Raw genomic sequence first — 57387 nt, 5'->3', positions numbered from 1 at the left:
GGCCAGGGTGCACAGGAGGCCGGGGCCGCCCGGGCGTGAGGCGTCGAAGGTCATGGGGCCGTCGAGGTCGAGTGCGAGGCCCGACAGTCCGTCCCCGCGCCAGAAGGGCGTGTCGTACACGGCGAACGTCTTGAGGGCCGCGCCCATGGGCGTGCGCTGGGTCAGCTGGTCGCGGGCGGCCGGCAGGGCCGGGGTGTAGTGGATGCGGCCGGCCAGGGGTGGTGGGAGCGCGACGATCGCGCGTGCGGCGCGTACGCCGGCGATGTGCACGTCGTCGCCGGTGTCGTGGATGGATGTCACCGGTGTGTCGAGGCGGACCGCGTCGCCGAGTTCGGCGGCGATGGACCGGGCGGGGCCGTCCGCGCCGTCGACGAAGAGGGCGGCCGTCGTCTCGGCTTCCGTGCCCGCCCTCACTCCGCCGGTGCCACGGATGGCGGTGATCAGGGCGAGCATGGACACGCTGGCCACGTCGACCGACAGTTCCGCGCCCAGGATCGCTTCGGCCAGGCGGTGGGCCTGGGGCACGGGGAGGCGGCGGCGCAGCCAGGTGGCGACGGTGGTCGAGTCGAGACGCTCCGCCTGGGCGGTGGTGAGGGTGCGGGTGGTGAGGCGGTCCAGGTTCCAGAGCGCCAGCGCGAGGACCGCGGTCGCGTGCGGGGGCAGCGGAGGGAGCCGGCCGGAGAAGCGGCGGGGCGAAGTCCGGGACAGGAGGACGTTGTCGCCCTGGGTGTGGCCGGTGAAGGTCTTCGCGTCGTAGGCGCGGGCCAGGGCGGCGAACCGGGTGTGGGCGGGGGCGATCCACTGGCCGCCGAGGTCGAGGGCCCAGCCTCCGGGGAGCCGTGCGGTGAGGGTGCGGCCGCCGACGCGGTCGCTCGCCTCCAAGACGAGGACGTCGAGTCCTGCCGTGCGGAGCCTGCGTGCGGCGCACAGCCCCGCGTAGCCGGCGCCGACGACGACTGCGTCAGGCATCTCCACTCCCCCCCTTTTTTGCATCAGTTGTTTTACAACGAGCGTTGCACGAAGACTGCGGGGCGTGCAAGAGTGGCTGGGTGCCCCGTCAGGTCGACCACACAGCCCGCCGTCGCGACATCGGCGCCGCGGTCCTGCAGATCGCCGCCGAGCGCGGCTTCCGCGAAGCGACGATCCGGGCCGTCGCCTCGGCCGTCGGCGCTTCCACATCGCAGGTCACGCACTACGTCCGCGGCCGCGACGAGCTGATCCGGATCGCCGTGCGCCACGAGGTCGAGGCCCGGCAGGCCCAGATCACCGAGCTGCTCGCCGACAGTGAACGTCCCCTGCGCGCGCTGGTGGAGTGGGCGGTGCTCGACACCGGAGCCGACGCGCGGCGGATCTGGCTGGCGATCGTCCTCGGAGCGCGGACCGAGCCGGTCGTACGCGCCGAGCTGGAGGCGTTCAACCACTGGTGGGACGCCGAGCTGCGGCGCCTGGTCGGCGGTCCTGACGAGGCGGACGTCGTCGATGTCCTCGTCGGTGGGCTGGTCATGGCCGGGTTCGAGGCGGCGGAGGAATGGTCGCGGGAGCGGCGGTTGCGGGTGGTGGACGCGGTGCTCGCGCCGCTGGGCGCCTAGCTTCCCCGCCGGGTGCTCGGTGTCAGGTGGCTGAGGTCGGGTGCCTGAGGTCGGGCGCCTGACGTCGGGTGCCTGAGGTCAGGTGCCGTTACGCGAACATGATGTCCGAATGCCGCCGGTGATCGACCCGTAAGCACGCGAGCCTTTACGTGTGCGGCTCGCTGCGGGCCGCTGACCCACAGAACCGTGGACCTTGCGAAGCCGTCGGCCACCGCGTCGATGCCGTGAGCTCCCTGCTGTGTCGGAGCGCGAGGAGCACGGGAGTACGTCATGACTCGGCCCAGGGCGGAAGGTTCGCGTGCGGTGCTCGGCCAGTTCCTCCTGCTGGCGCTTGCCTGGGGGGCGAGCTTTCTGTTCATCAAGGTCAGCCTGGTGGGGCTCTCGCCCGCTCAGGTGGTGCTGGGGCGCATGCTGGCCGGAGCGGTGGCGCTGCTCGCGGTGACGGTGGTGACCCGGCAGCGGCTGCCACGGGACGCGGCGGTGTGGGGGCACCTCGCGGTCGTGTCGGTGCTGTTGTGCGTGCTGCCGTTCTCGCTGTTCGCGTGGGCCGAGCTGCACGTCTCGTCGGGGCTCGCCAGCATCTACAACGCGACGACCCCCCTGATGACGCTGCTCATCGCGTCGGTCGCGCTGCCCGGTGAACGCCCGAACCGGGCCCAACTGGTCGGTCTGGTCCTGGGGTTCGCCGGAGTCGTGGTGGTCCTCGGGCCCTGGCGCGGATTCTCCGGGGGCGAGGGCGCGGCTCAGGCGGCGTGCCTGCTGGCGACGCTCTCCTACGGGCTGGCCTTCGTGTACATCCGCCGGTTCGTCTCGCCCCGCGGCCTGTCGGCGGTCCCGGTGGCGACGGTGCAGGTCTGTCTCGGGGCGGCCGTCATGCTGCTGCTCGCACCGTTCACCGCGACCGCGGCGGTCCAGCTGTCCTGGAACGTCGTGCTCAGCGTCGCGGCGCTGGGTGTGGCCGGTACGGGGCTGGCGTACGTGTGGAACACCGACGTCGTGGCCGCGTGGGGCGCCACCAGCGCCTCGACCGTCACCTACCTCACCCCGGTGGTGGGCGTGACACTGGGCATCGCGGTACTCGGCGAGGCCATCTCCTGGAACGAGCCCGTCGGGGCGACGATCGTCATCGCCGGAATCGCCCTCGGCCAGGGCCGCCGCATCCCCTCGCGACAGCACCTCGGACCACTCCCCCGTCGGGCGACTGCCGCAGCACACCCCGCCGAACACACCGAACAGACCGAACCCGCACGCCCCGCGGAACCGACCCGTCCAGCTGCCTGACCGGCACGATGCTCACAGGAATCCCGCTCCTGCGGCGGCAGCGACTGCCTGTAGTCGTCCCACGTGGCGAAACCCTCTGGAGGCGGCGGTACGACGTACCCGAGCACCTCGCACCAGAGGCGGGCGAGACGCTCGGGTTCTGCGCAGTCGAAGGTCACTTGGACCTTCTTGATCATTGACATCGGCGCACGGCAACAGGGGGCTCTGACGGCGGTGCGGCCGAGCCGGGCCTCACACCGCGGGACTCACGCCACAGGCGTCAGGGCCGGGACCGGGGCCAGAGCAGGCGCGGGCGCTGCGAGTTCGGGGGCGCCGTCCGGCACCGGCACTGCGGCGAACAGCGCGTTCTGCTGCGCCTGGAGTTCCTTCTTGCGCTCGGGGCTGGTCGTGGGCAGCCGCTGCTCCTCGTACAGCTTGTGCGTCTCCTCCTGCGCGTACTTGCTCGCCGGGGTGTGGAACTGCACCTCGAAGCGCTGCCGCGAATCAGGCGCGCGCCAGCCCGTGTTGAGGCCCTTGTAGCCCTGGGCGCGCCCCCAGGTGTTGCTCCACTTCGTGGTGTCGTTGCCCCATGCGGACAGCACCTGGGAGGCGAGGGTGGCGCCGCTGACGTACTCGTCGTCGGGCCACTGGAGGGTGTAGCGCACCGCGTCGTTGAGGCGGGCGAGCGCCTCGTCGACGGTGTTCTCGGGGTACGCCTTGAGGTCGGTGGCGACTTTCCGCTTGAGCGAGTCGGGCGACTTCAGGCGGTGCTCGAACCCGATGAGATCCGCCCCGCTCAGTTGCGCGGCGGCCCGCACGTCACGGGTGATCGCCGGCTCGGCCTGGCGGGCGCGCGCGACGTAGGCGTCGACCTTGCGGTTCTCCTCGGCGCTCAGGCGCAGCCCGTCGCCTTCCCAGCCGCCGTCCGGGACATCCTGGGCCGACCCCGCACCGGCGCGCGGCGCGGCGGCGGTCACGGTGGTGTGCTTGCCGGTCTTGTGGGCGCTGTCGGCGGCGGTCGCGGTGAGAGCGGTGGTCGCCGTGGTGAAGGCGAGGGCGGCGGTCAGTACAGCGGCGCTTCGGCCGAGGTGGTGCCGTGAGGTCATGAGCTGGGAGTGTCCCTTCTGGGCGCATGGCACCGCCCGCCGCAGACAGGATGGCGGGCGGTGATCGTCGCCAGGGACAACGGGGTGGACTCCGATGGGGTGTCGGGAATCCGCCCGGTCGGTGGATGTTGGCGCGAAGTCGGCGCCCGGCGGCGGAATCGCCAGAGGCGCGCGGAGACGAACGGGGGACGCAGAGGCAAGCCGGAACGTGCGGGGACGGGCGGGGAGCCTCTACCGTTCCGGCTGGTGCGACAGGAACGCGCGCACGGTCGCGGCGAACGCGTCGGGGGCGTCGTGATGCACCACATGTCCGGCCGCGATCTCCGCGAGCCGCGCCCGGCCGCCCCGGCGGGCGATCATTTCCTGGGCGTGGGCCTCGGCCAGTACCTCGCTGTCCGTTCCGCGGATCAGCAGGGTCGGGCAGGTCACCGACTCCCAGTCGCTCCAGTGGTCGCCGGTGAGGGCCTTCTGGGTGAGGACGGTGTCGTCGATGCCGAAGGAGTATCCCCAGCCGTCGTCGAACTGGCGCATCGAGTACGCGAAGTAGGGCGCCGTCCAGCCGATGGCCGAGGCCAACGCCTCCCGGGACGGTGCCCTGCGCGGAAGTTGGGCCGTGAACCTCCAGTCGATGTCCACGACGGCGCCGACGTCCTCGACGACGAGGGACGTGACCTGGTCCGCGTTCCGGGCGGCGTACTGGTAGGCGTTCACGCCGCCCAGGGAGTGACCGAGGATCGGCACCGGACCGAACCCGAGGTGACGGTGGAAAGCCGCGATGTCGGCGACGAAGTCGGCCCGTTCGTAGCTCTCGGCGCGGTCGGACTCGCCGTGTCCCCGCTGGTCCAGGGCGATCACTCGCCACTGCGGCGCCAGTGCCTCCGCCAGCGGGCCGAACACCGCGGCCTCGTTGAAGTTCCCGTGGAACGCCAGCAGCGGAAGACCCGGACCGCCGAAGTCGAGGAACGACAACCGCTGTTGACCGACTGTGAAGAACTCACGCATGGCGCTCATGCTACGGGCCGGCCCGCAGTTGCCCGCTCCGGCGCGGGGTGGACACGGATCCCACTGACCGGGTTGACAGGTTCGGGGGCGCGCGAAATGCTAACAGCGTTAGATTTTCTAACATCGTTAGGAGTTCGTGGTGGGGAAGCGGGAAGAGGTACGGCAGCGGACGTTCGCCGAGATCCTGGAGACAGCGGGTCGGATGGCCGAGACCGAGGGCTGGCGGGCGGTGACCATCCGGCGGATCGCCGCCGAGATCGGCTACAGCGCGCCGGTGATCTACCAGCACTTCCCCAGCAAAGAGGCCGTACTGCACACGCTGCTTGAGCGGGTCAACGGCGAGTTGGCGCAGCGGTTGCGGGCCGCGGTGGCCGGTGAACCGGCGGCACGGGGCCCGCACCTGGCGGCGGTCGCGTATCTGGAGTTCGCCCGGTCGCGGCCCGGCGTGTACCAGCTCATGTCGGGCGCGCCGGGCACGGACGTCGACGCCTCCACCCGCCGCGCCGCCGCCGACGACGTGATCGCCTTCACGAGGGAACTCATCAGGGCGTGGGCGGCCGAGACCGGAGCCGAGCCGGACAGTGTCGAGGACGCCTGCGACCTGCTGTGGGGCACACTGCACGGCCTCGCGAGCATCGGGGCGATCGAGGACGTCGGCTTCGACCGCGCCCTGCGCCTGGCCGACCAGGCGGTGACGGCACTGCTCGGCTACTGGTCGGCACCGACCACGGACCCCGCAGGCCATCCGCAGACCACCGAGGGAGAGAAATGATCTACCACCACAACCGCTTCACCTTCAAGACGACCGCCACCGCCCGGCAGCGCGAGGAGGCGCTCGCCAGCCTGCGCGACCAGGGTGAGTCGATCGACGCGGTCACGCGGTACGTCGTCGGCAGAGACATCGGCGGCGAGTTCGAGTACGGCGCCGTCTTCGTCATCGAGGACCTCGACGGCTACTGGGAGTACCTGATGGCGCCCTCGCACGCCCGCACCGACCGGATCGGTCTGCCGCTGGTGGAGTCCTTCGTCTCGTACGACACCACCGACAGCGACGACCCCGACATCTCCCGGAAGATCGCCGACCTGCACGCGCGACGCTACGCCGGTGACCCGGCCCTCACCAAGCTGGTGGCCGACCTCCCCTCCTACACGGGCAGCAGCGCGCCGACCCCCAACAGCGTGTAGGCCGTATCCGTCGCCGGGGCGGTGGGCCGGGGAGCAGGTCCGGTGGTGCCCTCCCGTGACAGCGCCTCCGCCGTACGGGGGATGCGGATCATTCGCAGGTCCGATCCCCGTGCGCCGCGGATCCAGCAAGGTCGTCCCATGACCATCAGTCAGACCAGCGGGACGGCCACGGCGCCCGCGACAACTTCCGGCGGGGTCCTTCCGTGACGATCTGGCTCCTGTCGTTCCCGGCGTTCGTCTGCCAACTGGTCCTGTTCGCCCTGGTGGAGAGCGTGTGGCGATGGTTCACGGGGCTGGGGCTCATCCCGTGGCTGCGCAGGCGCACGGGGCGGTCGTTGTCGAACACGGCCTTCGACGAGTTCACGGCCGTCGTGAACGGCAACAAGACGGTCGAGATGGAGCAGCGGCGGGTGGAGCTGCTGCTGCGGGACGACGAGGGCGACGGTGCGCCGCCCCGCTCCAGCGTCGACCTGGCCAACGGCACGGCGTTCATCGTGGTGCCCCAGGGCGTGGACAGCGCGGGTGCGGGCCGGCGCGAGGTCCGTGAGGGCCGACCGTGAGGTGTTCGTGCGCCGGTCCTCGGCCTCGCCGCCCTCCGGGACACGGGTGCGCAGGGGTCTTTGCTCACCCCTGTAGAGCAAAGACCCCTGCGCGACAGCTACGGGCGGCCGGAGACCCGGCCGTCGGTCAGAACCTCCAGGGCTTGCAGTTCAGGAGCCTCGTCGTCCCGACCTTGCGGTCGCAGGCGTACGCGACGACCTTGTCCTTGCCCCTGAACGACCACGACTTGGTGCTGTTGACCACGGCCACGCGGTTCTTGACCGTCCGCCACCTGCCGCCGTTGAACTCGTCGTACTTCAGCGCCAGGACCGCCTCGTAGCCGTCACCCGCCGCCCGGTCCTGAGCCCTCGCGCCCGAGAACTTGCCGTCGTAGAAGGCACGGCCGTGGACGGAGCCCGCGTACCAGTACTGGTACTTCCCGCTGATCCTGGCCTTGCCGCTGCCGGACGCCCCATGGAAGGCGAAGGGTCCTGCGCTCGCCGAGCGGGGGCTCTTCTCGTCCTGTGCCGCCGCGCCGGCGGCGCCGGCGGACGACGCTCCGCCGATCACGAGTCCCGCGAACGCTCCGGTGACGCCGATGTTCGTGGCCGCCTTGCGCCAGCGAGTGCGCGGCTTCGTCGATGCAGACATGTCCCGTCCCTCCCCTTCCGCGGGCCGACCCCGGTGGAGAGGTCTGTGGAACCCGCGGATCGAGAGCGCGGCAGGACCCGCGCCGAGGCGGGCCGTTGCCGTGCTGATGACGAAGAGTTCACAGCGTGCGGCGTTTTTCAGCACCCCGCTTCCGTGCTGGTGAACAATCACGTGGGGGTCGGCACGGGAGCTTCGCGTGACCCGCGCGGGGCCGCCGCGTTCCTTGCTGGGAGCGGCGGCGGCTCGTAGGTTGACACGGTTCATCAACGGAACAGGGGGCGTGGGGTGGGGCGTCGGGAAAAGCCGCTCGATCCGACGGACGGGCCGGTGGCCCGGTTCGCGGTGGAGTTGCGCAAGGTGCGGCAGGAGGCGGGAGCTCCGTCGTATCGCGTGATGGCGCAGCAGGTGGGCTACTCGGTGACGGCGCTGTCGCAGGCGGCCGCGGGGGAGAAACTGCCGTCGCTCGCGGTGGCGCTGGCGTACGCGCGGGCCTGTGGGGCCGATCCGCAGGAGTGGGAGCGCCGCTGGCGCGAGGTGGAACGGGAGCAGGCCGAGGAGTCGCTGGACGAGGACGACGGTGCTGCCGGGCAGTCGCCGTATCGGGGTCTGACGCGCTACGAGCCGGGTGACGAGGGGCTGTTCTTCGGGCGTGAGCGGCTGACCGAGGACCTGGTCGAGCGCGTCCGTGCGTCCCGCTTCACCGTGGTGTTCGGTCCCTCCGGGGGCGGCAAGTCGTCCCTTCTGCGGGCGGGGCTCATACCCCGGCTGCGGCGGGCCGACGACACGGTGGAGCGTCCTGCGGCGCTTCGGATCCTCACACCGGGCGAGCATCCTTCGCGTACGCACACGAAGGTGCTCACGCCTGCCGCGGGGGACGGTGACACCTGGCTGATCGTGGACCAGTTCGAGGAGGTGTTCACGCTGTGCCGGGATCCGCGGGAGCGGGCCGCCTTCATCGACGCACTCCTGGCGGCGCGGAGGCCCGAGAGCCGGTTGCGGGTGGTGCTCGGTGTGCGGGCCGACTTCTACGGCCGCTGCGCCGAACACCGCGCTCTGGCGGAGGTGTTGTCCGAGGCGGGTCTTCTGGTCACGGCGATGTCGGCGGCCGAGCTGCGGCAGGCGGTCGTGAAGCCCGCCCAGGTCTCGGGGCTGATCGTGGAGCGCGAGTTGACGGCCCGGCTGGTGAAGGAGGCCGGGAGCGAGCCGGGGGCGCTGCCGCTGCTCTCCCACGCGCTGCGCGAGACCTGGCGGCGTCGGCGCGGCCGGACGCTGACCTTGCGGGGGTACGAGGACACGGGCGGCCTCCACGGCGCCATCGCCCGCACCGCCGAGGACGTCCACGCCCGGCTGTCGGACAGTCGCAGGGAGTTGGCGCGGCTGATCCTGCTGCGGCTGATCGCCCCGGGGGAAGGTTCCCAGGACACCCGGCGTCCGATCCGGCGCGCCGAACTCGACTTCGGTGACCGCGACGAGGTCGACGCCGTGGTGGACGTGTTGGCCCGGGCCCGGCTCATCACCCTCGACGACGACACCGTCGACCTGGCCCACGAGGCCCTGATCACGTCCTGGCCCCGCCTCGGGGCCTGGGTGGACGCCCACCGGGACCGGCTGCGTGCCCACCGCCACCTGACGGAGGCGGCCCGCACCTGGGAGGAACTGGCCCACGACCGGGGCGCGTTGTACCGGGGCGCCCGGCTGACCACGGCGGCGGAGCACTTCACCGCCGACGGCGGCGGGGGCGCGGACCTGACCGGGCTGGAGCTGTCGTTCCTCACGGCGAGCCGACAGGCCCGCACGCGTGCGCGGCGCCGTCGCCGCGCCCTGTCAGGTGCGCTGGCGATCCTGGTGGTCCTGTCGGTGCTCGCCGGTGCCATGGCGTGGCGGGAGAGCCGTACGAGCGAGCGGCGGCACGTTGAGGCGGAGGCCCGCCGCATCGCCGCTGCGGCCGCCACGATGCGCGATCACGACCCGGTCACCGCGATGCGGCTGAGCGTCGCCGCCTGGCGGCTCGCGGAGTCCACCGAGACCCGCTCGGCGCTGCTCGGCGCCATGACGCAGAACGAGGTGTCGTCCTTCTCCCTCCCCGGCGCCGGGGAGGAGCTGGTGGCGACCGAGTTGACCGCCGACGGGCGGACTCTGGTGGCGGCGTCCGCGAAGCGTGTGCGCACCTGGGACCTGCGGGAACTGCGGCCGAGGGCACGGGTGTATCCCGGGCTCGGCAAGCTGGCCGCGGACGGTCCGGAGGTGACGGTGAGCCCGGACGGCCGGACGCTGGCCGTGGGCCTGACCGAGGCCACGGTGATGTGGGACGTCCGCGCCGGGCGTGTGCTCAGCCGCCTGCCCGCGACCGAATTGCCGAGCGTCACCTTCTCCCCCGGCGGCGAGCGGGTGGCGCTGAAGGTGTGGAACGTGGACGACGGGGACGACGTGGACGACGGGGACCCGGTGGAGGGCGCGGGCGGGGAGCTGGTGCCGGAGGGCGCGGGCGATTCGACCGCGTCGGAAGGGGCGGGCGGTTCAGGCATGTCCGCAGGGGCGGACGGTTCACGTGTGGTTGAGGACGAGAGGGCTTCACGTACGGCGGAGGGTGAGAGGGCCTCACGTACCGCGGAGGGCACGGACGTCGCATACAGCAAGCTCTTCGATGTACGCAGTGGCCGCGCCTTGCTGGCCATGAAGCAGCGGCATTCGTACAAGTCCGAGAGCTTCGCGCTGAGCGCGGACGACCGCCTGCTGGCCCGCTGCGGTGAGGATGGCCCTCTTGAGGTCTGGGACATCGCCCGGCGCGCGCGGCTCAAGCGCTCCTGGCTGACCGTCGACAAGAAGCGGTTCGACTGTGGCGACGCCACGTTCGTGTTCACCCCGGACAGCAGGCACCTGGCGCGCGTCACCAGCCGTGAGATCCGCCGCTGGGACCTGCGCAGCGGGCGCGAGGCACCGCGGGTGGCGAGCCGAGGCCTTGAGGACGTCCGGTTCAGCGCGGACAGCGAGTTCGCGGTGGCGTCCACGCCGGACGGCGTCGAGGTGTGGCGCCTTGCCTCGCCGGACGCGCCGGTGGCGCGCCGTGCCACCGTCGGCAGCGCGTCCGTGGGCTTCGAGTTCGACCGGAGCGCGGGCGCCGTGCGCTACTTCAACGAGTCGAGGACGGTCGTGCACTCGCTGAGCGTGAAGTCGGCGGTCGACGCGGCCTGGCGCAAGGAGTACTTCTCCCAGGGGCGGCTGGCCGCGGGCGGCCGCACCCAGGCCGTCGTCCGGCACGCGAAGGGCGGCAAGGACCTGCGGCTGGTGGACACCCGCAGTGGGCGGACCGTCTTCGCGCCGCCCGTCGAGCCCTGCCCGAGGGCGGCCGAGGAAGAACCCGCGCCCGACCCCGACGACATGCCACCGGACGAGGAGCTGGGCCCGGCCGAACCGGGGGTGGTTTCGCCGGGGTCCGATGAGTGCGCGGACCTCATGTCGTTCAGCGCCGACGGCCGGTACTTCGCCTACGGGCAGGCACGGCAGCTGGGCGACGGCAGGGCACCGGACCAGGATCGGGTCAGCGTGTGGGACGTCCGGAAGGGCCGTGAGCACGCGGTGGTCGACCTGGACGCGGCCGAGATGGGCGCGAGCGGTCTGGACGGCCTCGTGCTCAGCGCCGACGGCTCCCGCCTGTTCCTGGGCCGCACGACGATGCGCGAGACCACCGAGGTGTGGGACCTGCGCACCGGCGGCCGGCCCAGGAAGGTCAGGACGCTGTCGGGCATCTCCGGCGACCTCGCGGTACGACGGGACGCGGCCAGGATCGCCTCCTGGCAGGCCATCGCCGACCCCCGCACCGGCAAAGCCGTGCGCACATCGCTCAGCGGCACCCTGACCAGCGAGCTGGCGTTCAGCCCCGGCGGGCAGTACCTGGCCGCGGGCGACGCCTACGGCCGCGTGACCATCTGGGACGGCACCGGAAGCACCCGCCGAGCCGTCCTGACCGCCGCCGACTCCGACACCGCGCCCACCACGGACGACGACGCGGTCCGCGCGCTCGCCTTCTCCCCCGACAACACCACGCTCGCCGTGGCCACCAGCTCCGGCACGCTCCAGCTGTGGGACGTCCCCTCCAGCAGGCCGCTGGGGTCGCCCCTGCCCACGCCCGGCGACACGATCACGGCGCTGGCCTTCGGCCCCGACGGCAGGACGCTGTACGCGGGCGGCTCGCACGTGCCGTCGCAGAAGTACGCGCTCGACCCCGCGCGTGTGCTCGGCGCCGTGTGCGAGCGGGCGGGTTCGGGGCTGTCGCGGCGGGACTGGCGGACGTATCTGCCGGATCTGTCCTACCGCGCCACGTGCTGACGCGGAGGTCTGGCCGGGTGGCCGTCGCGCCCCGAGTCGTACGCCTCCGGGGCTGATCAGAGGGCACGGTCGTCGTCAGGGCGGAAGCGGGCCTTGATGTGGACGCGTTCGCCCTGGGAGCCGAGGATGCTGAAGAACTCCACGTGGTGGTCGTCGGCGTTGCCGAACCAGTGCGGGAGGTGGGTGTCGAACTCGGCGGCCTCGCCCTCGGCGAGGACGAAGTCCTTCTCGCCGAGCACGACGCGGAGTCGGCCGCGCAGGACGTACAGCCAGTGGTAGCCCTCGTGCGAGCGGGGGTCGGGTTCGCGTCCTTCGGTCAGACCGGCGGGCAGGATGTGCTTGTACGCCTGGAGTCCGCCGGGCTTGCGCGTCAGCGGGACGACCGTCATGCCGTTCCGGGTGAACGGCTGCGGACGCACCCGGGGGTCGAGGTCGGCCGGAGCGCCGATCAACTCGTCGACCGGCACCTGGTAGGCCCTGGCCAGCGGAAGGAGGAGTTCCAGGCCCGGCTTGCGGTGACCGGACTCCAGCCGGGACAGCGTGCTGACCGGAATGCCGGTGGTCTCCGCCAGGGCCGTCAGGGTCACGCCGCGGCGACGGCGCAACGCGCGCAGCCGGGGCCCGACCGCGGCCAGCACCGCGTCGACGTCATCGCTCACAGGTCCACCGTGCCCGCGTTTTGCGTTTTCCGCAAAGAACGTTGTCCGCTTGCCGACGAGGGCGCACCTTGGCGTCGGAGGTGGTCACGATGACCCGAAATCCCCAGGTCGGCAGCGACGACAAGCCGTACGGCACGGTCCAGCACTGGGACGAGATGTATCGCGGCCGCGAGCAGGTGTTCAGCGGTGACCCCAACGGGGTGCTCGTGGCCGAGGCCGGCGGCCTACCGCCGGGACGGGCGCTCGACGTCGGTTGCGGTGAAGGGGCCGACGCGCGCTGGCTGGCCCGGCGTGGCTGGCAGGTCACCGCGGTCGACATCTCCGAGGTGGCCCTGCGACGAGCCGCTGCCGCTGCCGCCGACATCGAGGGCCGGGTGGCGTGGGCGCGGGCCGACCTCACCGCCACGCCGCCCCCGGCGGGCGCCTTCGACCTGGTGACCGTCCAGTACTTCCCGCTCCGGCGGCGGCCGGGCCACGCCGCGCTGCGCGGCCTCCTGGACGCCGTCGCCCCGGGCGGCACCCTGCTCTTCGCCACCCACTCCCCCGCCGACCTGGCCCGGCACCAGGGCGCGGACCTCGACCCGGCCGACTACTACCAGCCCGACGACATCGCCCGGCTCCTCGACCCCACCTGGCACGTCCTCACCAACGAGACCCGCCCGCGTGCCGCCCCGGCCCCCACCGGCACCCACCACACCCACGACACCGTCCTACGAGCACAACGCCTGCCGTGAGCACGCGCTCGCCGCACCCCGCGGCACCGCGCACCGCGTCCTCACGTACCCCGTCGCCACACCCTGCGTCGCCGCACGACACGTCGTCGCGGACGCGGAATGACTCGACCTGCACGCACGTTCGAGCAGACATGACTGATGATCACCGCACCATCACCAACCCGGCCACCCTCCACGACCCGACCCCGTTCGGCTACAGCCACGCCGTCTCGGCACCCGGCGAACTCGTCTTCATCGCCGGCCAGTACGCCTCCGACAGCTCCGGCGCCCCCGTTCCCGGCGACTTCGCCTCCCAGGTGGAACTCGCCCTCGACCGGCTGCGGTCGGCGCTGGAGGGGGTCGGTCTCGGATACGAGCACGTGGTCCGCCTCGGCAGCTTCATCGTCGACCACGACGGGGAGAAGCTGGAGGCCCTCGGCAAGGCGCTGCACGCGCGCTTCGGCGACCGGCTGCCCGCCCAGACCCTCAGCGGTGTCGCCGCCCTCGCGCTCCCGGGCATGCTCTTCGAGATCGACGCGATGGCGGTGAGGCCGTAGCGGAACGGCAGGTGCGGGGGCGCCCGGCTCCTGCCGCTTCAGCGCAACCGGTTCCGGACCCACTCGGCCTGAGTGCGGCGGTTCTGGGACTCGTACAGCGTCAAGGCCTGTTGCCACGCCTCGCGGGCCGCGGTGGCGTGGCCCAGGGCGTGGTGGGTCTCGGCCAGGTTCGCCAGGGTGTCGGCCTCGTTCGAGGAGTCGGAGCGTTCCCGGAAGAGGGGCAGCGCCTGCTCGAAGTACCCGAGGGCCTCGGGGAGTTGCCCGCAGTGGTGGGCGATGTAGCCGAGGCTGTCGAGGGTGGAGGCGGCGTCGGCGGGGCTCGCGTGCTCCTGGTAGAGACGCAGCGCCTGCTCGCAGTGGGTGCGCGCCTCGGGGTACCGGGCGATCTTGGCGTGCATCCAGCCGACGGCGTTGTGCTGGTTGGCCTGCCAGAACGGGTTGTCCAGGCGCTGGTACAGGCCGAGGGCGCGCACCGCGTGTTCGAGGGCGCGCTCGTCGTCGCCGCTCTGCTCCCAGACGCGGCCGAGGGTGCGGCAGATGTGCGCCTGGCCCGCGATGTCGCCTGTGCGCTCGGCCAGGACGAGGGCGTGCCCCAGGTGGTCGAGGGCCTCGGAATGGTCGCCCGTCAGGGAGCGGGCGTGGCCGTAGCGCCAGTGGGCCAGGGCCTTGGGCGCGGGCGTTTCTCCGTGCTGTTCGGCGGCCGTGAGGGCGGTGCGCCAGACGGCGAGGTACTCCGTCAGGTGGTAGCCGCCCTGGTGGTACGAGATGAGGGTCCAGGCCAGCTGCCAGACCTGCCGGAGTCGACCGGTGGCCAGGGCGAGCGACTGCACGGCGAGCAGGCAGGCGTGTTCGTCGTCGAACCACTGGAGCGCCGCCGCGAAGTCGGCCGGAGTCTGTGGGGCGCAGCCGGGCGGCGGGGCTTCCGGCTGGACCATGAACGGCGTGTGGGGGCCGTCGAGGAGCCGGTTGGCCGCGTACGCGCTGTGCAGGTGGAAGTCGACGAGCCGGTCCAAGGCGGGCTCGACGTCCTCGCCGAGCTGCTGGTGCGCGACCTCGCACGCGTACAGGCGGATCAGGTCGTGCACGTGATAGCGGTCGGGCCGGTCCTGCCGCACCAGGTGGGCGCCCTCCAGTTCGGCGAGCAGGGTGCGGGCGTGGGGCACGGGTACGGCCGCGAGGCTCGCCGCGGCGGCGAGGCTGATGTCGGGGCCCGGGGCTAGGCCGAGGAGGACGAACAGGGTCGCGGCCTGCGGGGTGAGGGCGTGGTGCGAGGCGGCGAAGACGGTGCGCAGGTTGGCGGTGAGGTCACCGGCGTAGAGGGCGTCGAGGCGGTCGGTGGCCTCGCTGAGCTCGGCGGCCAGGGTGGCGAGCGGGAAGTCGGGGTGGGTGGCGGCGCGGGCGGCCACGATGCCCAGGGCCAGGGGCAGTCCCGCGCAGTGGTCCAGCAGGGCGCTGACGGCTTCGGGTTCGGCGGCGACGCGGGGCATGCCGAGGTGGCTGGTGAGGAGTTGGTGTGCGGCGACGCGGTCGAGGACGTCCAGGGGCAGTGGCCGGGCGCCGTGGGTGGCGACGAGGGCGGTCAGGCGGCTGCGGCTGGTGATCAGGACGGTGCAGGCGGGGCTGCCCGGCAGGAGCGGGCGGACCTGGTCGGCGTCGCGGGCGTTGTCGAGGACGACGAGCATGCGGCGCTCGGCGACGAGGCTGCGGTAGAGCGCGGTCTGTCCGTCCAGGTGCGGCGGGATGCCGTCCGCGTCGACGCCGAGCGCGTCGAGGAAGCCGCGTACCGCCGTGGACACGGGCATCGGCTCCGCCGTCGGGTCGAAGCCGCGGAGGTTGACGTACAGCTGCCCGTCCGGGAAGCGGTGGGTGTTCTCGTGCGCCCAGCGCACGGCCAGCCAGGTCTTGCCGACGCCGCCGGACCCGCCGATCGCGGAGATCACCACGGTCTCACCAAGCGCCTTGGTGAGTTGGTCGAGTTCGTCGCCGCGTCCGGTGAACACGCCTGGGGACAGAGGCAGTTGGCGGGGCACGGGGACGGTGGGCGACGCCGGTCCGCCCGGTGGCCGGGGCAGGCCGAGTTCCGGGTCGTCGGTGAGGATGCGCTGATGGAGTTCCCGCAGGGGGGTTCCGGGGTCGACGCCGAGTTCGTCGGCGAGCTGTTCCCGGACGCGCTGGTAGTGGCCGAGGGCGTCGGCGGCGCGGCCCGCTCCGTGCAGGGCGAGCATGAGCTGACCGGCCAGGCGCTCGTCCAGGGGGTGCGCCTCGGCGCGTGCGGTCAGTTCGGCGAGGAGTTCGCCGTGGCGGCCCTGTTGCAGGGCGAGGTCGTTGTGGTCCAGCTCGGCGGCGAGGCGTTCCCGGGCGAGGGTGGTGCGCAGCGCGTTGAACCAGGGCGTGTCCAGGCCGGCGAACGCCTCGCCCTGCCACTGGCCGAGCGCCCGCGCGAGCAGGTCCGCGGCCTGTTCGCGGTCCTCGGTCGCCCTGGCCCGCGCGACCAGGTCGCGGAACCGGTGCAGGTCCACGGCCGCGGGGTCGACGGTGAGCCGGTATCCGCCCGGCTCCTTGTCGATGCGCACCCCGGTCTTCTCCAACCGGATCAGTGCCCGGCGCAGTCGGGACAGGTAGCTGTAGAGCGTGGACTGGAGCCGTCGCGGGGGTCGGTCGCCCCAGATGCGGTCGGCCAGCTGATCGACGGAGACCGTGTGGTTGGCGTCCGCGAGGAGCACCGCGAGGACCCCGCGCTGCCGCATGTGACCGATGCTCAGCGGCTGGTCGTCCTCGGTGACCTCGATGTCTCCCAGCACCACGAAGCGGGCCGTCGCCACACCGCACCTCCTGCCCCCGTGACCTGCGTCGTGCGCGCGCCGCTGTGCCGTCAGGCCGCACCTCCGGCGGGCCCGGAGCGTCGCGACGACCGCCGGGCGGTGTCCCGCAGGCCTCCTCGCCTACCCTGGCCGCGCGATTCAAGGTTTGTCCAAGGTTTGTCCAGGCTCGGCCGAAAACCGGCCACGTCCACACCCGCGCAGCGCCGGCCCGGGCCCTCGCGCACCGCGGCCGTCGGGCACCGGCCGTGACGGCCAGATATTCGTTTGCCGCTGGTCGTTCCGGTCGGATAGGAAACGTCCATGCTCAAGGGCGGCAAGGTCGGGCTACGCGCTCGACACGAGGACGACATCCCGATTCTTCAGGCCGAGCTGTACGACGACGTGGCCAACCACTCGCGGGCCGACACCCGGCCGTGGCGGCCGATCACGCCCGGCTCCACGGCCGCCAAGGTCGTCGTGGACGACGAGGACGAGCGGCTCGCCGCGTTCTCCGTGGTGGAGCTGGACAGCGGCACGCTGGTCGGCTCCGCGGAGCTGTGGCACATCGACAACCACAACCGCTCCGCGCACATCGGCGTGACCCTGCTGCCGTCCTCCCGCGGAAAGGGCTACGGCACCGACGTGGTCGCGGTGCTGTGCCACTACGCCTTCACCGTGCGCGGTCTGCGGCGGGTACAGATCGAGACACTGGCCGACAGCGCCGCGATGCTCCGCGCCGCCGAACGCAACGGCTTCGCCCGCGAGGGCGTGCTGCGCTCCTCGGCCTGGGTGATGGGCGAGTTCCTGGACGAGGTGCTGCTCGGGCTGCTCGCCGAGGAGTGGAAGCCGGACTCCAAGGCCTAGAGCGCGTCCGGCTCCCGAGCACCGGCACCACGCCCCCGGCCCGCCCGCGAGCCCTGCCGATACGGTTGCCCCATGCACGTACGAGCAGTGGATCCGCGGGACACCGCCTGGGAGCACGACGACGCCACCTACCGGGCGTACTTCTGGGACCGGTCACGGGCAGCGTCGGACGAGTACGAGGTGACGGGCGCCGACGTCGAGGAGGTGCTGGCCTGGTCGCGCGCCAGGGCGGAGCAGACGGGTTCGGCCTACACGTTGTACGTGCGCGTCGCCGACGCGGGCGAGACCGGTCTGGTCCGCCTCAGCGGGGTGGCGGGCGACCCGTTCGCCTGAGTCGCACGTCCGCCTCACGGTGGGGCGGCGTCGGGTGCCATGGTCAGGACGACCTTGCCCCGGGGGTGGCCGCGCTCCAGATGGCGGACGGCTGCCGGGGCCTCGGCCAGGGGGTAGGTGCTGTCGACGACCGGGGTGATGGTGCCGCTCTCGATCAGGGATGTGAGGGTGACCAGGTCGGCCCGGCGTACGACGGCCAGCAGGCCGCGGAGGTCGTGGCGTGCGAAACGGGTCAGCAGGGCCATCCGCAGCTGGGTGCCGGTGTCGCCGAACCAGCGGCTGCCGCCCTCGCCGCCGACGCGCACGAGGGTGCCGCGCGGAGCGAGGGCGCGGCGCAGCACGGGCAGGGGGCGGTTGCCGGCGGCGTCGACCACGACGTCGTAACGGTGTGAGGTGTCGGTGATCTCCTGGCGGGCGTAGTCGAGGACGGTCTTGGCGCCGAGGGAGCGCACGAACGTGGCGGCCCGGCCCCCGCAGACGCCGACGACCTCCGCGCCGTGGGCGACGGCGAGCTGGACGGCGAAGCTGCCCACCCCGCCCGACGCGCCGATGACCAGGACCCGCTGGCCGGCCCGCAGTCCCGCCTTGGTGTGCAGGGCCTGCAAAGCGGTGACGGCGGAGACGGGCACGGCGGCAGCCTGCACGAAGGTCACGTTCGCGGGCTTGGGGGCGATCTTCTCGGCCTTGGCGAGCGCGTACTCGGCGAAGGAGCCGTCGAGGTGCCCGTACACCGCGTCGCCGGGCGCGAAGCCCGTCACCTTCGCGCCGACCGCCTCGACGCGTCCCGCGCCGTCCCACCCCCGTACGGGATTCCTGGGCCTCCGCAGTCCGAAGAGCGGGCGGATCATCATGGGCAGCCCGGTCATGACGTGCAGGACGTCGGGGCCGACGCCCGCGGCGTGCACGCGCACCAGGACCTCGTCCTCGGCGGGGGTGGGCCGGTCGACGTCCCGTACGTGAAGTGTGTCCGCGGAGCCGTAGACGTTCTGCACGATGGCCTTCACGGTGGTTTCTCCCCGTCGAAGTGAGCGGGCAGGGCGGGCCCGTAAGGGATCCGGCGGCTCGTCGATGGTGCGTGAAGCGTGGCGCGTGCGGTGTGCGGCGAGCGGTGTGCGGCTTGGGACGTGGGGCGCACCCGCCGCGGCCCGCTGCGTGGCCGTCCGGGACCCCGCCCCTGTCCCATTGAAGCGGGAAGCCGCCGCGGGCTCCAGCCGGTGGGGCGCACGAGGTGGCTCCAGGGGCCGAGTGCGTGCGGAAGGGGCCGAGTTCGTGCGGATCGGATCCGTGCGGCGGCGAAGCCGCCGTCAGGTGCGAGGGCCGCGGCTTTGCCGCTCAGGGGGACGGGCAGAAGACGCTCTCCACGGCCTTGCCCGCGTCGACCTCCACGGCGCTCGGTTGGACGCTCAGGGTGAACGACATCGCGAACTGGCGACGGCCGTCTTCCGAGTAGAAGGTCATGGCGATGGAGCCGGGGGCCGCCCCACCCGTGATGTAGAGGTCGTCGCCGCAACGGCCGCGGCCCTCACTACGGGAGCGCGGGGCGCTGGGCAGCCGATCGGTCAGGACGCGCTGGAGTTCCGGCGGCAGGAGCTTGCCCTGCGTGAACGCCCGGTTGAAAGCGCTCACGTCGTGCGCGGTGGAGACCGCCCCTCCGGGCGCCCCAGTGAGGCTCGCGTTGAACCGGTCCACGTCGCGCGGCGTGCCGTCGGCGTCGGGGTAATAGCCGTGGCCGTGCGGCCCCCTGACGCCGTCCGGCGGCTCGGCCATGAGGTAGGTCCTGGTCATCTTGAGCGGGCCGAACAGGCGCGTGCGCAGCTCGGTGGCCAGGTCGTGGCCGGTCAGCCTCTCGATGATCAGGCCGAGGAGGGTGTAGTTGGTGTTGGAGTACGACCACTTCTCACCCGGCTCCCCGGTCCGGGGCCGGTCACGGCTCCACGCCACCAGGTCCAGCGGCCGGTAGGGGGTCGTGAAGTCGAAGACGTCGAACGCGGGGTCCCCCTCGCTCCCGTCCGGGTTCGGCTTGTCGGCGTACCAGTCGGGAACGCCGGAGGTGTGCCGGAGCAGCTGCCGCACCGTGACCTCGTCGGCCCGCTGCACCAGGTCCTTCTCCACCACCTCCGGAAGGAGGTCACCGAGCTTGTCGTCCACGCCCAACTCGCCCTCCTCGACGAGCTGCAGCACCACGGTCGCGACCATCTGCTTGGTCTGCGACCAGATCCGGAAGCGGGAGTTCGGGGGTATCTTCCCGCCCTTGCCGTCCAGCAACCGGGACCCCGCGCTGCCGAGCCCGACGGACCTCCCGTCGACATAGGCCCCGCCGACGACCCCCACCACCCCAGGAGTCCTGGCCAGTTCCTCCATCGCCTTCTGCACGCTGCCGACCCGCGCCGGTGCAGCGGCGGCGGGCCCGGCGGGGGCCAGCATCAGCAGGGCGACACCGGCGGCAAGACCTGCCCTGCTCAGTGACGGACGAACGTTCCCATACGGCACGACGTGCTCCGTTTCGTGATCAACATCCGGAGCCGGGGCAGCTGCCCTCGGCAGGGACCGCTGTGGTCCCTGCGCCTATGGAAGACAGGGGACTGTCGCCGTGGTGTATGCGCTTCTCGATACGCCCGCGATACACCCAGTTCCCCGCGCCCCCCGTCGTCGTTCCCGCGCGGGCCCTGCCGGAGAGTCAGTTCGCCCCGCCCTGCCCGGCGCTGCCCATCGGGCCGACCTTGACGGGGGTACCGCCGCCCTCGGTGACGGGCAGGGTGGCGGCGCCCGGCCACTCCATGGAGAACGACTTCGTCTCGCCGGGAGGGGTCACCACGATGGCCGAGACGCTGACGCCGGAGCCGCCCGAGTCGTTGACCGGGTAGGTGACGCCGAAGGACACCTCATCGCCGTCCTTGAGCGTCATCGGGCTCGACTGGCCGCTGCGCGTGGCGGACAGGTCCCCCTCGCTGGTCTTCAGGTCGACGCCAGCGAATCCGGTCAGGGCACAGTCCTTGCCGGAACCGTTCTTGAACGTCACCGCGACCGTGCCCTCGGTGTCGCCGTCGACGGTGCTGTCCGTCGCGGTGATGTCCAGTTCGTCGGTACGACACTTGTCGGCCTTGGCGCCGGTGTCGGAACCGCCGCCGGTGGCCGCGCCCTGCCCGCCGGAGCTCTGCCCCGCGGAGTCCTTTCCGCCGGAGTCCTTCCCGCCCTCCTGGTCCGAACCGTCCGAGCCCGAACCACCGGACGAGGACGACGCGGTGGACTCGAGCGACGGGGAGTCCCCTGCCGAGTCGTCACCGTCGTTGCAGGCCGAGAGCGAGAGAGTCGCGGCAACGGCCAGGGCGGCGAAGGTGAGCTTGTGAACACGCATCGTTTCTTCCTCAGTCTCGGTCGGGATGTCGGCCGCTCGCTCCGGGGCGTACGAGCCGGAGCGAGCGGGCGTTGCTGACCTGCATGAGCCGCCCGGCTCGAAGCCGCGTTCATCCCAACCGCCCGCTAATACATCCCTGTTACACGCACCGCGAGGTACGAGGCGCACCACCTCGGGGCGCTCTCGGTCCGCCCCTGCCCCTTCGGGCACCGGCGCCGGACCCTGCCCTTCCGCCCTCCAGCAAGGGAAACGGAGCCTCCGCGCGGCGACCCGTGCACCTCGGGGCACGCCGCCGAGGGACCGGGGCCCCGGTTCCGACCGCCATTGGGCACCAGTTCGAAAATGCCGCCCTCTGGGACAGACCTGTAACCCTGTGGATCTTGACCCGGCCGCCCCCGTCCCCGCACTCCGTAGCCGACTTCACGATCCCGCGACCCGCCGTCAGTCCTCCAGGACGAGGTCGACGATCCCGCGGGCCAGTTCGAGGTCGGCGATCGCCCATGTCCCTTTCTTGGTGCTGTAGTTGGTGGCCATCACCACCAGGGCACGCCCGTCGACCGAGCGCACGATCTCCGAGTAGGAGCCGCCGACCTGGCTCTGCCCGGTGTGCCAGGCGACGCGCCGTTCACCGGTGCCGGGGTCCAGGGCCCAGCCGTAGCCGTACGCGGGTCCGTCGTCGGCGTCCTCGGTCGCGGAGGCGTGCGGCGTGAACATCTTGCGGCGCGCGTCGGCGGACACGACCTCGTGGCCGTTCAGGGCGACGTGCCAGTGGAACAGGTCCGTCGCCGTGGAGAGCATGCCGCCGTTGCCCCGCAGGTTCCAGTGCGGTCCGTCGGACGCCCAGGGCTGTTCGTTCGGGCGGCCCGCGGGCTTGCCCTGCTCGTCGTACTCGACGGCGATGCTCCGCCGGGGCCATCTCGGCCGGACGTAGCCGGTCTTCTCCAGGCCCGCGTGGCGGAAGAGGCGGTCGGCGAGGAACTGCTCGTACGGCAGCTCCGACCGTTCCTCGACGATCGCGGCGAGCAGGCTGTATCCCAGGTTGGAGTAGCGGAAGGCGCGGCCCGGGCGGAAGCGGAGCTCGGTGCGGGACAGGGCCCGGAGCATCTCGGCGCGGGTCAGGGGGGTGTAGTCGTCGCCGTAGCGGTCGGGCAGGAACTCGGGCAGGCCCGAGGTGTGCGACAGAAGTTGATGCACCGTCAGGGGGCGGAGGTGCGGGGGCAGGCCCGGGAGCAGGTCACCGAGGTGGTCGCGTACGTGGAGGCGGCCTGCCGTCTCCAGGTGCAGGACGGCGGCCGCGGTGAACTGCTTGGTGTTGGAGGCGATGTCGTACACCGTGTCGCGACCGCACCGGATGCCGCCCGCGCGGTCGGCGAACCCGGCGCTCTCGCTGTACACGACGCCGGACTCGTTCGCGGCGAGGACGGTGACGCCCGGCCCCTTCGGCAGCTCGGCGGTGACCAACTCGTGGATCCGGTCACGCAGTTCGCTGTCCGAGCGGTGCCCCGACTTCTTCGGGCCGCACGCGATGACCCCTGCCAGGGCGGGTACGAGGAGCGCCGCCCCGCGCACCACCGCACGCCGTCCGACCGGAACTCCCTCGTACGCCGCGCTCGTCGGCATGCTCGGCTCTGGCATCGGCCACTCCCCCATCCGGCACTCACGCCCGCCCGGCACCGGCCGTCGACGCGAGCACCACCGCCTGTGGGCGCCCAGCATAGGAGCCTGTCCTTGAGTCCACTCCTGCGCCGCGACGCCCGGCGCGCAGGTCACCTGCGGGCGGAAGCGGGGCTCAAGGGCTCACACCGGGGAACATCCAGGGCGGACCGCCGTTGTCCGCGAAGAACTGCACGATCGTCGCGATGGCCGCGGCCTGCGCGAGGACCCAGGCGAACTGCATGGACAGGTAGCGCGTCCGGTACACCACCGGCAGCAGGCTCAGGCTGCCGCGCCCGGGCAGAAGCTCGCCGCGGAACGTCTCCACGTCCATGCGGACGCCGGTCAGGGTCAGGATGAGCAGCATGGACGCCGCGGCGAAGGCGAGGGTCGTCTGTTCCTCCCCCAGGCTCCAGTTGCCGAGGGCGAAGACACCGATCGGCAGGGCGTAGGCGACGGCGAGCGCGAGTGCTTTGGCCGGGCCGCGCCGACCGGGCAGTTCCTGCCACAGCGCGCCCAGGAGGAATCCGGCCGCCGCGTACCCGATCTGCCACAGCACGAACTGGGTGGCCACGTCCGGCAGCCCGATCCGGTCGTACAGGGTGTTGGTCAGGGCGTCGCCGCGGAGTTGCTCGTCCCAGACCAAGACGGCGCTGAACACCAGGGCGACCGGCTGGGTGAAGCGGGCCGCCCGCACCCCGTTCTCCCACCAGGTGTCGCAGGGCCCCAGCGCGAGGACGGCATCGACCACGGAGACGTCGCGGGGCAGCCGGTCGAGGCGCGCCAGCGGTGAAGTCGGCGCAGACGGGTCTCCATGTCGCGGCGGGCCGCCGTGTCCTCGTCGGTCTGTCCGGCCGCGCCTCGCAGCCCGGCGTGCAGTTCCCGGTAGCGGCGGGCCCGGCCAAGGAGCCGGGCGCGGTGGGTGGCGGACAGGGTCGCGGCGAGCGGCTCCCCTGACCCGCTCGACGGCCGGGCGGGGACCGCTCGGCGCCCCGTCAGGCGCAGGATGCCCGCGAGCGCGAAGAAGTTGAGGAAGAACCACGACCCTACGACCGCTTCACTGCCCGTATACACGCCGATGTCCATCGCGGCCATGACGGGGAACAGCAGCAGGAGCAGCAACCGGTCCACGGCCTTGGGGCCGCGCCGCGCCAGGGTGGTGGCCCGCGCGGTCCGCACGGCACGGCTGCGCAGCACGGCCAGGACGGCCAGGCCGGTGAGCACCCACCACATCCCGAACCACCACCACTGGGAGGTTTCGGTGAACCACAGCAGGCTGCTGCGCAGCTCGGCCTGGTGCCAGGCGCCGTAGCCCCATTCCCGCTGGACGGCTCCGGAGTCGTCGATGACCAGGCGCGTCGGGTCCAGGCGTGGGGAGAGCCAACTGGCGCGGTTCCAGTCCCGCTCGACGGCCGCCGCGTAGCTGCCGCCGATGAGGGTGACGACCGCGCCGACCCCGGCCATCAGCAGCCAGGTACGGGGGCGTTGGCGTCGCGGCCGCCACAGACCGCCGTCCACGGCCACACGACGCACCGCGAGCGCGCCGCCGAGCAGCGGCAGGGCGAACGAGCAGACGGTGGCGCCCCACACGACGCCCACGGTCGCGTACCCGGGGCCGGGCGGCTGCACGAACCGTTCCGGGTCGAGCCCGGTCACGCCGGGCAGCAGGACGGGCACGGCGGCGCCCACTCCGAGGACCGCACCGAGCAGCGCCACGGCGCGGGTCGGCCGGGCGAAACACAGCAGCAGCGCTCCGGCCACGGCGGAGGTCAGCCAGGCGTACGGGGCGTACGCCGCGCCGCGCGCCCAGTCCGGTGTGTTCTCGAAGGCACCGGTCGCAGCGAGGTACACGTCGCGGCCCTGGACGGTGAGCGCGACGCCGAGGAGGGTCAGGCTCCAGTTCCGCAGGTTGGTGACGGCCTTGGCCTCGACGGGGTCCGGCACGCCGTGCCGGGGCAGCACGATCAGCGCGCACCACACCGCCACGACGGCGGCGATCAGCCAGAGCGAGCCGCCCACGGCGCTGTACACCGCGTATGGCGGTGAGTCGTCCAGGGCCGCAAAGGCGCGGGGCCAGGCGGGCTCGATCCCGACCTCGACCGAGGGGGCTCCCTGGGCACGGGCGGGCCGCCACACCAGCGCCCCGCCGTCCTCCTTCGTGGTGGCACGGGGCTCGGCCGAGCGGGCGCCGGGGCGGCCGGGGTCCACGGTGACTTCGTGCCACCGGGCCTGCCCCAAGGTGTCGGGCGGGGTCAGCCGGACGTCCCAGCGGGTCCTGCTCACCTCCAAGGTCCAGGGCCCGACCGCGACGGTGCCGCGCTGGGCGACCCAGGCGTGGGCAGACAGGCGGACCTCCAACCACCGCTTGTGGGACGACTCCTCACCGGAGGGGGCGGTCGCGGGCTTCACCGCGGGGTCCTTGACCCGCCACTCCTCCCAGCGGGTCTCCACGCCGTCGTGGTCTCCCCTGGCCAGGCAGCGCATGGCCCGCCGGTACCTGTCGGATCCGGTGCTGAGCAGCAGGTGCGCGGCCGGTCTCCAGGACATGGGGACCGTGAGCGTCATGGTGGCGGAGGCCTTGGCGTAGGTGCGGTCCTCGTGGTCGATGCGCAGATGTGCCTCGACGGTCGCCGTGCGCAGCCCGCGAGCGTCGCAGGAGCCGTCGGATGCCGACGACGACACCACGGCGTACGCCTCCGCCACCACGGAGCCGGAGAGGAGCCCGACCAGGAGCACGGAGAAGAGGCCCCTCAAGCACCACGCCATGCAAACCCCCGACACCGTCTCGCCAGGCCTCCGCACAGCCTGGCGGTGCACGCCTCGCCCTGCCATACGTCAGGAGGGATCGAACACGGGCCGAACGACGGGAAGGCAGACGATCGCGAGGTTGCGTCCGAACTGCTCGCGCAGGCCGGACGCGACGGACGACTTCCCCGAGGCGCTGTTGCCCCGGAGCATGATCAGGCGTGTGTCCTCGGTCCCGGCCCTCTGCGGGTCGCTCCGGGTCACGTCTCGTCGATGCTCAGCTCCGTCCGGGTCCGGTAGAGGTGGTCCCAGTCCATGAGGAGGCGGAATCGCCGGTGTGCCTCCAGCCGCTCCGTGTCGGCCGGTTCCTCTCCGCGCCGCACCCGGGCGTCGCCGGACTCCACGAGTTCCGTCAGGGCGAGGCGGACGTCGTCGGCGTCCTTGCCGGTCGCGGCTGCCAGGCGGTCCAGGGAGGTGAGGATCTCCTCCGGTTCGCCCAGGTCGTCGGCAAGGTGGCTGATGAGTTGGTCGACGAGTGGCCCGGTGCGTGCCGACCACCGCATCCGGTCGAGTCGCTCGGTGAGTTCGGCGTCCAGGGGCAGCAGGTCACTTGGCAGTGGCAGGACGGCGGGCATCGACCACCGGAGGCCGTCCGGCGTCTCCTCGCGGCTTGCGATGCCCCACGTCAGGTAGAGCTCGGACAGGTCCCGCACGGTCGTGGGCACCGGGAAGCCGGCCGACCTGAGCATGGCGCCGAAGTTCTGCCAGTGGTTCGCCTCGAAGGCTTCGCGTCCCTCCGGCGCCTCCTCGTAGTCCCACTCCGTATCGGGCCACGAGAACGTGAGCGCGCCGTCGAGGTCGCCGCCGATCATGTCCCAGTGGCCGTCGAGGACCTCTTGCAGGACGTCGTCCAGAGAGCCGGTGAAGCCGGGCTGGCTCGCGGTCGAGATCAGCATCGTCAGCGGGAAGCCCTGGCGGGGCAGGACGTGTTCCCAGCCCGTGGCCCACCAGTCGTTGTGCATCGCCATGTCCCGGCGCGGCGCGGGCACAGACGGGTTCTCAGTCATCCGCAGCTCTCCTCGCAGGACGGCCAAACGCTCGTAGCGTACGCATCGGGGTGCCGCGGGGGCGCAAGAGCTGGCGCCGGTCACACTATCGAGTCGGCGCCGCGGTACGGCGCGGCCGATGAGTTTGTGGCTCCCGGACCGTCCAAGCTCGTGACACCCAGGAAAGGACATCGCCATGTCGGAGCTTCTCGTCGACTTCATCACCTCCCTCGACGGCCACGCGTCGGGAAAGGGATGGCCCGGGTTCTGGGGCCTCGAGGGTCCGGAGTACCTCGCGTGGCTCGGTGAGCAGCCCGAGGTCACCTATCTGATGGGAGCGAACACCTACCGCCTGATGTCGGGCTTCGCCGCAGGCGAGGTCCCGGACGGACAGGACGAGTTCAGGCCCGAGGAAGAGGCGTCCGTCGACGAGCTCACACAGGCGCCCAAGGTCGTGTTCTCCTCCTCCCTCGAGGAGCCCCTGACGTGGGCCAACTCCACGCTCGTCCGCGACGACGCCGTCGAGGCCGTCCGCGCCATGAAGGCGAACGGCTCGGGGCTCCTCAGCACGATCGGCAGCCTCGCCCTGTCCCGGTCCCTGCTGAGGGCCGGACTCGTCGACCGCTTCCGGGTCGTCATGTTCCCGGTGATCACCGGTGCCACCGGTGAGGAACGCATCTACGACGGCTATCCGGACGTCGCCCTCGACATGACCGAGCACCGCACGTTCGACGGACGGATCCAGCTGGTCGAGTACAAGCCTCGCGTGCTCGAGCGCCCGCCGCTCGACGTCACCGCGTGACGTCGCCCCGGGCCAGGGCTGCGGCGACCTGAGGGCTGCGCTCCATGGCCTCCGCCACCGTGACCAGCCAGTCGATCTCGTCGGCGAGCCCGGAGCCCTCGGGGCCCGTGGCGGTGGGCGGCGCGCCCTGGTGATCGGGAACTGTGTGCCGGCGGCAGGATCGGACCATGGAGGCGAGCCGGGTCGCCTCCTGCACCGCCAGGACCTGGCGGGCGCCGAGTCCGGCCGCGCGGCCCAGCTCTCCGGCGACGCGGACGGCGCCTGGGTCGGCGTACGGGCGCAGCGCCAGCTGGCAGTCGCGGATCTCGATGACTTGGCGGTAGACCTGGAACTCCAGCCAAGAGGGGCGCAGCCGGCGCCAGAACCCGTCGGCGCAGGCGGGCAGTTCGATGGTGGGGGCGAGCTCGTGCAGCGCGTTGCGCAAGGGGCGTAGCCGTCGGTACTGGCGCCGGGCGCGCAGGTGTCGGCCGGGGGCGCCGAGGACGGGACCCCAGCCGGGCAGGGTCCAGCCGACGTACACGATCAGCGCTCCGAGGTTCCCGAGCACGTGCAGGGCGGGCTCCATCGCGTCCGGGTCCAGCGACAGGGCCGCCAGGGCGATGCCGACGGCGCGGCTCAGGCTGACGGAGAGGGTCAGCCAGGAGCCGAGGGCGACGAGGTACAGGCCGCGCCGCAGCCACAGGCGGTGGGAGATCTTGGCGTAGCCGTGACTCAGCCGCGCGACGGCGACCTCGCCCCAGACGAAGTACAGGGAGTAGACCGAGAGGAAGACGGCCAGGGGCGGGTTGTCCACGTAGTGCAGCGCGAAGTCCTCCGGGCGCCGCTCGGACGGCTCGGCCAGCGGGAAGAGCGTGAAGAGCGCGAGCAGGACGAACACGGCGGAGAGCACGCGGGGCCGGGCCCTGTGGCGGGCGGCGCCGTGCGGGTGGGCCCAGAAGATGAGGACGAACTGCTGGCCGGCCAGGCCGAGCACGACGCAGCTCATCGCGACCAGGGCCGCGGCGTTGGGGAAGCCGAGGAGCCGGTCGACGGGGACGTACACCCGGGGGTGGGCGACGGTGTAGGCGATGGCCGAGAACAGCAGCGTGCCGCACAGGGCGACCAGTGCGTAGTCGCGGGGGGCCTTGCGCAGTGCGGTGAGCTTGTAGCCGAACGCGAGCCAGGCGGCGGTGGCGCCCGCCGAGTGGAGCGCGTACGCGTTCACCGCGGCTCGTCGGGGGCGTGCCGCAGCGAGCGGTCGAGGCGCTCGATGACGTCGGCGGCGCCGGAGGGCACCGTCCAGGTGGGTTCCCGGGTCCCGCGGTGGACTTCCTGGAGGATGAGGGAGGCGATCACCTCGGCCTCCTGTTCCTCCACGCTGCCGCAGTGCGAGCGCTGGAGCACGCGCCGCACCATCCCGGGATCCAGGGTGGGCAGGACCGCGCGGGAGGCCTCGTGGCAGGCCTCGCCGCTGGGCTGGTGGTCGCACAGCACATGGCCCAGTTCGTGGGCGATGATGTGCTCCTGGTGCAGCGCGCTGGTCTCCTGCTCGTAGAAGACGTAGTCGGTGCCTGCTGCCGCGACCCACAGGCCGTAGGGCCCGCCCGGTGGCAGGGCGACCGGTGCGAGGCGGATCGGGCGGCCGGTGCGGTGGGACACGCGGTCACAGAGATCCTGGATCGTCAGCGGGCCGGTGAGGGCGAGGCCGCGGACGAGAGCGCGGCATCGGCGGTTCAGCGCTCGTGAGCTCAACGTTGCTTTCCCCCGATTCGATGGAAGTCCGCGGTGGCGCCGCTGTCAGGACTCCGAGGTGTCCTGCGGCGCCGTGGTGTCCCGTGGCGGCTCCTGCGGTGCCGGTGGCTGCTCCGGGTCCGGGTCGCGCGGGAGTCCTTCGAGTTCCCGCACCCGCTCGATCACCTCGTTGATCGAGCTGAGCGTCTGCGGGGACAGCCCCACGGTACGCAGAGCAACCTGCTGCACCTGGGCGTCCCGCAGGGCGTTGAGGAGCTTGAGGTCGGCCTCGACCTTCCGGGACACGTCGTCGTCGAAGAAGTAGGCGGGCGGAACGCCGAAGAAGCGTGCCAGTCCCTCGATATGACGCAGGGTCGGGTTGTCGCGTTGGCCTCTGCGCAGCAGCCAGATGTAGCTCCCGGAGATCGGGACGCCCTCGGCCGTGATGGCACGCGCGACCTCCTCCGAGCTGTAGGGGGCCCGGCCCGCCGGTACGACCGAGGCGAAGAGGTGGTCGAGCTTGGCCGCCAACGTGCCTGCCGCATCGGGTGCACCGGTCACGGCCACGCCTCCATCCCGTCGGGCCTGGAACGGCCTCTGCTCCTGTGGGTCCCGCTCATGGGGATCCCGACTCACGTGGATCCTGACTCATGTGGATCCTGAACTGCCTTGCATCCTATGCCAGTTGACACCCACGATCGGGGCTGCCTAAAGTCCCCGGCATCGGGGGAGTCGACTCGTGTGAGATGGGAAGGGCAGACCATCGCACATGAGTCGACACCGAAGCGCCGACGGGTGACCCACGCGCCTGCCGACGATTCCGCGCGGCGCTCGCCGCCTGCCCCTTCACGGCACCCCGGCTCGCGTACCCCCTCAGGAGCGGGCACGTCCGTTCTGCGGGACTTGTCCCGTCGACGGGACAGCGCATATCCCTCTTTATGCAGGTGAATCAGGCGCACCCTCGCGGCGACTCCCGGGCCTCAGGCCGACCCAGTCCCACTCGATGCGGGCTCACAGGCGGACTCCCCCGCACGCACCCTTCTAGGGTCCGTCAAGGGAACTTTCGCCCGCGGAAATACGAGTTGGCGCTATGCCTCTGTTTGGCGTCATGCCTCTGTTTCCGCGCACGACTCCGCCGCCGGTATGCGGCGGTGCACATCAGCGAGCATGTTCCGCATCGACAGCCGGAATATCTCCTCCTGGTGCTCGCCCAGGAACCCCGTGTGTCCGAAGACCTCCAGGACGACCAGGCCCGTCAAGTGCCCCCAGCCGCTCAGGAGGAGGGACGTCGCCGGGGGCGGCAGGTCGCCCATGCCGTCCGGAGGCAGGTGCCCCAGGAACGCCTGGAGCGAGGGCGAGAGCGCGGGGGTGTCGGCCGCGGCGAGCTGCTCCCAGGTGAAGCCGTCGAACATCGCGGCCTGGAAGATCGCGCTCATGCGGCGCACCGCCTGCGTGGTGGGGCCCTCGGCGGGCGCCGCGTAGTCGCGCAGGGGCGCCCCGTAGAGGAGTTGGAACCTCTCCGGGTGGGCGATGGCCCAGCGACGGTACCCCTCGGCCGCCACCACGAGGCGCGGCACGTCCGCGTCGTCCCCGGCGGCGTCGACGGCCTCCTGCACAGCCGCGGCCACCTCGTCGTACGCCTTGGCGATGAGGGCCGTGACGAGGGCGTCCCGGTTCGGGAAGTAGTGGTAGAGCGCCTGCACGGTCATGCCGAGGTCGCGGGCTATCGCACGCAGGGACATGGCGTGGGGGCCGTGCTCGGCGATGTGGCCCTCGGCGGCCTCGAGGATCTCCTGGGTGGCGGCGGCCCGACGCCGTTGGCGCAGCGTGGGCGGGGTCACCGCGGGGGTGTCTGCGGACATGTGGTGACCGTACGACGGCGGGCACTCGCAGGGCAGCACATACGTGCGAGGTGTGAGGAAAATCTAACACTGCCAAATTTTCTGTGTCCTCGCTAACGTCGTTTGCGGCGCGAGGGGTTCGACATCAGGCCGCTCGCCGCCACCGACGGGGAGCCCGCGCGCGGCGCCCCGCCCCACTCCCCTCATCACCCGTGCCCGTTCCGGGCTCTTTGGTTGGCTTTTGTCGACTCTTGTCGGCGTTACCGCACTTATGCGAAGGAGACCTCGCGTGTTTGACCGCCTGGCCGAACTGGCGATTCGCCGCTCACGGCTGATCCTCATCGTCGCCGTCGTGGCTGTGGCCCTCATGGGTGCCGTCGGCAGCGGCGCGTTCACCAAGCTGAAGGGCGGCGGGTTCGACGACCCCGCCTCCGAGTCCACCCGGGCCGAGAAGGTCATAGAGGAGAAGTTCGGCGGCGAGACGAACCTGATCCTGCTGGTCCGCGCCGACAAGGGCCGGGTCGACACCCCGGCCGCCCGGGACGACGGACGGGCGTTGGTGGCCGACCTCAAGAAGGATCAGCATCTGGAGAACGTGGTCTCGTACTGGGACACCAAGAGCCCCACGCTCCGGTCCGAGGACGGCCGCGAAGCCATGGTGCTCGCCCATGTGAAGGGCGACGCCAGTGAGTTCGAGAAGAACTCCAAGAGCGTCATCGACGACTACACCGGTGCTCACGACGGCGGGCTCAGCGTGCGCGCCGGAGGCGGAGCCGCGGTCAGCAACGACATGGCGAGCCAGGTGGTCGACGACCTCCTGCTCGCCGAGGCCATCGCCATCCCGCTGACCCTCGTGCTGCTGCTGTTCGTCTTCGGCAGCGTGGTCGCCGCCCTGCTGCCGCTCGCCATCGCCATCTTCGCCATCGCGGGCTCCTTCGCCCAGCTCAGCATCCTCGGGGGCATCACCGACGTCTCCAACACCGCGACGAACCTCACCACGGCCCTGGGCCTCGGACTTGCCATCGACTACGCCCTGTTGATGATCAGCCGCTTCCGGGAGCAGCTCGCGACGGGCGCGAGCGTGGACGACGCCGTCCGCAGGACGGTGCACACGGCGGGCCGCACCGTCGCGTTCTCCGCCGCGACCGTCGCGGCCGCGCTCGCCGCGCTCCTGGTGTTCCCGCAGTACTTCCTGCGCTCGTTCGGCTACGCCGGAGTCGGTGTCGTCGCCGTCGCGGCCCTCGGCACCCTGTTCGTGATGCCCGCGCTGCTCGCCGTCCTCGGGCACCGGGTCAACAGCGGGAAGCTGCCGTGGCCGAAGGCGCGCCGCGCCGACGGCCGGGCGCCGCTGTGGGGCAGGCTGGCCAGGACCGTCATGCGCCGTCCCGCGCTCACCGCGCTGCCCGTCCTCGCGGTCCTGCTGGTGGCGGCCAGCCCGCTGCTCGGCATCACCTTCGGAACTCCGGACGAGCGGGTGCTGCCCGAGGACGCGCAGAGCCGCCAGGTCTCGGCGACCCTGCGGGAGAACTTCGACGGCAACGACGACGCGGCCCTGCACATCGTCATCGACCGGCCCGTGGCCAAGGGCGCGCTGGCGACGTACGCGACCGATCTTTCCGGTCTCGACGGTGTCGCCCGCGTCGAGACCGGCACGGCAACGTACGCCGACGGACAGGCCAAGGCGGACAGCCCCGGCAACGGCTCCCTCAGCCGCGCCGACGCGCAGCGGATCACCGTGGTGAGCGACCTGGAACCGAAGTCGGACGCGGCCCAGAGTCTCGTCAAGGACGTCCGGACGCTCGCCCCGCCCGCCGGTTCCGACCCCCTGGTGGGCGGCGTCGACGCCGAACTCGTCGACTCCAAGGACTCCATCGGGGGTCTGCTCCCGGTCGCCATCGGCCTGGTCGTGCTCACCACGTTCGTCCTGCTGTTCCTGTTCACCGGCAGCGTCGTGCAGCCGCTGCGGGCCCTTGTCCTCAACATGATCAGCCTGGGGGCGACCCTCGGCGTGATGACCTGGATCTTCCAGGACGGCAACCTCTCCGGTCTGCTCGGCTTCACCGCGCAGCCGATGGAGCTGGCGATGACGGTCCTGATGTTCTGCATCGCCTTCGGCCTCTCGATGGACTACGAGGTGTTCGTCACCAGCAGGATCAAGGAGCTCCACGACCAGGGCGCGGACAACGAGACCGCGGTGACCGACGGCCTCGGGCACACGGGTCGCATCGTGAGCGCGGCGGCCTGCCTGCTGGCGGTGAGCTTCCTCGCCTTCGGCACGGCCAAGCTGAGCTTCATGCAGATGTTCGGCCTGGGCAGCGGCCTCGCCATCCTCATCGACGCCGTCGCCGTGCGCGGTGTGCTCGTGCCCGCCGCGATGCGGCTGCTCGGCCGCTCCGCCTGGTACGCGCCCGGCTTCCTGCGGACGTTCCACGGGCGGTACGGCCTCAGTGAGGCGGGCCCGGAGACCACGTCCGTGCCGGCGCCGTCGGCCGGGACCGGCGTCGGGTCCGAGGCCCGGACCGAGTCCGATTCCGATTCCGAGTCCGATCCCGAGCCCAATTCCGAGGCCGCGGCGAAGTCGCCCTACGTACGGAACTAGACGCGGCGCTGCCGGGGTCGCGTCGTCCCCGACGCCCCCCGGCAGCCCGTTCCGCCCTCCCCCGAGCACACCACGCGTCCCACCCTCGCGTTCCAGGCACCTAGCGTTCCCGCAGGTCAAAGCCTCTTTTCTCGTTCCAGTGTCCCGAACTGCCCCATTTTCCTGGCCGTTGGGGCGGATCACCCGACAAGCTCGTTCCGTGCTCGTCCGAGAGCTCCGGGCGCCCCGCCGGGATCGTTCCCGCGAGCGGCGCCGCGGCAGGCCCGATGTGCGAGCACGGCTCAGCAGTAACGACATGGGAGTTCGTAGATGCAACGCATGCGCTCACGTTTGATCGCCGCGCCGGTCGCGGCCGTCGCCCTGACCCTGACCGCCGGCGCACTCCAGGCCAGCGCGGCCGGGTCGTCGTCCTCGGGCGGTGCGGGACAGTCCGGCAAGGCCGCCGCGGCCGCCGCGTGCCTGGCGGGCACCACGACGCTGGTCGGCGACCTCGACGGTGACGGTCGCCCGGACAAGATCTCCAACCCCGGTCACACCGGCACCAAGATGACGGTCCAGTGGGGCACGGCGAGCGGCTCGTTCGGCGCGAAGAAGTCCGTCGGCAAGCTGCTCGGCGCGAAGCCCGGCGAGGTCGCGACCGCCGCTGTCGCCGACTTCCAGAAGGACGGCAAGCTCGACATCGTCGTCAACATCGTCAAGCCGTCCGGCATCGACGACCCCGCGACGGCGCGCCTCGCCGAGTACCGCCCCGGCCCGCTCAAGCGCACGAACCTCGGCTCCGCGCAGGCCCGGCACTCCGACATCGGCGACCACGGCGAGGCCAAGCAGCTGCGCGTCGCCAACTACAACGACGACGCGTACCCGGACATCGCGATCCTCAACAACTCCGGTGACGGGTCCTGGGACCGGCACGTGCGGCTGTCCAAGCGGAGCAGCGGCCCCGGCGGTTACGTCTACGAGCAGCAGACGAAGTACGGCGAGACCGGGACCCCGGCCGAGCCGCCGTCCATGCCCACCAACGGCTGGAAGCACTTCTACAAGCCCTGCTCCTGACCCTCTGAACACCGGGCGCCGCCGATCCCCCGTGTCGGCGGCGCCCGGCGCACCACCGAAGCCTCAGCCGCAGAAGTGAGGAAGTCCCTTGTCCGCGTCGCACCCGTCCGCCGTGCCCTCCGTTTCCTCCGTGTCCCCCGCATCACCCGTCTCCCTCGTGCCCTCCATACCTTCCGCGCCCTCTGCTGTCTCCGCGGCCTCGGCTCCCGCCGCGCCCAAGGCGACCCGGGTCAAGGTCAGCGTCACCGCGCCCGACCCGATCAGCCGCGAGGGGGTCCTCAGCCAGCTGCGGCGCCATCCCGAGGTCGAGCTGTGCGAGGACTCCGGGCACGCCTCCGTCGCGTTGCTCATCGAGGACGTCCTCGACGAGGCCGCGCTCGCCCGGCTGCGGCGGACCGTGCGCAGCGAGGGCACGCGTGCCGTGCTCGTCGTCGGCACGGTCCGCGAGAACGAGCTCCTCGATGTCATCGAGTGCGGTGTGGGAGCCATCGTCTGGCGCCGTGAGGCCACCACGCACCGCCTGGTGCAGGCCGTCCTGACCACCGCCAAGGGCGGCGGCGACCTGCCGCCGGACCTCCTCGGCCGCCTCATCGGCCAGGTCGGGCGCCTCCACCGCGGCGGCACCGACCAGCCGGGCACCACGCTGGGCCTCACGCCCCGCGAGGTGGACGTCGTGCGCCTGGTGGCCGAGGGCCTCGACACCTCCGAGATCGCGACGAAGCTGTCGTACTCCGAACGCACCGTCAAGAACGTCATGCACGGCCTCACGACCCGGCTCCACCTGCGCAACAGGTCGCACGCCGTGGCGTATGCGCTGCGCGAGGGGTACATCTAGACGAAGCGCCGGGTGCGGACGGGCGGCTGTCCGGGTTCCTCCGGTGGGAGACGATCCACGGGAGGGGGTGGCGGCAGGGCAGAATGGGATCATGGCGATATGCAAGACGTGCGGTGGGCGAAAGCGCCGTTGGCCCCGTTCCTGCTCCAGGTGCCGTGCGGGGTCGACCGGTGAATCCGTTTCCACGGCCGGTGAACTGGCCGTGGAAACGGGACTGCTCGGGTGGATCGCGCGCGGAGTGACAGGAGTGGTCCGGGCGGTACTGCGCGTGCTCAACTGACGCGTTTCCGGTGTGGGCGGAGGTGGCCCCCCGGCCCACACCGACCTCTCATCGGCTCCGCAAGCCGGCCAACAGCTTCGCCGTGGCTTCGGGGGCCTCCACAGGGAAGTGATGGGTGCCGAGGTCGACGGGCACGATGTCGAAGCGGTCGCCGTAGCGGTCGATCGCTTCCTGCGTCACCAGGTCGCGCACGGCGAACACGGTGATCGGCTGCTTCGTCTCGCGCAGCGCCGCGTCCATGTCCCAGTGCACCAGGCCCTCGATGGCGCGCAGGCCCGCGGGCTGCCGCACCGCGACCATCTTCTCGAAGTAGGCGTCCATGAGCGCCTGATCGGTCCCGGCCGGCGAACCCCCTTCGACGAGGCCGCGCACCGCCCCCGCGAAGTCGTCGCGGAACAGCCCCACAAAGGCGTCGGCCTGTTCGTCGTTCTGCGCCGGGAACAGGGACAGGTAGTGCAGTCCGTCGAGCGCGACCACGTGCGAGACAGTGCCGGGCAGCAGCCGGCCGACCTCGACGGCGACCGCCGCGCCGAGGGAGTGCCCGGCCACGACGGCCTCGGTCACCGACTCGGCCTCCAGGACCGCCGCCACGTCCCGGGCGAACTCCCGTATGGTCCACACCTCGCGCGTCGACCGTGACGCGCCGTGCTCGGCGAGGTCGACCGCAAGGACGCGGTGGTCGTCGGGCAGGTGCCGGGTCACGGCGTCGAAGTCGCCGCGGTCGCACGCCCAGCCGTGGACGAGGACCAGGGCCGGTCCTTCGGCCGGTCCTTCGGCCGTGTAGTGGATCGTCGTGTGGCCGGATCGCGGGGCGACCAGGTGCTTGCTGATTCTGCTGTTCGGGGTCGGCACGGTATCTGTCCTTCTTTCGCTTACGTACGAGGTGGTTCCGTATCGGGCGGTCGCCGGGGTCTTGGCGTACGTGGAGCAGGGGATGCCGCGGCTGTCGTGGATCGGCGTCTCACTCCCCCGGGGTCACGACCGCACGGCGCTGGGTACGCAGTTGGTTCATGCGCAGCAGGAAGGCGACCGAGACGATCACGACGATCGTCAGCGCGTATATCTCGGTCGCGGTCCGCAGGCCCAGGGCGGTGACGGCGATGCCACCGAGCACGGCGGGCACACTGTTGCCGAGGTAGCAGATGATGTTCGCAGAAGCGAAGAGTGCGCTGCGCTCATGCGGTCTGGCGAGGCGGGCGAAGGTGCCGAACGTGGCGAGGACCGAGGCGCCGAGGCCGACACCCGCGACGACCGTGCCCGCGGCGCAGAGCCAGACGAGGTCCGCCACGATGCCGGCGAGCGCGGCGAGGACGCCGATCCCGAGCAGCGCCGACGAGGGGGCGAGCAACGCGGACGCGGACCGTGAGCGCAGCACGGCGACCGCGAGCGCCCCCGTGCCCGCGAGCAGCGTCACGACGACGCCACCGACCAGGCGGCTGTGCAGCCCCAGCAACTGGGCCGCGACGGACGGGCCGAGGGAGAGGAACAGACCGGCCAGCGCCCATCCTGCGACCATCGCGGGCACCACCGGGACGATGTCGGCGCGCAGATGCGCGGGCAGCGCGGCCCGTGGACGCAGGGAGGCGACGGCTCCCGGCCGCCGCGGGGAGGTCTCCGGCAGGACGGCGGTGAGCGCCGCCGCGAGCACCATGGCGCCCAGGAGCAGGGCGTACACGAGGCGCGTCGGGGCGGGCCCGAACGCCACCAGGAAGCCGGAGCCGAGAGCGCCGAGAGCGAGCCCGGTCAGGGGCGCCACGGAGGTCACCACGCCCGCCCGACCACGGGCGTGCGGCGGTTCGAGGTCGACGAGGGTGGCGCTCAGGGTGGTCGTCGCCGCACCCGTGGCGATGCCCTGCAGCACCCGGGCGGCAGCCAGGACGGTCACGTTCCCGGCGGTGAGGAAGAGGACGAGCGCGACCGCCTCCAGCGCGACCGCCGCGGCCAGCACGGGCCGTCGGCCGAGGTGGTCCGACAGCGCCCCGACGGTGAGCAGGGAGCCCAGCAGGCCGACCACGTACAGGGCGAAGACGACGGTGAGCACCCATGCGGAGAAGTGCCATTGCTGCTGGTAGATCGAGTAGAGCGGGGACGGCACGCTGGAGGCGGCCAGGAAGACGACGAAGACGGCGGCCACGCCGGGGAAGGCGGCCACGCGCGGCAGACGGTGGGTGTCCTTGTCGGAACGTAGGGCGGAGACAGCAGAGTCAGCGGATACGGCAGAGTCAACAGACACAATGAATCTCGCAATGATCTGTGCGTTAGTGGTGTGACGCTAACACAAACGCAGTGATCGCTGCACTACTAGCGCAGTGATCAGTGCGATACTGGCCGGGTGTCCACCACCGCATCGCCCGCCCCGGGAGCCGGAAGCCGACCCGGAGGCCGCTCCGCCCGAGTCCGCGCGGCCGTCCACCTGGCCGTCAGGGAACTGGTCGCCGACGACCCCGGCGAGCCGCTGACGATCCCGGTCCTCGCCACCCGCGCGGGCGTGCACGCCACCACGGTCTACCGCCGCTGGGGCACCGTCGGCGAGCTGCTCGCCGACGTCGCGACCAGCCGTTTCTCCGGCGACATCGTGGTGCCGGACACCGGGAGCCTCCGCGGCGACCTGGAGCGCTACGCGTCCGACCTCGCCAAGGACCTCTGCGACCCGGACACCCTCGCCCTGGTGCGCGCCACCATCGGCATCGGCGGGGAGCAGGGCGCCGCCGCGTGCCGCGGGGAACGCCAGCAGCAGCTCGAAGCCATCCTGGAACGGGAGCGGGCCCGGGGCGGCCAGCCCCCCACCCTGGAGCGCACCACGGACGCCGTGCTCGCCCCCCTCTACTACCGGGGCGTCTTCACGAACGATCCGCTCACCCCCGAGTGGACCCGCACCCTCGTGGCACACCTGCTGCCGGACTGACCCGCACCGACACTCGCCCCCGTCGGCCTCGAACTCGACGGCCCCGCCCCGGCCCTCACGCGGCGACGGGGAACCCCGCCGTCCGCAGCACCCGCTGCCCCTCGTCCACCGCGAACACCTCGCAGCCCTCCCGCGAGGCGGCCCATTCGATGCCCTCGGTGCCCATCGCGAACGCCGCCGTCGCGGTGGCGTCCGCCTCGGTCAGCGACGCGGCCGCGACGGTCAGGCTGAGCAGGCCACGGACCGGGCGGCCGGTGCGGCCGTCGAGGATGTGGTCGCCGCGCTCGTACCGTGCGGACGTGGCGACCGCGCCCTCGGTGAGGTCCAGGACCGTGCACAGCCGGTCGGCGTGCTCGGGGTGGCGTACGCCGACCCGCCAGGGCCCGCCGGACACGACGACGTCTCCCCCGGCGTTCACGCAGAACCGGGTGGCCCCGGCGGCCGCGAGGAGGTCCGCCGCCTTCTGCACCGACCAGCCCTTCACCACCGCGCAGGGGTCGAGGCCGCGCCCGGGAAGACGGACGTCGAAGGCGCCGCGGGTCGCGACCCGGTAGTCCTCGCACAGCGTGAGGATCTCCAGGAGGTCCGGGCTGATCTCGTCGGCCGGGACCTCGCCCCGGTCCAGGCGGGACACCTCGCTGTCGGGCTTGAACGGGCTGAACCGCGCATCGGCCTGGCGCAGCCACGCGAACACCGCGTCCGCGGCGGCCTCCGGCTCGGCCGCCCCCTCGTCCACGCGCACCGAGACGGGGAAGCCCATGACGTGTTCGACGCGCAGCACGTCAGGCGCCGCCCTTCGCGTCGATCGCGGCCTGCAGCGACTCCTTGTAGCCGTCGCTGGTGACGGTCGCGCCGGACACCGTGTCGACGTCGGCGCTCTGCTCGGACAGCGTCTCCTCGACCAGTTTCGGCACGGCGGCCGTGGTCTGCGGGTGGTGGGGCTGCTTGAGCATGCGTACGGAGCTGATCCGGTCACCCTCGAAGGTCACCTCGACCTGGACGGGGCCCTTCTCCGTGGTGACGGTCGAGCCCTGGACGGTCCTCGTGACGGTGCCGTCGGAGGACGACGCCGGTGGGGAGGAGGGCGTGGGGGCAGGGGCGGCCTCGGTGGACGTCGAGCCGAGGGACGGTTCGTAGCGCCACAGCGGGATCACCGCGGCGGCGGTCAGGGCCAGGACGGGCAGTGCTCGCTTCATCGTGTTCCCCTCGTCATCCGGCCAGGCTGAAGCGCTCGGCGTGTATCTGGGCCCTGGGGACACCCAGGTCGCCCAGGGTGCGCAGGACGGCGGTGGTCATGCCGGGCGGTCCGCAGACGTAGACGTCCCGGTCGGCCACGTCGGGCACGAGGGTGGCGATGTCGCGCGGGGCCAGCTTGTCGGGGACGGCGGGGCCGGTGACCAGGTGCAGTTCGGCGCCCTTGGCGTGGGCCAGCTCGGTCAGCTCGGCGTAGAGGACCGCGTCCTGGTCGGTGGCCACCCGGTAGATGAGCACGACGTGGCCGTGCAGCTCTTCGAGGAGGGCGCGCATGGGGGTGATGCCGACGCCGCCCGCGATGAGCAGGGTGTCGGGGCGGGTGCGGTGCATCGTGGTGAAGGCGCCGTAGGGGCCCTCGGCGAACACCCTGGTGCCGACCTTGAGGTGGCGCAGGGCCGCGGTGCCGTCGCCCGCGGTCTTCGCGGTGAGCCTCAGGTGGGTGCCGTCGGGGGCCGCCGACAGGGAGAACGGATTGGCCTGCCACCAGCGGTCCCTGGTCAAGAACCGCCAGAGGAAGAACTGCCCGGCGCGGGCGGGCAGCCGGTCCAGGTCGCGGCCCGAGACGTAGATCGAGACGACGTGGTCCGACTCGGGCACGACCGCCGTCACCCGCAGCCGGTGGCGCAGATTGCGCCTCACGGGCAGGACGACACGCCCCACGAGCACCGCGCCGAGAGCCGTGCCCCACAGCGCGTACCAGTACGCCGTCGCGGTCGCCGAGGCCGTGAAGGTCGAGCCCGCCGCGACCTGGTGGGTGAAGGCGAGGACCACCGCGAGGTAGGTGTAGAGGTGGATGAAGTGCCAGGTCTCGTACGCCAGTCGGCGCCGGGCGTAGCGGGCCGAGACCGCGCCGACCACCATGATCAGGGCCATGGCGACGATGGCGCGCAACACGCCCTCGACGGTCTCCGCGAGGTCGACGAGCTGGTCGACCGGGCCCATCGACGAGGCCTGGGCGTAGCCGAAGACGATGAACACGCCGTGCGCGACCAGGAGCCACAGCAGGCCGAAGCCGACCCAGCGGTGCCAGGACGTCAGCCGGTCCATGCCGATGCGGCGGTCGAAGAACGGCAGCCGGGCGACGAGCAGCAGCTGGAAGGCCATCAGGAGCGCGGCGTAGAGCCCGGCGAGGCGGCCCGTCACGATGAGGGCGTTGGAGGCGAACCCGGCCTGGACGAAGAACACGGTCACGACGGCGACGTTCGCCGCGAGCAGGGCGTACAGACCGGCGCGGGCCACCGCTTTCGGGCGGACCGCCGTCCGGGGTGGCTCAACACGGTGGAGGGTCGTCACGGGCGGCAACTCCTAGATCGGCGCCTGGGAGCTACGAGACTGCCCGCCGGGAGCTGTCGTTTTCCTGTCGCTGAACTTTCAAGTGCCTATCGATGTGGGCGCGGGGCGGTGGGCGGCTGGGGTGGCCGCGGGCGCGTGGCGCACTATGGGCGGGTGGAAAAAGTGCGCCTTCTCGTCGTGGACGACGACCCGCCGATCGCCGACCTGGTGGCGACGGTCGCCCGCTACGAGGGCTGGGACGCAGTCACCGCGCACACCGGCGAGGAGGCCCTGCGCCGGGCGGCGGAGTTCCAGCCGGACATCGTGGTGCTCGACCTGATGCTGCCCGGCCTGGACGGCTTCGCCGTGCTCGACCGGCTGCGGGCGTCCGGGACGATGGTGCCGGTGGTGTTCCTCACCGCGCGGGACGGGGTCTCCGACCGGGTCGCGGGCCTGACCAGGGGCGGCGACGACTACCTGGTCAAGCCGTTCGCGGTGGAGGAGCTGATGGCCCGCCTGCGGACCGTGCTCCGCCGCAGCGCCGGTCCCGGCTTCAAGCGCTCGGTGCTCCAGGTGTCGGACCTGACGATGGACGAGGACACCCGCGAGGTGCGGCGCGGCGAGCGGCTCCGCACGCTCACACCCACCGAGTACGAGGTCCTTCGCTATCTGATGCGCAAGTCACCGACCGTCCTCACCAAGGCGCAGATCCTCGACCACGTCTGGGAGTACGGATTCGGGGGCCGCTCCAACGTCGTGGAGCTGGTCGTCAGCCGGCTGCGCCGCAAGCTCGACGACCCGGACGACGGCGGCGCGGCGCTCATCCACACCGTGCGGGGCGTGGGGTACGTGGTGCGACAGGTCGCCGAGTGATCCGCCGGTTCGCGCGGACGTACCGCAGGATGCGCCTGGGCACCCGGCTCGCCCTCGGCCTCGGCGTGCTGTCGCTCGCCGTGTTCGCCGTCGTCGGCACCGCCCTGTCGACGTACATGCGGGACTATCTGGAGCACCAGCTCAACAGCCAGATGGCGCTGGTCCAGGGCACCCAGGCCAAGGACGCCGAGCGGCACGGCACGGTGGAGCGGCAGCCGTTCTACCGCTGGTACACGGCCGTGTACGACGTCACGGACGACGAGGCCGTGCTGCGCAGGCCCAGTGAGGTGCCGTCGGACGCCGGGAAGCTCTCCGCCGTCGCCGAGGTCCAGCGCGACTCGGGGGCGAAGGAGGTGTTCCGCACCGCGCACATCAAGGGGCAGGGCGACTACCGGCTGCGGGCCTGTGAGGTCAGTCCCGGCGTCGTCCTCGTCACCGCGGCGCCCCTGGAGGACATCGAGAAGACCATGGACCGGCTGCTCATGGTCCAGATCGTCGCGTTCGCGCTCGCCCTGGTCGGCCTGGTGGTCCTGGGCCGTGCCCTGCTGCGCCGTGGACTCAAGCCGCTGAGCGACATGGCGCACACGGCCCGCGGCATCACCTCGCACGACTTCACCGACTCGGCCCGCCTTCCGGTCCGCGTCGACTCCGACGCGGGCGGCCCGGAGGTCGGCGAGCTGCGCACCGCCTTCAACACGATGCTGGAGCACATCGACGACTCGCTCGCCGTCCGCACCGAGGCGGAGCAGCGGCTGCGCCGGTTCGTGGCGGACGCGTCGCACGAGCTGCGCACGCCCCTGATGTCGGTACGCGGCTACGCGGACCTGTTCCAGTACGCGGCCGCCAACGAGCCCGCCGAGCGGGACAAGCACCTGGCACGGCTGCGCGCCGAGGCGGCCAGGATGGGCCTCCTCCTCGACGACCTGCTCCTGCTCGCCCGCCTGGACGCCGCCGACGTGGAGACGCCGCTGCGCCTGGAGGACTCGGACCCGGTGCGGCTCGTGAACGAGGCGGCGGACGCGTTCCGGGCGGGCCGTCCCGGGCATCCGCTGACGGTGCGGGTGGACGGGGATCCGGCGGGGCGTGTGGAGGGTGACTCGGCGGGGCGGGGCGGCGGTGACCTGGCGGTACGCGAGGTGAGTGAGTCGGCGGGGCGGGGCGAAGGTGCCCCGGCGGCGCTCGTGGGCAGCGACCCGGCGGTGCCCGTGGACAGCGACCCGGTGGTGCGGCTGCGTCTCGACCCGCTCCGCGTCCGGCAGGTCCTGGACAACCTCCTCACCAACGCGGCCGTGCACACCCCGCCCGGCACCGAGGTGTCGCTGACGCTGTCCGTCTCCCCCGACGCCGTGGTCGTGCGGGTCGCCGACTCCGGTCCCGGCATCCCCGCGGCCGACCAGGAGCGGGTCTTCGACCGCTTCTACCGCGTGGACAAGGCCCGCACCCGCGACCGCGGCGGCAGCGGCCTCGGCCTCGCCGTCGCCCGGTCCCTGATCCGGGCCCACAACGGCACCATCGACGTGACCAGTGCTCCGGGGTCGACAGTCTTCACGCTCCGGCTCCCCCGTTAGCCGCGTATTCGCTGGTCGGCTTGTGCGGCGATCACACTGGCCCCGATGCCGCGGCGCCGGTCGTGGCCGACCGGCGGTTCAGGCGCCCACGGCGTCTCGGACGAAGCGCCGAAGGTGTGCGCGCACGGCGTCGGGCTGCTCCAGCCAGGGCTCGTGCCCCGCGTCTTCGACGCGGGTCAGGGGGAGATCGAGCTGGAGCGCGAGGGAGTCAAGCGCCGACAAGGGCCGGGGATCGTCGGCCCCGCCGAGGAGTTCCGCGCGCGCGGGCAGGCGCGTACGCAGTTCGGCCAGGTGGTCGTCGAGGGGATCCGCGCGTCCGTCCCTGCCGAGCTCGGCGTTCATGGACCAGTTGACGGGGCGCCGGTGCCGGGCGCCTTCGGCCGCCCAGTGCCATCCGCGTCCGGGATCGGCGTGGTCGGTGAACCAGGACAGCGTGAGCAGCTCGACCTCCTGCTCCTCCGTGCGGTGCGGCAGCTCCTCCAACGCACGGAGCCGCTCCTGCTGGGCCGCGGTCATGCGGCGGCGGCGCTCCGCCCGGTACTCGGCGCGCCAGTCCCCGGTGAACGGCCCGCACATCAGCAGGGCCGCGGCGACCCGGTCGGAGTGCCGCAGGCAGAACCGGCTCGCCAGATCGGTGCCGTAGGAGTGCCCGATGAGCACGGCCCTGGGCACGTCCCACGCGTCGAGCAGCGCGGCGAGATCGTCGACATGCCGGGCGAGGGAGTGCGGGCCGTGCCACGGGGACCGGCCCGTGCCGCGCTGGTCGTACCGGTACACAGGCGCGAGGTCCGCGACCATGGGGGCGAGGGCGCCCAGATAGTCCGGCAGCCCCGGGCCGCCGTGGAGCAGGACCACGGCCGGCTTCCTGGCCGTGTCCCCCAGCGCCGTCCAGCGCACCTGCGCCTCGTCGGGCATCGACACGAGACCCTGCGTCTTGGTCAACGTCACCGCGCGAACGTACCGGATGCCACTGCCGGGCGGCGGCCCGGGCCCGCGGATCGTGGGCACGCGCCGTCTGACCCACCACGCCGCCCGACACATCGCGCCGCCCGGTCCACCCCACCACCCGATCGGCGGCGCCCTCTGCTCCCCCAGCCCGTACACGCGCCGAGCCGCGTGCCCACCCGACTCGATCGGGCACAGGATGTCGGGTCGGGCCAGGTGCCCGCCGCCTAGCGTGGTGATCACGCAAGAGGAAGGGGACCGGGGTGCTTGAGCGTCTCAACCAGAGCCTGGAGTACATCGAGCGGCAGCTCGACCAGGACGTCGACGTGGCCGAGGTGGCGCGGATCGCGGCCACCTCGGAGTACCACCTGCGCCGGATGTTCTCCGCGCTCGCGGGCATGCCGCTGTCGGAGTACGTACGCCGCCGTCGGCTCACCGTCGCGGGCGGCGAGGTCCTCGCGGGGCGCGAGTCCCTGCTGGACATCGCGGTGCGCTACGGCTACGGCTCGGGCGAGGCGTTCGCCCGGGCGTTCCGCGCCCTGCACGGGGTCGGCCCCGGCGAGGCACGGCGTACCGGCGCGGCGCTCGTCTCCCAGGCCCGGTTGACCTTCCGCCTCACCGTCGAAGGGAGCAGCAGCATGCGTTATCGCGTCGTGGACAAGCCGGACTTCAGCGTCGTCGGGCTCAAGACCCGGGTGCCCTTGGTGCACTCGGGGCCGAACCAGGCGATCATCGACTTCGTCCGCGGGATCGCCCCGGCGACCCTGGAGGGCCTGGAGAAGCTGTCGGACCAGGAGCCGCACGGCGTCGTCGCGATCTGCGACGACCTGGACCCGAGCCGCGCCGAAGGCACCGAACTCGACTACTACCAAGGGGTGATCACCTCCGCGGCCGCCCCCGACGGCGCCACGGTCCTTCCGGTCCCCGCCGGTACGTGGGCGGTCTTCACCACCAGCGGCCCCGCGCCGCAGGCCATCCAGGAGCTGTGGCGGGACGTGTTCACGCAGTGGTTCCCGTCCAACCCCTACCGCAGCGGCCCCGGCCCGGAGATCCTGCGCACCCGCATGTCCCCGGACAAGACCGAGGCCGATGCGGAGCTGTGGCTCCCGGTGGAGCGGGAGCAGGGCTGAGCCCGGCCCATGTCGGCAGTCCAGTCCGTCCCGGGCACGAGAACCGCCACGGGACGGGCCGCCGACATGGGCTGTTCGCGGCTCAACTACTCTCGGCGCCACTGACGTTCACGCCGTGATCCGGCCGACCATGGCCGCATCGCCTCTCGGGGAGACGCCCACGTATGAATACGCCACCAGCACCACAGGGAGCGGAGCGCGCCGACGACTCGGCCGTCCGGATCGGCGCACTCGTCCCGCTGACGCCGCCCGGCTGGGTCGGGGCGGGCCGGCACCTGCTCGCCGGGCTCGAGTTGGCCCTACGAGAAGTCAATGAGGCCGGTGGGATCGCCGGGAAGCCGCTGGAGCTGGTCGTCCGGGACACCGCGGCTGATCCGCTGCGGGCCGAGGCGGCCGTGGACGAACTGGCCGGCCTGGGCGTCGCCGCGGTGGCGGGGGAGTTCCACAGCGTCGTCGCCCGCACCGCCGCCGCCCGGGCCGACGCCCTCGGCCTGCCGTTCCTGTGCTCGTCGGGGGTTCTCGACGCGCTCACCGACGAGCCCACGGACCGGGTCGCGCGCCTGGCCCCGGCGCAGTCCCACGGCTGGCGGATCTACGGGGACTTCCTGCTCGGCGCCGGCCACCGCCACATCGCCGTGGCGGCGGACCCGAGTGTGTACTGGGCGTCCGGGACCCGCATCCTGCGGGACCACCTCGCCCCTCGCGGCGGCACCGTGACGGAACTCGACGCGCGGGCGCTCACCCCCGCGGAGCTGTGCGACGCACTCGTCGCCACGGGCGCGACAGCCCTGCTCCTGCTGGTCGGCCACCCTGATCCGGCCGTGCCGATCGTCAAGGCCGTCCGCCACGACCCGCGTCTCGCCGACGTCCTGATCGGCGCTCCGGCCGGGCAGCCGGAGCTCGCCGACTGGGCGGCGTCCCTCGGCTCCGACGGCGCCGCGGTCCCGTTCCTGCGCTACCTGCCCGAGCAGCTCACCCCGCTCGGCGCACGCGTCGAGGGCGTCCTTCGTGAGCGGCTGGCCGGGACGCCGTCGTTCGTCGCCTTCGAGGGCTACGACACGATCGCCGTCCTCGCCGAAGTGCTGCGCTCGCACGGGGCGGACCGGGCGAGCATCGCCGCGTCGTGGCCGCACGTCGCGGTGGGCGGCACTCGCGGGCCGATCCGGTTCTCCCGCACGCCGGGCATCAATGTGTGGCAGTGGGCCTGGGCACCGGTCCAGGTCGTCGACCGGGACCCGGCGCGGCTGGATCACTACCGGGTCCTGCACGTCGGCTGAGAGGGGCGGGGCGGGCCGAGGGGAGCGCGGCAAGCGGACCGTCGCGAGGGGCGTGGGGTTACGGTCGTCGCCATGACTGACAATTCACTGCGTTCTGTCTCCCTCGAGCGGTCCGGTCCCGGCCTGTTCACCGCGACCAATGCCCGCGGCGGCACGGTCACCTTCGGCACCGGCTCCGGGTCCGACTTCACGCCGGTCGAGCTGTTCCTCGCCGCGATCGGCGGCTGCACCGCGGCCGACGTGGAGGTCGCCACGAGCCGTCACACGGATCCGACCGCCTTCACCGTCACCGTGACCGGCCACAAGGTCGAGGACGAGAGCGGCAACCGGATGACGGACCTCGACGTCGCCTTCACCGTCGCGTTCCCTGACGGTCCTTCGGGGGACCGCGCCCGCGCGATCCTCCCCCGCGCCGTGAAGACCTCGCACGACCGGCTCTGCACGGTCAGCCGCACCGTCGAGGCGGGCACCCCGGTCAGCGCGACCGTGTCCGACGCGGCCGGCGGCGCCTGACCCCCACGCGAATGTTATGGGTACATGACAGTAGGCGCGGGGCGCGCGGAGCCCTACGGTGCTGGGCGGACGCAGGCGACGGGTGGCGACGGCAGCTCGCCTTCCGTCGCCTGCGGCACCCCCCACACACGCTCGCTTCGAGAAGAGGTTCTCGTGAGCCGCAGAGTTTCCGCCCGTCTGCTGACGGCCTGCCTCGTCCTGGCCCTGAGTTCGGGCACCGTCGCCGCCTCCGGTCCCGCCTCGGCCGGGGACACCGGGCAGGGCCGTGCCCCCGATCCCTACTGCTACGACGAGCCGTCGCAGCCGAACGCCGATCTGAGCGACCTCAAGGCGTCCTTCACCTCCGCGAACTGGATGCGGACCCTCCAGGCCATGTACAAGCGGCGCTGGCCCAGTGGGGAGGCGCTCGCGATCGCCCAGGCCAACGACAGGTACTGGGACCAGTTCGTGGACAAGCGGAGCTTCGACGGGTTCGCCGAGTCGATGATGGTGGCGATCCACGAGGAGACCCACATGTGGGACCTCGACCCGTCCCGGACCCGGTGGGACGTCCACAGCGCGGCGTGGATCAACGCCGGTCAGCAGGCGCTGACGGTGCCCCTGCACGGCGGCTTCCCCCGCAAGGAGATCCTGCCGCTGATCAAGGACACCCTCAGCTCCTCCATGGACGACATCTACCTGCGGGACCAGCAACAGGGCTCGTACCGCCTCCAGGGAGTGCTCGCGGAGCAGAACGCCGGGCTCACCGGACTGCCCGCGGTGACGGTGCTGCAGGAGTTCATCAAGGGCGTCGGCGCCGGCAACGCCCGGGACATCGCCGCGACCAACCTGCGCTACCTGCTCCTCTATCTGCGCGTGGCCAAGGACAAGCACCCCGACTACTGGGCCAGGATCAAGGCCGAGCCGAAACTGCGCGACCTGGTCCTGACCCAGTTCCTGCGGACGGCGTACTGGCTGGAGAAGTCCGCGCCCTACACCGGCAAGCTCGGCAGCAAGGACGCCGACAGGATCACCGCCACGAACTACGCCCCGGAGAACATCGCCGTCCTGGAGGAGTTCACCGGCCGCAAGGTGCGCCTGGACTCGCAGAAGCACTGCACCGTGGCGGCCCGTCAGGCTCCCGACGCCCTCGGAAGCAGGGAGGCGCCTACAGGTCAGCGGCGATGATCTTCTCGATGTTGCGTTCGGCGAGCGCCGTGATGGTGACGAACGGGTTGACGCTCGTGTTGCCGGGGATCAGGGCGCCGTCGATGACGTAGAGGCCCGGATGGCCGTGCAGACGGCCGTAGTTGTCGGTGGCCTTGCCGAGGACCGCGCCGCCGAGGGGGTGGTACGTGAGGTGGTCTCCCCAGATCTTGTACGTGCCGAAGAGGTCGGTGCGGTAGATCGTCCCCTCCTTGGCGTTGATCTTGTCGAAGATCGTCTTGGCGGCGTCGATCGACGGCTGCTTCCAGGCGGTCTGCCAGTTCAGCTCCGCCCGGCCCGCCGCCGCGTTCCAGGTGAACTGGGCGCGGTGCGGGTTCTTGGTGATCGACAGATAGAACGAGGCGTACGTCTCGATCCCGGTCGGCAGCGGCGCCACTTCGGCGAACGCGCCGCCCGCGGCCCAGTTGTCGATGCCCGCGGTGGGGATGGCCGACTGGAGGCTGCCGGTGGGGTCCCACAGGTGGTTGGCGCGTCCGCACATGACGTTGCCGTTGTCGCCCCAGCCCTTGCCGACCTCGCCGTTGAGGTGCGGCAGGGCGCCGGTGCCCCGTAGCTTCACCAGGAGCTTGCTGGTGCCGACGCTGCCCGCGGCGAAGAACACCTTGTCGGCGGTCATCGCCTTGGTGGCGACGGTGTCGCCGGTGGTGTCGATCTGGTCGACCGTCACCGTGTAGCCGCCCGCGGCCGCCGGTGTCACCGAAGTGACCTTGTGCAGCGGGGAGACGGTGACGCGGCCGGTCGCCCGTGCGCGGGCGAGGTAGGTCTGCTGCAGGGACTTCTTGCCGTGGTTGTTGCCGTACAGGATCTCTCCCGCGAGCGCCGACTTGGGGGCGGTGCCCGCCGCCTCCCGCTTCATGTAGTCCCAGTCGTACACGTCGGGCACGAACACGAACGGGAAGCCGGAGCGCTGAGCGTGCTTGCGGCCGACGCGGGCGTACTTGTAGCACTCGGCCGTCTCGAACCAGGCCGGGTCGATGACGCTCACGCCGAGTCCCGCGTTGGCGCGCGGGTAGTAGGTGCCGTACATCTCCCCCGCGTCGACCGAGGGCAGGACCGCGGCGAAGTTCTCGCGTTTCGGAGTCACCGCCATGCCGCCGTTGACCAGGGAACCGCCGCCCACGCCACGGCCCTGGTAGACGATGATGCCGCCGAACTCCTCGGCGTCGAGGATGCCGGTGTGGCGCGGGACGTCCCGGTCGATGGGGAAGCCGAGGAAGTTGCTCAGCGGCTGCTTGGTCCTGGTGCGCAGCCAGTAGGAACGGGCGTCCGGGCTCGTGGTGTTGGCGAAGATCTTGCCGTCGGACCCGGGGGTGTCCCAGGCCATGCCCATCTCCAGCATGTGCACGTCGACGCCCGCCTCGGCGAGCCGCAGGGCGGCCACGGCGCCGCCGTACCCCGTGCCGATCACCACGACGGGAACACCGGCGCCGTCGACCGCCCGGGCAGCAGGGGCCTGCGCGGCGAGCGCCGCGGTACCCAGAATAGAACTCGTTCCAACAATGAATCTTCGACGTGACAGACCATCAGATGCCGTGTCACGCAAGGATTTACCACTCATGTGACCTTCCTCACTCTTGGCTGAATCAGAACGAGTTCTACTGCTGGCCGCACGGGAAGTCACGACATACCTAAAAGTAACTTCTGTCCGATCTTGCGCGTTTCTTCGCTCAGTCACCGCGCCCGACGACAGCGGTGACGCGGATCTCGACCCGCATCTTCGGCGCCGCGAGCACCGGTACGCCGACCTCGGTCCAGATCGGCGCACGGTCACCCATGCGCGCGCGGAACTGCTCGACCATGACGCGGGTGTGGGTCTCGCCGACCTCCTCGGCCGATTCGGGTACGTGGTACGAGTTCACGGCTATGACGTCCCGCCAGGTGGCCCCGGCCTCGGCGAGGGTGCGCTCTGACGGCGCCGCTGACGACGCGCTGTGGCTGTCCGCCCCGGAGAAGGAGGCCTGGACCGGCCTCGTCTCCCTGGCCCTGCTGCTCCCGGGGCGCCTCGAGTCGCCGCTGCAACAAGAGGCAGGCCTGACCCTGTTCGAGTACCTGACCCTCAGTCATGTCTCGGAGGCCCCCGAGCGCCGCCTCCGGATGAGCGAGCTGGCCTATCTCGCCAACGGCTCCTTGTCACGCCTGTCCAACGTCGTCAAGCGGTTCGAGAAGCGTGGCTGGATGGAGCGGTGGCCCGACCCCGACGACGGCCGCTACACCATCGCCGCCTTGACGGACGCCGGGTACGACGTGGTCGTCGCCGCCGCACCCACCCATGTCCGCTCCGTGCGCCGGCTGGTGCTCGACCGGCTCAGCGCCGCCGACCAGCAGGCGCTCGCCCGGATCGCCGAGAAGCTGCGCGTGCGCCCGGCCGACCTGGCGTAGGGCGTCACCGCGTCGCGGGCCGCACGGAGCGGGCACGGCGCAGGGCGAGGACGAGCGCGGCCCCGGCCGCGACGATCAGACCCACGAAGCCGGGGTGGATGTCCTTCGACAGGCTCTGCGCGCCGTCGGGCCGCACCAGCCAGATCGCGAGCGGGATCGCGAAGGAGAGGGCCAGAACGGCGGCGGCGACGCGGACCGCCCGGTCGCGGACGCGGGTGAAGGCGCCCACCAGGGCGATGACGACCGGCACGCCCGAGATCAGGCGAACTGCCCCAGGACACCTTCCACACCGCCGCCGCCTCCGGGGCCGACCTCCCCGCGCTCGCGCACGCCCTGCGCCGCTGGGCGCTGGCCGACCCCCAGCGGTACTTCCTCCTCTACGGCACCCCCGTCCCCGGCTATCACGCGCCCGACGACACCACCGCCATCTCGTCCGAGATCATGGCGACGCTGCTCGACACCTGCGCCGCGCTCCCGTCACCTCCGTCGTCGGATCCGGCGTCGACGTCGGAACAGCACTTCGACCAGCCGTCGCAGCAGCCCGCGGACAGCCCGGCGGCCGCCTTCACCGCCCACCTCGCGGACCACCGCCAGTGGGCGGGCGACCACCCCGCCCCGCCCGCGGTCCTCCACCGCGCCCTGGCCTTCTGGACCCGTCTCCACGGCGTCCTGTCCCTCGAACTCGCCGGGCACTTCACGGGGATGAGCTTCGACGCCGAGCAGCTCTACGCGGCCGAGCTCGACGGCCTGCTCGCCGCGCGCTGAAACCCTTCTGAAACCGCGCTGAATGCAGCCTGTCGCAGCCTCTGCGGCATGACGACAACGACATCCCGTCCCCTCGCCATCGCGGCCGAGGGGCTGCGCAAGGCGTACGGGGACAAGACGGTCCTCGACGGCATCGACCTGGCGGTGCCGACCGGCACCGTCTTCTCCCTGCTCGGCCCGAACGGCGCGGGCAAGACCACCGCCGTCAAGATCCTCTCCACCCTCGTCACCGCGGACGCCGGTGACCTCAGGGTCGGCGGTCACGACCTGGCCGTCGACCCGCAGGCGGTGCGGGCCGCGATCGGCGTCACGGGGCAGTTCTCCGCCGTCGACGGGCTGATCACCGGCGAGGAGAACATGCTCCTCGTCGCCGACCTGCACCACCTCCCCCGCCGCGAGGGCCGCCGCACCACCGCCGCGCTCCTCGAACGCTTCGGCCTGGTGGCGGCCGCGAAGAAACCCGCCGTCACCTACTCGGGCGGCATGCGGCGCCGCCTCGACATCGCCATGACGCTGGTCGGGAACCCGCGGATCATCTTCCTCGACGAGCCGACCACCGGTCTCGACCCGCGCAGCCGCCACACCATGTGGGGCATCATCCGCGAGCTGGTCGCCGGCGGCGTCACCGTCTTCCTCACCACCCAGTACCTGGAGGAGGCCGACGAACTCGCCGACCGCATCGCGGTGTTGAACGACGGCAGGATCGCCGCCCAGGGCAACGCCGACGAGCTGAAGCGGATCGTCCCGGGCGGGCATGTGCGGCTGCGCTTCGCCGACCGGTCTGCGTACCGGTCCGCCGCCGTCGCCCTGCGCGAGGTCACCGCGGACGACGAGGCGCTGACGCTGCGGATCCCCAGCGACGGCAGCCAGCGCGAGCTGCGCTCCCTCCTCGACTGGCTGGACTCCGCGGACATCGAGGCGGACCAGCTGACCGTGCACACCCCCGACCTCGACGACGTGTTCTTCGCCCTCACCGGCGGCGCCGACAAGCCCGCGGAGGCGGTCCGATGAGTTCCCTCTCCCCCGCCGTGCGCGACTCGTACACCATGCTGCGCCGCAACCTGCTGCACGCGCGGCGCTATCCGTCGCTCACCCTGAACGTGCTCCTGATGCCGATCGTCCTGCTGCTGCTCTTCGTCTACGTCTTCGGCGACGTGATGAGCGCGGGCATCGACGGCGGCGGCGCCGGCCGCGCCGAGTACATCGCCTATCTCGTCCCGGGCATCCTGCTCATGACCATCGGCGGCGCCCCGGTCGGAACGGCGGTGTCCGTCGCCATGGATATGACCGAGGGCATCATCGCCCGGTTCCGGACCATGGCGATCCACCGCGGCTCCCTGCTCATCGGGCACGTGGTCGGCAGTGTGCTGCGGGCGGTCATCAGCGTGGTCCTCGTGGGCGCGGTCGCCGTGGCCGTCGGCTTCCGGTCCACGGACGCCTCGGCCCTGGAGTGGCTGGCGGCGCTCGGGCTGCTCGCGCTGGTCGCCACGGCGTTCACCTGGATCGCCGTGGGGACGGGGCTCGCGAGCCCGAACGTGGAGGCGGCCAGCAACAACGCTCTGCCGCTGATGATCCTGCCGTTCCTCTCCAGCGCCTTCGTCCCGGTCGACGCGATGCCGGGCTGGTTCCAGCCGGTCGCCGAGTACCAGCCGTTCACGCCCGCCATCGAGACCCTGCGCGGACTGCTGCTCGGCAGCGCCATCGGCAACGAGTGGTGGATCACGATCTGCTGGTGTCTGGGCCTGGGGACGCTGGGCTACTTCTGGGCGACCTCGCTGTTCCACCGCGATCCCCGATGAGCGCGCGGGCCGTGTCCCGCAACTCGTCCCGCCCCAGGGCGGCGTACTCCGACACCGCGTCGGCGTACGCCGCCCTGTCGGCTTCCTCGGTGGCCTCGGTGGCCTCGGCGGCCCGCCGGGCGCGGGCCGCGGACATGGTCGGCCGGAACTCCCGCAGCACCCGCAGGCGTTCGGCGAGCGCGATCATCCGCACGGCCACGGTACGGGCGCCCGCACCCGCACCCACGTCGGCATCGGCATCGGCCTCAGGACCGGCCCCGCCCGCCCTCAGCCCCGCCACGCCCAGCGCGTGCAGCACCGTCCCGTACACCGGCAGCTCCATGGGCGTGCGGGGCGGGCCGGCGAGCAGCCGCCGCAGTCGCTCGCGCATCCGGTCGAGGGGCTCCGCGACAAGTCCGAGCCGGTCGGCGTACGCGTGCGCCGTCACCGCGGCCGCCTGGATCTGCAGCGCCCACGGGTCGATCCAGGGATCGTCCTGGAACAGGGAACCGGCGTGGGCCAGCCGCTCCATCGCGCCGCGCCAGAGTTCGAGCCCGGTCTCCGTCAGCCCTCGGCCGAGCGCGATCTCGGCGCGGACGCCGATGTCGGGGCTGTAGAAGGCGTCCTGCTGCGCGTTGCCGTCCGCCACCTGCCGCAGCCAGTGCTCCGCCTCGTCGAGCTCGCCGCGCTGCAGGCAGGCGAGGGCGAGGCCGGAGCGGATGCCGATGTAGTCGTGCTCGTCGCCGAGCCGCGGCAGCGTCTCCAGGGCGGCCTTCAGATAGCCGTACGCGGCCTCCCCTTGCCCCGTCTTCAGGCACAGCTCGCTGATCCGGGAGTGGCTGACGACCCGCAGCGTCGGGTTGTCGATCGGCGCGAGGACCGCGAGCATCCGGCGCGCCGAGGCCAGTGCCCGGTCGATGTCGTGCTGGTACTCCCAGATGTAGGTGGCGACGCCCTCGGCGATGCCCGCGACCAGCGGCCGCTCACTGGCGCAGAGCCCGCGCAGCACGGCGTAGTCGGGAGGGACCATCTCGGGGACCGCGCTCAGCACCACGGCGGTGGCGCGCAGCAGGGTGTCCGGCGGGGCCGGGGGCAGCCGCCGCAGGGTGACGAGCTGGCGTGCGACGTGCGAGCCGTTGAAGAGGCTGCCCGTGCACAGCGCCGCGGCGGCGCGGGCGACCTCGACGTACGCGGGTTCGGGGTGGTAGTGCGAAAGGGCCGGGCCGGTGTCGGCGGCGAGCGCGGCGAGGCGGGGGTAGTTGGAGTCGGTGGACCACAGGGCCGCGAGGACGGCGGTGACGGCCGCGGTGGTGGGTCCGTCGGCGCGGGCCAGGGCGTGCCGCAGTGCCGCCACGAGGTTGTCCTGCTCGGCCTTGACGCGTTCCCAGGCGGGCAGGGGCTCGGCGCCGAGGAGCGCGTCGTGGTGGGCGACGCCGAAGTCCCGCGCCCAGCCGAGGAACCGGCCGACGGCTTCGTCCCCGCCGCCCGATGCCACGGAATGTCCTCCGGTCGCCGGGAGTTGGTCACCGGCCGCCGGGAGTTCGCCGCCGGTCGCCGGACGTTCGGCACCCGCCACCGCGATTCCACCGTCCGCGCGCGCCGACTCCCCGCCCGCCTCCACCAGCCGCGCCGCCCCGAACTCCCGTACGGTCTCCAGCATCCGGAACCGCACCCCGGCCGCCGTGTCCGTGACCGTGAGCAGCGACTGGTCCGCCAACTGCTCCAGGAGCGGCAGCGCGTCCCCGCCGAGGACCTGGTCGGCCGCTTCACCGCTGAAGCCGCCGGGGAAGACGGACAGCGTGCGCAGGGCGGCCCTGGCGTCCCGCGTGAGCAGGTTCCAGCTCCACTCGACGACGGCGTGCAGGGTGCGGTGGCGCTCCGGCGCGTCCCGGGCCCCGCCGCGAAGCAGCGCGAACCGGTCGCCGAGGCGGCGGGCGATGTCCAGCACGGACAGGACCCGGACCCGCGCCGCGGCAAGCTCCACGGCGAGCGGCAGCCCGTCGAGGTGGCGGCACAGCTCGGCCACCGCGTCGGGCGGGAGGAGCACACCGGGCCTGGCGGCCCGGGCGCGTTGGGTGAACAGCTCGACGGAGGTGTCGAGGCCGAGCTCCGGCAGGGCGTACACCGCCTCTGACGTGAGATCCAGCGGGGCCCTGCTGGTGGCGAGCACGGTGACGGCACGGGACGCGGAGACCAGGGCGTGCACGAGGTCGGCGGCGCCGCGGATGACGTGTTCGCAGTTGTCGAGGACGAGCAGGGCGGGCCCGGTGCCGAGCACGCCGAGGATGCCGGTCACCGGGTCGACCGGGGGGTGGCCGGGCACGGCGCCGTGCCGCCCGTCGCCCGCGCCGAGCGCGGCGGCCACCTCCGGGGCGACGTCGTCGTCCGCGGTGACGCCGGCGAGCGGCACGAAGTACACCACGCGCTGCTCGGCCCGGCGGCTGACGGCGTACGCGAGGCGGGTCTTGCCGAGGCCGCCGGGGCCGACGACGGTGACGGCGCGGGAGGCGCGCAGGAGCCGTTCGGCCTCCGCGATGTCCTCGTCCCTGCCGAGGAGTTGGTTCGGCTCGTGCGGCACGCCGTGCCTGACGACCGGTGCCTCGCCGCGCAGCAGCTCCTGGTGCACGGCCTTGAGTCCGGCGCCGGGCTCCGTGCCGAGGCCGTCGCGCAGTTCACGGCGGTACGTCTCGTAGCGTGTGAGTGCGGCGGCCGGGCCCGCCGTCGCCGCCGTGCCGCGCAGCAGCTCGGCGAGCACCTCCTCGTCGCGCGGCTGGACGGAGGCGGCCGCGGCCAGCGGTCCGGCCGCCTCCGTGTGCCGCCCGAGGCGGGCGAGCGCGAGGGCCCGGGCGCGGACGAGCGCGTCGCGGACGGGGGCGCGCTCGGCGCGCAGCGCGGCCACGGGGTCGTCGGTGGCGCCCCCGGGGTCCGGGGTACCGGGCCAGAGCGCGAGCCCGGCGTCGGCGGCGGCCAGCGATCCGGCGTGGTCCCCGGCCCTCGCGCGGTCCGCGCTCGCGGTGGCGTGCAGCGGCAGGGCGGAGCTGTCGACCTGGTCCTCGGTGAGGGTGAGCCGGTAGCCGGTCGGGGTGCTCGCGATGGCGTCGGCGCCGAGCTGGGCCCGCGCCCTGGACACGAGCACCTGCACCGCCTTGCCCGGCCGCTCCGGCTGCTCGTCCGGCCACAGCCCCGCCACGAGCCGCTCGGTGCTGCGGCCGGAGCGCAGGTCGCCCGCGAGCAGCGCGAGGAGGCCGCGGATGCGGGGCGCGGTGACCTCCTGCCCGCGATGGGCGACCCGCGGCAGCAGGGTCAGGTCGGTGCTCATCCGTGCAGATTAGCCAAGGGGGCGGCGGCCCGGGCGCGGCGGTGGGGGCGGCTCCCGCGAGGGGGTTGAGGACAGGGTTCAGGGGCGGGTGGGCACGGTCCGCTGGCCGGGCCCTGTGTAGGCGCCGAGGGGGCGGATCAGAGCGTTGTGGGCGAGCTGTTCGGTGATGTGGGCGGTCCAGCCGGTGATACGGCTCATCACGAACAGCGGCGTGAAGGTGGGGATGTCGAAGCCCATCAGGTGGTAGGCGAGGCCGGCGGGGTAGTCGAGGTTGGGGTGGATGCCCTTGCGGGCGGCCATGGCGTCCCGCAGGGCCGTGTGCAGGGCGGCGAGGCGGGCGGCTTCCGGGGCACCCGCGTGGGCGACGAGCCGGTCGGTGGCCTCCTGCATGATCGGTACGCGGGAGTCGCCGTCCTTGTAGACACGGTGGCCGAACCCCATGATCTTGCGCTGCGCGGCGAGTGCCTCGTCGAGCCACGCCTCGGCCCGTTCGGGTGTGCCGATCTCGCCCAGCATGTGCATCACGGCTTCGTTGGCGCCGCCGTGCAGGGGGCCCTTGAGGGCGCCGATGGCGGCGGTGACGGCACTGTAGAGGTCGGAGAGGGTGGAGGTGACGACGCGTGCGGTGAACGTCGAGGCGTTGAAGCTGTGTTCGGCGTACAGGACGAGGGAGATCTCGAAGCAGCGGACCACCTCCG

The 57387-nt window shown here is 72.3% G+C and carries 49 protein-coding genes and 5 pseudogenes (2 of these 54 running past the window's edge); 25 read left to right on the top strand and 29 right to left on the bottom strand.

Features of this window, described 5'->3' with window-relative positions; translation table 11 throughout:
• Positions 1–969, bottom strand: the 5' portion of a protein-coding gene (locus tag OO63_RS04605; protein ID WP_051810536.1) for a flavin monoamine oxidase family protein. Its footprint begins 363 nt before the window's first position; only the first 969 of its 1332 coding nucleotides appear in the window; its start codon is at positions 967–969; its stop codon lies beyond the left edge, outside the window.
• Between the two features lie 80 nt (positions 970–1049).
• On the opposite strand from OO63_RS04605, the gene OO63_RS42025 reads away from it, so the two are divergent.
• Positions 1050–1589 carry a TetR/AcrR family transcriptional regulator gene (locus OO63_RS42025; protein ID WP_051810535.1) on the top strand — a complete coding sequence of 180 codons (540 nt, stop codon included), beginning with the start codon at positions 1050–1052 and terminating at the stop codon, positions 1587–1589.
• A 270-nt stretch (positions 1590–1859) separates the two neighbouring features.
• Complete coding sequence (locus tag OO63_RS04595; RefSeq protein ID WP_078618909.1) at positions 1860–2870, top strand: DMT family transporter; 1011 nt, start codon at positions 1860–1862, stop codon at positions 2868–2870.
• A 17-nt stretch (positions 2871–2887) separates the two neighbouring features.
• Here the strand turns inward: OO63_RS04595 and OO63_RS45285 are convergent.
• The 3 genes and pseudogenes from OO63_RS45285 to OO63_RS04585 form a co-directional block, all read right to left on the bottom strand.
• A pseudogene (locus OO63_RS45285) lies at positions 2888–3052 on the bottom strand (VOC family protein); the annotation flags it as partial.
• 63 nt (positions 3053–3115) lie between these two features.
• A complete protein-coding gene (locus OO63_RS04590; protein ID WP_106983271.1) occupies positions 3116–3955 on the bottom strand; it encodes an ATP nucleotide 3'-pyrophosphokinase in 840 nt (279 codons plus the stop codon).
• Positions 3956–4186: 231 nt separating this feature from the next.
• The gene (locus OO63_RS04585; RefSeq protein WP_030356619.1) at positions 4187–4957 is read right to left on the bottom strand and encodes an alpha/beta fold hydrolase; all 771 of its coding nucleotides are present in this window, start codon (positions 4955–4957) and stop codon (positions 4187–4189) included.
• Between the two features lie 139 nt (positions 4958–5096).
• Here OO63_RS04585 and OO63_RS04580 point away from each other — a divergent pair, with 139 nt between their 5' ends.
• The 3 genes from OO63_RS04580 to OO63_RS04570 all read left to right on the top strand — a co-directional run bounded on the left by OO63_RS04580 (position 5097) and on the right by OO63_RS04570 (position 6702).
• Positions 5097–5729, top strand: a complete 633-nt coding sequence (locus OO63_RS04580) for a TetR/AcrR family transcriptional regulator (RefSeq protein WP_030356618.1) — start codon at positions 5097–5099, stop codon at positions 5727–5729.
• On the top strand, positions 5726–6142 hold the full coding sequence (locus OO63_RS04575; RefSeq protein WP_030356617.1) for a Dabb family protein: 417 nt from the start codon (positions 5726–5728) through the stop codon (positions 6140–6142). Before OO63_RS04580 ends, OO63_RS04575 begins: the two co-directional genes overlap by 4 nt.
• Positions 6143–6345: 203 nt before the next feature.
• A complete protein-coding gene (locus OO63_RS04570) occupies positions 6346–6702 on the top strand; it encodes a DUF6191 domain-containing protein (RefSeq protein ID WP_051810533.1) in 357 nt (118 codons plus the stop codon).
• A 127-nt stretch (positions 6703–6829) separates the two neighbouring features.
• Here the strand turns inward: OO63_RS04570 and OO63_RS04565 are convergent, their stop codons facing one another.
• Positions 6830–7333 carry a hypothetical protein gene (locus tag OO63_RS04565; RefSeq protein WP_030356615.1) on the bottom strand — a complete coding sequence of 168 codons (504 nt, stop codon included), beginning with the start codon at positions 7331–7333 and terminating at the stop codon, positions 6830–6832.
• A gap of 285 nt (positions 7334–7618) precedes the next feature.
• On the opposite strand from OO63_RS04565, the gene OO63_RS04560 reads away from it, so the two are divergent.
• Positions 7619–11659 (top strand): nSTAND1 domain-containing NTPase, encoded by a 4041-nt coding sequence (locus tag OO63_RS04560; protein ID WP_030356614.1) that lies wholly within the window; start codon positions 7619–7621, stop codon positions 11657–11659.
• Between the two features lie 56 nt (positions 11660–11715).
• Here the strand turns inward: OO63_RS04560 and OO63_RS04555 are convergent, their stop codons facing one another.
• Positions 11716–12318, bottom strand: coding sequence for a helix-turn-helix domain-containing protein (locus OO63_RS04555; protein WP_030356613.1), 603 nt, complete (start codon positions 12316–12318; stop codon positions 11716–11718).
• Positions 12319–12407: 89 nt separating this feature from the next.
• Here OO63_RS04555 and OO63_RS04550 point away from each other — a divergent pair, with 89 nt between their 5' ends.
• Positions 12408–13052, top strand: coding sequence for a class I SAM-dependent methyltransferase (locus tag OO63_RS04550; RefSeq protein WP_051810558.1), 645 nt, complete (start codon positions 12408–12410; stop codon positions 13050–13052).
• A 131-nt stretch (positions 13053–13183) separates the two neighbouring features.
• Positions 13184–13588 (top strand): RidA family protein, encoded by a 405-nt coding sequence (locus OO63_RS04545; RefSeq protein ID WP_030356611.1) that lies wholly within the window; start codon positions 13184–13186, stop codon positions 13586–13588.
• Positions 13589–13626: 38 nt separating this feature from the next.
• On the opposite strand, the gene OO63_RS04540 is transcribed toward OO63_RS04545, so the two are convergent.
• Positions 13627–16410, bottom strand: coding sequence for an AfsR/SARP family transcriptional regulator (locus OO63_RS04540; RefSeq protein ID WP_030356610.1), 2784 nt, complete (start codon positions 16408–16410; stop codon positions 13627–13629).
• Between the two features lie 300 nt (positions 16411–16710).
• On the opposite strand from OO63_RS04540, the gene OO63_RS04535 reads away from it, so the two are divergent.
• Together OO63_RS04535 and OO63_RS04530 are read left to right on the top strand one after the other, a co-directional pair.
• On the top strand, positions 16711–17253 hold the full coding sequence (locus OO63_RS04535) for a GNAT family N-acetyltransferase (RefSeq protein WP_030356609.1): 543 nt from the start codon (positions 16711–16713) through the stop codon (positions 17251–17253).
• Positions 17254–17325: 72 nt separating this feature from the next.
• The gene (locus OO63_RS04530) at positions 17326–17586 is read left to right on the top strand and encodes a hypothetical protein (RefSeq protein WP_063750356.1); all 261 of its coding nucleotides are present in this window, start codon (positions 17326–17328) and stop codon (positions 17584–17586) included.
• 14 nt (positions 17587–17600) lie between these two features.
• On the opposite strand, the gene OO63_RS04525 is transcribed toward OO63_RS04530, so the two are convergent.
• From OO63_RS04525 to OO63_RS04495, 7 genes and pseudogenes are all read right to left on the bottom strand, one after another.
• The gene (locus OO63_RS04525) at positions 17601–18590 is read right to left on the bottom strand and encodes an NAD(P)-dependent alcohol dehydrogenase (protein WP_030356607.1); all 990 of its coding nucleotides are present in this window, start codon (positions 18588–18590) and stop codon (positions 17601–17603) included.
• Positions 18591–18918: 328 nt separating this feature from the next.
• Entirely contained in the window at positions 18919–20076 is a 1158-nt protein-coding gene (locus OO63_RS04520) for a serine hydrolase domain-containing protein (RefSeq protein ID WP_157853942.1), read from the bottom strand.
• Positions 20077–20263: 187 nt separating this feature from the next.
• Positions 20264–20941, bottom strand: a complete 678-nt coding sequence (locus tag OO63_RS04515) for a DUF4232 domain-containing protein (protein WP_030356605.1) — start codon at positions 20939–20941, stop codon at positions 20264–20266.
• A gap of 441 nt (positions 20942–21382) precedes the next feature.
• Positions 21383–22576, bottom strand: a complete 1194-nt coding sequence (locus OO63_RS04510; protein WP_157853941.1) for a serine hydrolase domain-containing protein — start codon at positions 22574–22576, stop codon at positions 21383–21385.
• Between the two features lie 154 nt (positions 22577–22730).
• Positions 22731–25360: pseudogene (locus OO63_RS04500) on the bottom strand (DUF6185 family protein).
• Positions 25361–25468: 108 nt separating this feature from the next.
• Positions 25469–25603, bottom strand: a pseudogene (locus OO63_RS46580) (kinase); the annotation flags it as partial.
• Positions 25600–26406 carry a DUF6042 family protein gene (locus OO63_RS04495; protein WP_030356601.1) on the bottom strand — a complete coding sequence of 269 codons (807 nt, stop codon included), beginning with the start codon at positions 26404–26406 and terminating at the stop codon, positions 25600–25602. The gene OO63_RS04495 and the pseudogene OO63_RS46580, both read right to left, overlap by 4 nt.
• Before the next feature lie 175 nt (positions 26407–26581).
• Here OO63_RS04495 and OO63_RS04490 point away from each other — a divergent pair, with 175 nt between their 5' ends.
• The gene (locus OO63_RS04490; RefSeq protein WP_030356600.1) at positions 26582–27187 is read left to right on the top strand and encodes a dihydrofolate reductase family protein; all 606 of its coding nucleotides are present in this window, start codon (positions 26582–26584) and stop codon (positions 27185–27187) included.
• On the opposite strand, the gene OO63_RS04485 is transcribed toward OO63_RS04490, so the two are convergent.
• From OO63_RS04485 to OO63_RS04470, 4 genes are all read right to left on the bottom strand, one after another.
• A complete protein-coding gene (locus OO63_RS04485; RefSeq protein ID WP_030356599.1) occupies positions 27177–28391 on the bottom strand; it encodes an MAB_1171c family putative transporter in 1215 nt (404 codons plus the stop codon). The two genes, OO63_RS04490 and OO63_RS04485, sit on opposite strands and share 11 nt — an antisense overlap.
• Positions 28388–28825: an ImmA/IrrE family metallo-endopeptidase gene (locus OO63_RS04480; protein ID WP_051810528.1), complete on the bottom strand. Its 438-nt coding sequence runs from the start codon at positions 28823–28825 to the stop codon at positions 28388–28390. Before OO63_RS04480 ends, OO63_RS04485 begins: the two co-directional genes overlap by 4 nt.
• A gap of 138 nt (positions 28826–28963) precedes the next feature.
• Positions 28964–29458: a helix-turn-helix domain-containing protein gene (locus OO63_RS04475; RefSeq protein ID WP_051810557.1), complete on the bottom strand. Its 495-nt coding sequence runs from the start codon at positions 29456–29458 to the stop codon at positions 28964–28966.
• Between the two features lie 545 nt (positions 29459–30003).
• Entirely contained in the window at positions 30004–30759 is a 756-nt protein-coding gene (locus OO63_RS04470) for a TetR/AcrR family transcriptional regulator (RefSeq protein WP_030356596.1), read from the bottom strand.
• A gap of 268 nt (positions 30760–31027) precedes the next feature.
• Between OO63_RS04470 and OO63_RS04465 the strand changes: the two genes are divergently transcribed.
• The 3 genes from OO63_RS04465 (at position 31028) to OO63_RS04455 (ending at position 35225) form a co-directional block, all read left to right on the top strand.
• Complete coding sequence (locus OO63_RS04465) at positions 31028–33337, top strand: MMPL family transporter (RefSeq protein ID WP_078618907.1); 2310 nt, start codon at positions 31028–31030, stop codon at positions 33335–33337.
• Positions 33338–33655: 318 nt separating this feature from the next.
• Positions 33656–34390 carry an FG-GAP repeat domain-containing protein gene (locus OO63_RS04460; RefSeq protein ID WP_234311009.1) on the top strand — a complete coding sequence of 245 codons (735 nt, stop codon included), beginning with the start codon at positions 33656–33658 and terminating at the stop codon, positions 34388–34390.
• Positions 34391–34556: 166 nt separating this feature from the next.
• The gene (locus OO63_RS04455) at positions 34557–35225 is read left to right on the top strand and encodes a helix-turn-helix transcriptional regulator (RefSeq protein WP_051810556.1); all 669 of its coding nucleotides are present in this window, start codon (positions 34557–34559) and stop codon (positions 35223–35225) included.
• A gap of 328 nt (positions 35226–35553) precedes the next feature.
• On the opposite strand, the gene OO63_RS04450 is transcribed toward OO63_RS04455, so the two are convergent.
• Both OO63_RS04450 and OO63_RS04445 read right to left on the bottom strand, forming a co-directional pair.
• On the bottom strand, positions 35554–36357 hold the full coding sequence (locus OO63_RS04450; protein ID WP_078618903.1) for an alpha/beta fold hydrolase: 804 nt from the start codon (positions 36355–36357) through the stop codon (positions 35554–35556).
• A gap of 109 nt (positions 36358–36466) precedes the next feature.
• Positions 36467–37657: an MFS transporter gene (locus OO63_RS04445; RefSeq protein ID WP_234311006.1), complete on the bottom strand. Its 1191-nt coding sequence runs from the start codon at positions 37655–37657 to the stop codon at positions 36467–36469.
• Between the two features lie 180 nt (positions 37658–37837).
• On the opposite strand from OO63_RS04445, the gene OO63_RS04440 reads away from it, so the two are divergent.
• Positions 37838–38410: a TetR-like C-terminal domain-containing protein gene (locus tag OO63_RS04440; RefSeq protein ID WP_030356590.1), complete on the top strand. Its 573-nt coding sequence runs from the start codon at positions 37838–37840 to the stop codon at positions 38408–38410.
• A gap of 55 nt (positions 38411–38465) precedes the next feature.
• Here OO63_RS04440 and OO63_RS04435 read toward each other — a convergent pair whose 3' ends face one another.
• Genes OO63_RS04435 through OO63_RS04425 form a run of 3 tightly spaced genes read right to left on the bottom strand, consistent with a single transcriptional unit; the run spans position 38466 to position 40957 of the window.
• Positions 38466–39191, bottom strand: coding sequence for an FAD:protein FMN transferase (locus OO63_RS04435; protein ID WP_030356589.1), 726 nt, complete (start codon positions 39189–39191; stop codon positions 38466–38468).
• Between the two features lies 1 nt (position 39192).
• A complete protein-coding gene (locus tag OO63_RS04430) occupies positions 39193–39606 on the bottom strand; it encodes an FMN-binding protein (RefSeq protein ID WP_030356588.1) in 414 nt (137 codons plus the stop codon).
• A 13-nt stretch (positions 39607–39619) separates the two neighbouring features.
• Positions 39620–40957: a ferredoxin reductase family protein gene (locus tag OO63_RS04425; RefSeq protein WP_078618901.1), complete on the bottom strand. Its 1338-nt coding sequence runs from the start codon at positions 40955–40957 to the stop codon at positions 39620–39622.
• Between the two features lie 153 nt (positions 40958–41110).
• Here OO63_RS04425 and OO63_RS04420 point away from each other — a divergent pair, with 153 nt between their 5' ends.
• Complete coding sequence (locus OO63_RS04420; protein WP_030356586.1) at positions 41111–41809, top strand: response regulator transcription factor; 699 nt, start codon at positions 41111–41113, stop codon at positions 41807–41809.
• On the top strand, positions 41806–43377 hold the full coding sequence (locus OO63_RS41260) for a sensor histidine kinase (RefSeq protein ID WP_037631121.1): 1572 nt from the start codon (positions 41806–41808) through the stop codon (positions 43375–43377). The genes OO63_RS04420 and OO63_RS41260 overlap by 4 nt, the downstream gene beginning before the upstream one ends.
• A 78-nt stretch (positions 43378–43455) precedes the next feature.
• On the opposite strand, the gene OO63_RS43140 is transcribed toward OO63_RS41260, so the two are convergent.
• Positions 43456–44325, bottom strand: a complete 870-nt coding sequence (locus tag OO63_RS43140) for an alpha/beta fold hydrolase (protein ID WP_234311004.1) — start codon at positions 44323–44325, stop codon at positions 43456–43458.
• 260 nt (positions 44326–44585) lie between these two features.
• Between OO63_RS43140 and OO63_RS04405 the strand changes: the two genes are divergently transcribed.
• The 4 genes from OO63_RS04405 to OO63_RS04390 all read left to right on the top strand — a co-directional run bounded on the left by OO63_RS04405 (position 44586) and on the right by OO63_RS04390 (position 48409).
• Positions 44586–45452, top strand: a complete 867-nt coding sequence (locus tag OO63_RS04405; protein WP_030356583.1) for an AraC family transcriptional regulator — start codon at positions 44586–44588, stop codon at positions 45450–45452.
• A 164-nt stretch (positions 45453–45616) separates the two neighbouring features.
• Positions 45617–46729 carry an ABC transporter substrate-binding protein gene (locus OO63_RS04400; RefSeq protein WP_030356582.1) on the top strand — a complete coding sequence of 371 codons (1113 nt, stop codon included), beginning with the start codon at positions 45617–45619 and terminating at the stop codon, positions 46727–46729.
• A gap of 72 nt (positions 46730–46801) precedes the next feature.
• Positions 46802–47242, top strand: a complete 441-nt coding sequence (locus tag OO63_RS04395) for an OsmC family protein (protein WP_030356581.1) — start codon at positions 46802–46804, stop codon at positions 47240–47242.
• Positions 47243–47395: 153 nt separating this feature from the next.
• Positions 47396–48409 (top strand): hypothetical protein, encoded by a 1014-nt coding sequence (locus OO63_RS04390; protein WP_051810527.1) that lies wholly within the window; start codon positions 47396–47398, stop codon positions 48407–48409.
• On the opposite strand, the gene OO63_RS04385 is transcribed toward OO63_RS04390, so the two are convergent.
• Both OO63_RS04385 and OO63_RS04380 read right to left on the bottom strand, forming a co-directional pair.
• Positions 48390–50006 carry a GMC oxidoreductase gene (locus tag OO63_RS04385; protein ID WP_199819437.1) on the bottom strand — a complete coding sequence of 539 codons (1617 nt, stop codon included), beginning with the start codon at positions 50004–50006 and terminating at the stop codon, positions 48390–48392. The two genes, OO63_RS04390 and OO63_RS04385, sit on opposite strands and share 20 nt — an antisense overlap.
• 109 nt (positions 50007–50115) lie before the next feature.
• Positions 50116–50355 (bottom strand): annotated as a pseudogene (locus OO63_RS04380) (Rid family hydrolase); the annotation flags it as partial.
• Here OO63_RS04380 and OO63_RS04375 point away from each other — a divergent pair.
• Positions 50312–50827: a MarR family winged helix-turn-helix transcriptional regulator gene (locus OO63_RS04375; protein WP_051810526.1), complete on the top strand. Its 516-nt coding sequence runs from the start codon at positions 50312–50314 to the stop codon at positions 50825–50827. The pseudogene OO63_RS04380 and the gene OO63_RS04375 sit on opposite strands and share 44 nt — an antisense overlap.
• Positions 50828–50831: 4 nt before the next feature.
• Here the strand turns inward: OO63_RS04375 and OO63_RS04370 are convergent, their stop codons facing one another.
• Positions 50832–51077 carry a hypothetical protein gene (locus OO63_RS04370; RefSeq protein WP_234311000.1) on the bottom strand — a complete coding sequence of 82 codons (246 nt, stop codon included), beginning with the start codon at positions 51075–51077 and terminating at the stop codon, positions 50832–50834.
• A 26-nt stretch (positions 51078–51103) separates the two neighbouring features.
• Here OO63_RS04370 and OO63_RS04365 point away from each other — a divergent pair.
• The 3 genes and pseudogenes from OO63_RS04365 to OO63_RS04355 form a co-directional block, all read left to right on the top strand.
• Positions 51104–51592: pseudogene (locus tag OO63_RS04365) on the top strand (TetR-like C-terminal domain-containing protein); the annotation flags it as partial.
• A gap of 48 nt (positions 51593–51640) precedes the next feature.
• Entirely contained in the window at positions 51641–52603 is a 963-nt protein-coding gene (locus tag OO63_RS04360; protein ID WP_030356574.1) for an ABC transporter ATP-binding protein, read from the top strand.
• Complete coding sequence (locus OO63_RS04355) at positions 52600–53391, top strand: ABC transporter permease (protein ID WP_030356573.1); 792 nt, start codon at positions 52600–52602, stop codon at positions 53389–53391. The genes OO63_RS04360 and OO63_RS04355 overlap by 4 nt, the downstream gene beginning before the upstream one ends.
• On the opposite strand, the gene OO63_RS46575 is transcribed toward OO63_RS04355, so the two are convergent.
• Both OO63_RS46575 and OO63_RS04340 read right to left on the bottom strand, forming a co-directional pair.
• Positions 53312–56689 carry an ATP-binding protein gene (locus OO63_RS46575; RefSeq protein WP_051810523.1) on the bottom strand — a complete coding sequence of 1126 codons (3378 nt, stop codon included), beginning with the start codon at positions 56687–56689 and terminating at the stop codon, positions 53312–53314. The genes OO63_RS04355 and OO63_RS46575 overlap by 80 nt on opposite strands.
• 78 nt (positions 56690–56767) lie before the next feature.
• On the bottom strand, positions 56768–57387 hold the 3' portion of the coding sequence (locus tag OO63_RS04340) for a bifunctional 2-methylcitrate synthase/citrate synthase (RefSeq protein ID WP_030356572.1). It continues 526 nt past the right edge of the window; only the last 620 of its 1146 coding nucleotides appear in the window; the start codon falls outside the window, past its right edge; it ends in the stop codon at positions 56768–56770.

It is taken from the genome of Streptomyces alboflavus (assembly GCF_000716675.1).
Lineage (GTDB): Bacteria > Actinomycetota > Actinomycetes > Streptomycetales > Streptomycetaceae > Streptomyces > Streptomyces alboflavus.
Note: the sequence above shows the minus strand (reverse complement) of the source record. Positions and strands in the feature narration are given on the sequence as shown.

Bases quoted from the DNA above. Each gene is read 5' to 3' on its own strand.
- OO63_RS04595 (WP_078618909.1), top strand. From the start codon at position 1,860: ATGACTCGGCCCAGGGCGGAAGGTTCGCGTGCGGTGCTCGGCCAGTTC.
- OO63_RS04590 (WP_106983271.1), bottom strand. From the start codon at position 3,955: ATGACCTCACGGCACCACCTCGGCCGAAGCGCCGCTGTACTGACCGCC.
- OO63_RS04585 (WP_030356619.1), bottom strand. From the start codon at position 4,957: ATGCGTGAGTTCTTCACAGTCGGTCAACAGCGGTTGTCGTTCCTCGAC.
- OO63_RS04575 (WP_030356617.1), top strand. From the start codon at position 5,726: ATGATCTACCACCACAACCGCTTCACCTTCAAGACGACCGCCACCGCC.
- OO63_RS04565 (WP_030356615.1), bottom strand. From the start codon at position 7,333: ATGTCTGCATCGACGAAGCCGCGCACTCGCTGGCGCAAGGCGGCCACG.
- OO63_RS04550 (WP_051810558.1), top strand. From the start codon at position 12,408: ATGACCCGAAATCCCCAGGTCGGCAGCGACGACAAGCCGTACGGCACG.
- OO63_RS04545 (WP_030356611.1), top strand. From the start codon at position 13,184: ATGACTGATGATCACCGCACCATCACCAACCCGGCCACCCTCCACGAC.
- OO63_RS04535 (WP_030356609.1), top strand. From the start codon at position 16,711: ATGCTCAAGGGCGGCAAGGTCGGGCTACGCGCTCGACACGAGGACGAC.
- OO63_RS04530 (WP_063750356.1), top strand. From the start codon at position 17,326: ATGCACGTACGAGCAGTGGATCCGCGGGACACCGCCTGGGAGCACGAC.
- OO63_RS04515 (WP_030356605.1), bottom strand. From the start codon at position 20,941: ATGCGTGTTCACAAGCTCACCTTCGCCGCCCTGGCCGTTGCCGCGACT.
- OO63_RS04510 (WP_157853941.1), bottom strand. From the start codon at position 22,576: ATGCCAGAGCCGAGCATGCCGACGAGCGCGGCGTACGAGGGAGTTCCG.
- OO63_RS04495 (WP_030356601.1), bottom strand. From the start codon at position 26,406: ATGACTGAGAACCCGTCTGTGCCCGCGCCGCGCCGGGACATGGCGATG.
- OO63_RS04490 (WP_030356600.1), top strand. From the start codon at position 26,582: ATGTCGGAGCTTCTCGTCGACTTCATCACCTCCCTCGACGGCCACGCG.
- OO63_RS04470 (WP_030356596.1), bottom strand. From the start codon at position 30,759: ATGTCCGCAGACACCCCCGCGGTGACCCCGCCCACGCTGCGCCAACGG.
- OO63_RS04460 (WP_234311009.1), top strand. From the start codon at position 33,656: ATGCGCTCACGTTTGATCGCCGCGCCGGTCGCGGCCGTCGCCCTGACC.
- OO63_RS04430 (WP_030356588.1), bottom strand. From the start codon at position 39,606: ATGAAGCGAGCACTGCCCGTCCTGGCCCTGACCGCCGCCGCGGTGATC.
- OO63_RS04400 (WP_030356582.1), top strand. From the start codon at position 45,617: ATGAATACGCCACCAGCACCACAGGGAGCGGAGCGCGCCGACGACTCG.
- OO63_RS04395 (WP_030356581.1), top strand. From the start codon at position 46,802: ATGACTGACAATTCACTGCGTTCTGTCTCCCTCGAGCGGTCCGGTCCC.
- OO63_RS04385 (WP_199819437.1), bottom strand. From the start codon at position 50,006: ATGAGTGGTAAATCCTTGCGTGACACGGCATCTGATGGTCTGTCACGT.
- OO63_RS04375 (WP_051810526.1), top strand. From the start codon at position 50,312: ATGACGTCCCGCCAGGTGGCCCCGGCCTCGGCGAGGGTGCGCTCTGAC.
- OO63_RS04360 (WP_030356574.1), top strand. From the start codon at position 51,641: ATGACGACAACGACATCCCGTCCCCTCGCCATCGCGGCCGAGGGGCTG.
- OO63_RS04355 (WP_030356573.1), top strand. From the start codon at position 52,600: ATGAGTTCCCTCTCCCCCGCCGTGCGCGACTCGTACACCATGCTGCGC.
- OO63_RS46575 (WP_051810523.1), bottom strand. From the start codon at position 56,689: ATGAGCACCGACCTGACCCTGCTGCCGCGGGTCGCCCATCGCGGGCAG.